Genomic DNA, 56,201 nt, shown 5'->3' with positions numbered 1-56,201 from the left:
TCGAAGGGTTTGATCAGATAGTCCTCCGCGCCGGCATCGAGGCCTTCTACCCGGTCCTCGAGGGTGCCGCGCGCGGTCAGCACAAGGGTGGGCGTGGCGACGGCGTGTCGGCGCAGCCCGCGCAGCACCTCCACGCCGTCGAGTACGGGCAGTCCGCGGTCGAGAACGATCAGGTCGTACCGCCGCGTCAGCCCCAGGTGCAGGCCGCGCTGCCCGTCGGTCGCGACCTCGACGACGTAACCCTCCTCGGCGAGCAGGTCGCAGAGGAGGTCGGCGAGGCGGACGTCGTCCTCGACGAGCAAGACCGTCGGCGGGTTGGGTTCGGGCATGGTTCGAGGGTGCCACCAACTTGCGAGGTTCGTCGCACGGTGGGTGGGACGACGGCGCCCGGTTCCGATGCCGCCGGCGCGTCCGCGGTCGCCTTGGCCTTGCGGCGCTCGCGGAGTTCAGCGCGGACGAAGTACGCCAGACCCAGCGGGGACATGATGCCGAACGCCAGCACTGTAACCCGTACGACAGATACGGCCCTGCGTCGAGCTGCGGCAGTGGAGTGGTGCCGAGACCGACTCGGGGATGGCGGGCCCCCGAGAATGCGAACCCGGCGGCGCTCTCCGATGCCGACGTCGAGGAGGCCGCGGCGCGCCTGGCCGCGATCCTCGTCGAGGTGCCGCACGTCTACGAGGCGGCGGTCAGCCGTGAATTCAGACGGGCCCGCGGGTGCTCACTCCTGAGCGGCCGCGACCTGCTCGCGGACCTTGTCCATGTCCAGGGCCTGGACCTGGGTCACCAGATCCTCGAGCGCCGCGGGCGGGAGTGCGCCGGGCTGCGAGAAGACCAGGATGCCCTCACGGAAGGCCATGATCGTCGGGATCGACCGGATGTTGGCCGCGGCCGCGAGTCCCTGCTCGGCCTCGGTGTCCACCTTCGCGTGCACCACGTCGGGATGCTGCTCGGCGGAGGCCTCGAAGGTCGGGGCGAAGTTGCGGCACGGTCCGCACCACGACGCCCAGAAGTCGACGAGGACGACATCGTTCCCGCCGATGACTTCGTCGAAATTCTGCTGGGTCAGGGTCTGCGTGGGCATCTGGATCCTCTCGTCAATGCGTATCGACCGGGTTCAACGCGGCCGCGTGTCCGATTCTTCCCGCCCGGGGCGCGTCGGTGTGGGAGAACTCGCCTGCGGCGAGGGTGGGGAGAAACTCGCCTCAGGCGATCAGCCATTCCCGCTTGGCCTCGCCGTCCCACCGCCTGATCGAGACCGCGTGTCCGGTCAGGTGGGTGGCCGAGACGGCGCAGATCGCGGACCCGATCTGCTCGGGGAGCACCCGTCTGGCCAGCGTGACGTGCGGCGTCCAGTCCCCGGGATGGGTGTGCGCGGGGATCCCCTCGCTGTGGTGCATCAGGCGGAAGACGGTCCGCTGCAGCGACAGCAGACCGGCGGTCGGGACGACCAGGTGTGCCAGCGTCTTTCGATGACCGCCGAACACGACCAGGCCGCCGAGGGTGATCTGGAGGGCGGGGGCGAGCAGTCCCCGCTGCAGCTCGAGGTCGGTCTCGGGGTCGATGTGCTGGGCCACCGCGAGCGTGATGTGCGGGCGGTTCGAGACCTGCCGGACCGCGTCCTGACCGCGGATCCCGGTTCCGGAGACCTGGCGCCACTCCCGGCGCACCGCGGCGTCGAGGCGGTCGTCGAGCAACAACTCCACGGACTGCACCATGGTGAGCAATGATTGTCGGGTGAACCCGACGAGCGCAACGACATCGGAGCCGACCCGGCAAGCGACATCGGAGCCGGCCCGGCAGGCGACATCGGAGCCGACCCGCTTGGGCCTGCTGGTGGGAGACGGGATCGGCCACGAGATCGTGCCCGCGGCTCGGCGGATCGCGGACGCCGCCGTCGCGGCCGTGGGCGGCACGCCGGTGACCTGGGTACCCCTGGATGTCGGCCTCGAGGCAATCGGCGAGCACGGGACGCCGATGCCGGAGTCGACCCTGGTTGCGCTCGCCGACCTCGACGGCTGGGTGCTCGGCCCGCACGACAGCGCCTCCTATCCGGATCCCTTCCGAGGTCAGTTGACCCCCGGTGGAACCATCCGCAAGCGATTCGACCTGTTTGCCAACGTCAGGCCCGCACGTGCCTTTGCCGGGGTGCGCGCGGTGTCGCCCGAGATGGACCTGGTGATCGTCCGCGAGAACACCGAGGGCTTCTACGCGGACCGCAACATGTTCACCGGCAGTGGCGAGTTCATGCCAACACCCGATGTGGCGATGGCGGTCGGGGTGGTCACCAGGCGGGCCACCGAACGGATCGCCCGCGCCGCCTTCGAGCTCGCCTCCAGGCGCCGCGGCCGGGTCACGGTGGTGCACAAGGCGAATGTGCTCGCGCTGACCACCGGACTCTTTCGCGATGTGTGTCACGAGATCGGGACGCACTACCCGGGCGTCGAGGTGCGAAACGAACACGTCGACGCGATGGCGGCACACCTGGTGCGGCGGGGCGAGGACTTCGATGTGGTGGTAACCGAGAACATGTTCGGTGACATCCTCTCGGATCTGGCAGGGGAGCTGTCCGGTTCGCTCGGCACCGCGCCGTCGCTCAACGCGTCCGAGACCAAGGCGATGGCGCAGGCGGCACACGGGGCCGCCCCCGACATCGCGGGCCGCAATCGCGCCAATCCGACCGCGATGATCCTCTCGACCGCGATGCTCTTCGACTGGTTGAGCACCCGCGGCGGTGACCCCGCGCTCGGTCGGGCGGCGGAGCGGATCCAGACGGCGGTGGCGAACACCCTCCAGGCCGGGGTCGCGACCGCCGACCTCGGCGGGCTGGCGTCGACGGCGGAATTCGCCGAGACCGTGACCGCCAGGGTGGTCCGGCGCTGATCGAGGCGGCCGGTGTCGCTGTCGGGTGACGGCGGCGGCCAGACCTTTCGTCCGGTTGGCCCCCGACCCAGTACTCTTTCCTGGTGATTCCTCGATCCAACTCGTGTTCCGCGGCGCCCGTTCGGGCAGGCCGCCGAGCATGGAGACGCACCAGGGGCGTCGGTGCGGTCGTCGGGGCAACGCTCCTCGCGCTGGTGCTGTCCTCGTGCGTGACCAACAACGAGGGACTGATCCCGGTCGCGGACAACGTGCCCGTAGATCGGGTCGACGAGATCGCCGCGGACCTGCCGCGCGAGGTCGCCGCGTCCGGTCGGTTGATCGCCGGAACGAACGTCCCTTACGCGCCCAACGAGTTCAAGGACGAGGCGGGCAATATCGTCGGCTTCGACGTGGACCTGCTGAACGCCGTCGGCAAGGTCCTCGGACTCACGGTCGACTACAAGCAGGCGGACTTCGACAAGATCATCCCCGCCGTGCAGGCAGGCACCTACACGATGGGCATGTCCTCGTTCACCGATTCGAAGGAGCGCGAGGAGTCGGTCGATTTCGTCACCTACTACCGCGCGGGCATCCAGTGGGCGCAGCGGACCGGTGAGCCGGTGGACCCGAACAACGCGTGCGGGCTCCGGGTCGGCGTGCAGACCACGACCACCGAGGACATCGACGAGGTGCCCGCGAAGAGCGAGGCCTGCGTGGCGGCGGGTAGACCGCCGATCAAGAAGGTGAAGTTCGACAGCCAGGACGACGTCGCGAACGCGTTGATCCTCGGCCGGGTTGATGCCCTCTCCGCCGACTCGCCGGTGACCGCATACGCGATCAAGCGCAGCGGTGGCCGGATGGAGGCAGCCGGTGAGGTGTTCGACTCGGCACCGTACGGTTGGCCGCTCGTCAAGGGATCGCCCCTGGCACCCGTGTTGCAGCGGGCCATGCAGTACCTCATCGACGGCGGTCAGTATCAGCAGATCGCAGACAACTGGGGCGTTGGATCGGGCACGATCACGCAGTCGCAGATCAACGGGGCGGCCGGTTGAGCCGGGAAAGGTGGACACCGATGCCAGCACTGAGTGAGAGCGACGCTCCCGAGACAGGGGGTTCGCCGGAGCCGGAGGCGATCAAGGCGATACCGCTGCGCAGGCCCGGCCGCTGGATCGCCGCGATCGTCGTCGTGACCTTGCTGGGGCTGTTCGTGTACGGCGCCGCCACCAACCCCGCGTTCGCCTGGGATGTCTACGGCCAGTACCTGTTCGACCGACGGATCTCGTCCGCGGCCTGGGTGACCATCCAGCTGACGGTGCTGTCGATGGCGCTCGCGGTGGTGCTTGGCGTCGTGCTCGCGGTGATGCGGCTGTCCCCGAACCCGGTGCTGCGGACGTCGGCGTGGGTCTACCTGTGGATCTTCCGCGGCACCCCGGTGTACGTGCAGCTGGTGTTCTGGGGACTGTTCTCGTCCATCTACAAGACGCTGGACCTGGGCATCCCGTTTGTGCACCAGTTCGCGCACATCGAGCTGCAGGGCCTCGAGGCCGCGTTCCTGTTCGCGATCATCGGGCTCGGGTTGAACGAGGCCGCGTACATGGCGGAGATCGTCCGCGCCGGCGTCAGTTCGGTCAGCGAGGGCCAGACCGAGGCGTCCACCGCGCTTGGCATGTCGTGGTCGCAGACGATGCGCAGGACCGTGCTGCCGCAGGCGATGCGGGTGATCATCCCGCCGACGGGCAACGAACTGATCAGCATGCTCAAGACCACCTCGTTGGTCACCGCGATCCCGTTCAGCCTCGAGCTCTACGGCCGTGCGCGGGACATCTCTGGCGCGAACTTCCAGCCGATCCCGCTGCTGCTGGTGGCCGCGACCTGGTATCTGGCGATCACCAGCGTGCTCATGGTCGGCCAGTTCTACCTCGAGCGGTACTACTCGCGTGGCGTCTCGCGCACTCTGACCACGCGTCAGCTCGAAGCGCTCGCCGACGCCCAGGGCAAACCGGTCACGATCATGCCCGCGCCCGACACCCTGCCCGACACGCCTGGAGGCGAACGCCGATGATCGAGACTGGAGGCGAGCGACGATGACGCTGATGGTGAAGGCCGACCGGGTCTGCAAGAACTACGGCGCCCTCAAGGTGCTGCGAGGGGTGTCCCTCGAGATCGAACGAGGCCAGGTGCTCTGCTTGGTCGGGCCGTCCGGGTCCGGGAAGTCGACGTTCCTGCGCTGCATCAACCACCTCGAGCAGGTCAATGCCGGCCGGCTCTACGTCGACGGCGACCTGGTCGGATACTCCGAGCGCGGCGGCAAGCTCTACGAGCTGCACCCGCGGGCCGCGGCGCGCCAGCGCCGGGACATCGGCATGGTGTTCCAGCACTTCAACCTGTTCCCGCACCGTACCGCGCTCGAGAACATCATCGAGGCGCCGATGCAGGTGAAGAAGGTCCCCAAGAAGAAGGCCGTCGAACGCGCCCGCGACCTCCTCGATCAGGTCGGCCTGAGCGAGAAGGCGGACGCCTATCCCGCGCAGCTCTCCGGCGGCCAGCAGCAGCGGGTCGCGATCGCGCGGGCGCTGGCGATGGACCCGAAGCTGATGCTGTTCGACGAGCCGACCTCCGCTCTCGATCCGGAGCTGGTGGGGGAGGTGCTCGGGGTGATGAAGAACCTCGCCAAGGAGGGCATGACCATGGTCGTGGTGACCCACGAGATGGGTTTCGCCCGCGAGGTCGCCGACGAGCTGGTGTTCATGGACGGTGGCGTGGTCGTCGAGTCCGGCAACCCGAGGGAGCTGCTCGCCAACCCGCAGCACGATCGGACCAAGCTGTTCCTGTCCAAGCTGCTCTGACCCCTTTGCTATCGTGGTGATATCACTTCGATAGCAAAGGTGGGACATGGAGCGTCGGGCGTTTCGGTTGAACGGGTTCGCGGTGTTGCTGGGGCTGGTGGTGCTCGCGGCGGTGGCCGCGGCGGCGGCTTTCGCGGGCCCCGCAGGGGCGGTGGCGGCGATCGTGCTCGCGGTGGTGGTCGTGCTCCTGGCAACCGGCTTCACGGTGATCAACCCGAACGAGGCCAAGGTCGTCCAGTTCTTCGGCCGCTACGTCGGCTCGGTCGCCGATGCGGGCTTCCAGTGGGTGCTCCCGCTCACCACCAAGCGCCGGGTCACCCTGCGGGTGCGCAACTTCGAGACCTCGAAACTGAAGGTCAACGACGCGGCGGGCAATCCGGTCGAGATCGCCGCCGTGGTCGTCTACAAGGTCGTCGACAGCGGCAAGGCGACCTTCGCGGTCGACGACTACGAGGAGTACGTCGCGATCCAGTCCGAGGCGGCGGTCCGGCACCTGGCCACCACGCATCCCTACGACTCGGACCAGACGCAGGGCACGAGCCTGCGCGACGGCACCGAGGTGGCCGCCGAGCTCACCGCCGAGCTGAGGGACAGAACCGACCTGGCAGGCGTCGAGGTGATCGAGGCCCGCATCACCCACCTCGCGTACGCACCGGAGATCGCGCAGGCGATGCTGGTGCGTCAGCAGGCGGCCCAGGTGGTTGCGGCCCGCACCATGATCGTCGAGGGCGCCGTCGGGATGGTCGGCCTCGCGCTCGATCGCCTCCGCGAGCAGGGCGTCGTCGAGCTCGACGAGGAACGCAAGGCGAACATGGTGTCCAACCTGCTGGTGGTCCTGTGCGGCGACAAGGCCACCCAGCCCGTCGTCAACGCGGGCTCGCTGTACTCCTGATCCCATGGCCGAACGCAAGAAGGTGCTGCTGCGGCTGGACCCCGCCGTCTACGACGCCATCGCCAAGTGGGCGGCCGACGACCTGCGCAGCGTCAACGCGCAACTGGAGTACGCGCTGCGGCGGGCGCTCGACGAGGCCGGCCGCAGGCTCCGCGACCCCGACTGACCCGCGCGAGGTCAGTCGGGCTTGCGGCTGACGAAGATCGCGGTGCCGGGAAAGATCTGGCCGCGCAGCGGGCTCCACTGACCCCATTCGCGGTCCAGCCACTCCGGCCAGTCGGGTTCGACGATGTCGCGCACCTCGAGGCCCGCCGCGACGAGCTCGCGCACCCGGTCGCCGATCGTGCGGTGGTGTTCCACGTAGGTCGGCGTGCCGTCGTCGTCGACCTCCACGTAGGGCGTCCGGTCGAAGTACGGCATCGTGGCGGTCAGGCCCTTCGGCCCGGGGTCGTCGGGAAAGATCCAGCGGATCGGGTGGTTCACCGCGAACACCCACAGCCCGCCGGGCCGCAGCACCCGGGCCACCTCGCGCATCACCAGCGCGGAATCTGCGACGAACGGGACTGCGCCGAAGGCGGAGCAGACGATGTCGAAGCTCTCGTCCGCGAACGGCAGCGACTCCGCGCCCGCCTGGACGAGCGGTACCCGCGGACCGCCCTTGGCCATCGCCTCGAGGCCGCGCGTGAGCATTCCCATCGAGAGGTCCAGCCCGACCGCCCGCGCGCCCTGGCCCGCGAGCCAGCGTGCGCAGGGCGCCGAGCCGCAGCCGACCTCGAGGACGTCCCGGCCGGTCACGTCGCCGAGCAGGCGGACATCGCCCTCGTGCAGGCCCTCCGGGCACCAGACGAACTCGCCCGACGCGGAGTCAACGCCGAGGAAGTCGCCGTGCGTGCGGTGATAGTCGGCGGCGTCGGCATCCCACCAGGCTCGACTCGCGCGCTCGCTGTCGGCGGAATCGAGGCGGTCGCGGCTCACGCCACTGGTCCCGAGGATCGAATTGGCCTCGCCGTGACGGTCGGCCGGATCGGTCGGCGGTGTGATGTCTGTTGCGTCATTCGTCGACCCCGGCATGGGCTCAACAGTAGGGTTTCCCGCCGACGTCGGTGCATCCGGGTTTGCCCAGCTCGCTACAGGTCGCGTACCCTAATCCACGCGAGTGTCTGCCGTACGGTGCCGGATTCGGTATGGCGGTGGGGATTCGTGAGTCCGACAGAACACCATCAACCGACTACCCAACCGTCCGGAGCAACTCAACACATGCCCTCCACAACCGTTACCTCGCCGCAGGTAGCCATCAACGACATTGGCTCCGCCGAGGATTTCCTCGCCGCCATCGATGCCACGATCAAGTACTTCAACGATGGCGACATCGTCGAAGGAACCATCGTCAAGGTCGACCGCGACGAGGTCCTGCTCGACATCGGTTACAAGACCGAAGGCGTCATCCCTTCCCGCGAGCTCTCGATCAAGCACGACGTCGACCCCAATGAGGTCGTTTCCGTCGGCGACGCCGTCGAGGCTCTTGTTCTCACCAAGGAGGACAAGGAAGGTCGACTGATCCTGTCGAAGAAGCGCGCACAGTACGAGCGCGCCTGGGGCACCATCGAGGAGCTCAAGGAGAAGGACGAGGCCGTCAAGGGCACCGTCATCGAGGTCGTCAAGGGCGGCCTGATCCTCGACATCGGCCTCCGTGGCTTCCTGCCCGCGTCGCTGGTCGAGATGCGTCGTGTCCGCGATCTGCAGCCGTACGTCGGCAAGGAGATCGAGGCCAAGATCATCGAGCTCGACAAGAACCGCAACAACGTGGTCCTGTCGCGTCGCGCATGGCTCGAGCAGACCCAGTCCGAGGTCCGCAGCGAGTTCCTGCACCAGCTCCAGAAGGGCCAGGTCCGCAAGGGCGTCGTGTCCTCCATCGTCAACTTCGGTGCCTTCGTGGACCTGGGTGGCGTCGACGGCCTTGTGCACGTCTCCGAGCTGTCCTGGAAGCACATCGATCACCCGTCTGAGGTCGTCGAGGTCGGCAACGAGGTCACCGTCGAGGTCCTCGACGTCGACCTGGACCGCGAGCGTGTCTCCCTCTCGCTCAAGGCGACGCAGGAAGACCCGTGGCGTCAGTTCGCCCGCACCCACGCGATCGGCCAGATCGTGCCCGGCAAGGTCACGAAGCTGGTTCCGTTCGGTGCCTTCGTGCGCGTCGAAGAGGGAATCGAAGGCCTCGTCCACATCTCCGAGCTGGCCGAGCGCCACGTGGAGGTTCCGGACCAGGTCGTCGGCGTCGGCGACGATGCCCTCGTCAAGGTCATCGACATCGACCTCGAGCGTCGTCGTATCTCGCTGTCGCTGAAGCAGGCCAACGAGGATTACAACGCCGAGTTCGATCCGTCCAAGTACGGCATGGCCGACTCGTACGACGAGCAGGGCAACTACATCTTCCCCGAGGGCTTCGATCCCGAGACCAACGAATGGCTCGAGGGCTTCGACAAGCAGCGTGAAGAGTGGGAAGGCCGCTACGCCGAGGCCGAGCGTCGCCACAAGATGCACACCGCTCAGATGGAGAAGACCGCTGCGGACGAGGCCGCCGAGGCTGCCAACGCCGCCGCAGGCTACTCCTCCGAGACCGGTTCGGCCGACGCCGGCGAGTCCGCCGGTGCCGCTCCGGAATCCGCTGGTGGCTCGCTCGCCAGCGATGCGCAGCTCGCCGCTCTCCGCGAGAAGCTGTCCGGCAACGCGTGACACGATGACCCGCTAGCCGGGTCTCACAGAACAACCCCGGTCCGTACAGGACCGGGGTTGTTTTGTCTCTCCGGTCAGGCCCCCGGGCTGGAGACGAGTTCGTCGAGCATGGCGGCCTTCTCCACCAGATCGTGTTCGGTGGGGTTGTCGCCGTCGGGTAGTTCTCGGCGGAGGTCCTCGAGGGTGACGACCACCCACGAGGACCGCTTGGCCACCTCGTCTCCCGAGAGAACCTTGAGCGAACCCTCCTCCAGCACCAGCGTGGGCTGCGAGAGGGAGCTGGCCAACAGCAGTCGCAGATCATCGGCTTTGACAGTCATGTCACCAACGGTAGGACGCCGCCGCGGCAACCGCATTCGAATCTGCGTGCGCATCACAGACGAGTGCCCCCGCCCGAATTCGGGCGGGGGCACTCGTGGAGACGGGGGAGACGGGGGAGTCGGGGGGAGCCCGATCAGCTCACTGCGGCAGGGGCCCAGGCGCTCTGCATCACGGCGGTGCGCTTGCGCATCGTCGCGAAGCTGTGGCGCGCGGGGCTGATCATCTGCGTGAACCAGTTGCGACGGTGCTCGGCCAGAGCGGTGGCGACCTCGGGAATCAGGATGCAATGCACACCGTTGACGATGCCCAGACGGTGCCGACCCTGAAGGATGTAGTGGCTTTGCATGGAATTCCCTTTGTCTCGAGATGGGTGGCCTGGCGCGTCTGTCCGTAGGATACCGAGTCTCGGGTAAACCTGGTGCATTTGGGGCTGGTGTGCTTCGGCGTGTTCAGATGACAGACTGGTATGCGTGCTGAGAATCGGCCTCACCGGAGGTATTGGAGCGGGTAAGTCCACGGTGTCGAGGATCCTGGCGGATCTCGGTGCCGTGGTCGTCGACAGCGACCTGGTGGCCCGCGAGGTGGTGGAACCGGGCACCGAGGGACTGGCCGCGCTGGTCGCGGAGTTCGGTGACTCGATCCTCCGACCCGACGGTCAGTTGGATCGACCGGCCCTTGCGGCCGTGGCGTTCGGGGACGACGAGGCGCGGGCGCGGCTTAACGCGGTGGTCCATCCGCTCGTCGGCAGGCGCACCACCGAACTCGTCGAGTCCGCCGGGGCGGATGCCGTGGTGGTGCAGGACATTCCGCTCCTGGTCGAGGGCCGGATGGGCGCGCTGTTCCACCTCGTGCTGGTGGTCTACGTGGACGCCGAGGAGCGGGTGCGACGCCTGGTCGAGCTGCGCGGTATGCCCGAGCACGACGCCAGGGCACGCCTCGCGGCGCAGGCCACCGACGACCAGCGGCGGGCCGCGGCGGATGTCTGGCTGGACAACAGCGGTCCGCAGGGCGGCCTCGACGCCGAGGTGAAGGCCTTGTGGGACCAGCGACTGGTGCCGTTCGAGGAGAACCTGCGGACCGGAACGGTGGTGCGGGTTCGGCCCGTTCTCGCGCCCGCCGACGCTACCTGGCCGGACCAGGCCCGCCGACTGATCGAGCGCCTTTGGCTGGCCTGCGGTGCCGGCGCCCTGCGGATCGACCACATCGGCTCGACCTCGGTACCCGGCCTGGACGCCAAGGACGTGATCGACGTGCAGATCACCGTCTCGAGCATCGCTGCCGCGGACGCGCTCGCGGGCCCGCTGGCCGCGGCCGGGTTCCCGCGGATCGAGTCGATCACCCACGACGACCCGAAGCCGGACTACGCCATCGGTGGTGAGGCCGACCCGGCGCTGTGGGACAAGCGCACCCACGGCGGCGCCGATCCCGGCAGGCCCGTGGAGATCAGCCTGCGCGTCGACGGCTGGCCGGGCCAGCGCTTCGCGCTCCTGCTGCGCGACTGGCTGCGCGCCGACGCCGCTGCTCGGGCCGAATTCCTCGAGGTCAAGAGGGTTGCGGTCCGCTGGGCCGCCGCCGACGCGCACACGGGCGAGGCCACCGTGACCTATGCCGCGGCGCTCGCGCCGTGGTTCGATCTCGGCTACCAGCGGGCCTGGGAGTGGGCCGAGCGGAGCGGTTGGTCGCCCTCATGAGGGGCATGGTCGGCGCAGGCTGCTCGGCATCCCATCCGGTCAGCGCCAGCTGATCGGCATCCCGACCGAGGCGAGCCAGGCGTCGAGGTCGTGACCGTGCGCGGCGATCCCGTCGGCCGCGGTCACCGCCCGGTGGATCGCCAGCTCGGTCGTCGCGGCGTCGAGCAGGCCTGCCGCATGCGCGGCGATCAGTTCGTCCACGTCCAGTAGCTCGGTGTCGCGCCCGGTCCGTACCACCAGGTCCAGGTAGTGGTCCTCGGATCGCCAGACCCCTGGCGCCGCGGTGAACTCGCCGATGTCGACATAGTGGTTCTGATCCCGTGCGTGAAACGGGTGGTAGTGGAAGATCGACGCGCGTAGGCCCAGGTCCGGCAGCAGCCAGGACTCCAGGTAGTGGAAGTGGGCGTGGTCCGAGGTCCTGGCCATGTACAGGCCCCACGGTTCGAGCCGGTAGTGGTCCACCGGTCGAACGAAGCCCTTCGGATCGGTGTTCGTCTTGTCCGCGAGCGAGAAGGACTCGATCTTCGGGGCGTGCACTTCGCCGTCCATGGCTGTTGAACCTACCCGGCGGGTCTGGCTCCCGACGACGATGCCGGGAGGATGTCGGTGCCCCGGCTTACTCTGGTTCCATGGCTTTCGCATCCGAGCATCCCGTGGTGGCGCACTCCGAGTTCCGGCCGGTCGGCGACATCGAACGGTCCGAGGCCCGGTTCGAGGTGGTGAGCCCGCATCAGCCCGCAGGCGACCAGCCCGCGGCGATCGCGGAACTCGAGCGACGGATCCGGGCGGACGAGAAGAACGTGGTGCTGCTCGGTGCCACCGGCACGGGAAAGTCGGCGACGACGGCCTGGCTGATCGAGAAGCTGCAGCGGCCGACGCTGGTGATGGCGCCGAACAAGACCCTCGCCGCGCAGCTCGCGAACGAGCTACGAGAGATGTTGCCGAACAACGCAGTCGAGTACTTCGTCTCGTACTACGACTACTACCAGCCCGAGGCGTACATCGCGCAGACGGACACCTACATCGAGAAGGACTCGTCGATCAACGACGACGTGGAGCGGCTGCGGCACTCCGCGACTTCGAGCCTGCTCTCGCGTCGTGACGTGGTGGTGGTCGCGTCCGTCTCGTGCATCTACGGTCTCGGCACCCCGCAGTCCTACCTGGACCGGTCGATCCAGCTCGACGTCGGCGTCGAGGTGCCCCGCGATGCGCTGCTGCGCCTGCTGGTCGACGTGCAGTACAACCGCAACGACCTGTCCTTCACCCGCGGTTCGTTCCGGGTGCGCGGGGACACGGTGGAGATCATCCCGTCGTACGAGGAGCTCGCGATCCGCATCGAATTCTTCGGCGACGAGATCGAGGCGCTCTACTACCTTCACCCGCTCACCGGCGACGTGGTCCGCCAGGTCGATTCGCTGAGGATCTTCCCGGCCACCCACTACGTCGCGGGTCCGGAGCGGATGGAGCGCGCGGTCAAGGACATCGAGGCCGAGCTCGAGGAGCGGCTCGCCGACCTGGAGGGGCGGGGCAAGCTGCTCGAGGCGCAGCGGCTGCGGATGCGGACCAACTACGACATCGAGATGATCAAGCAGGTCGGGTTCTGCTCCGGGATCGAGAACTACTCGCGGCACATCGACGGCCGCGGTGCCGGCACCGCGCCCGCCACCCTCATCGACTACTTCCCCGAGGACTTCCTGCTGGTCATCGACGAGTCGCACGTCACCGTTCCGCAGATCGGCGCGATGTACGAGGGCGACATGTCCCGCAAGCGCAACCTCGTCGAGTTCGGGTTCCGGTTGCCCTCGGCGACCGACAACCGTCCTCTCACCTGGGAGGAGTTCACCCAGCGGATCGGGCAGACGGTCTACCTGTCGGCCACCCCGGGCAAGTACGAGCTCGGCCAGGCGGGCGGCGAGTTCGTCGAGCAGGTCATTCGGCCGACCGGGCTGGTGGACCCGCCCTTGGTGGTCAAGCCCACCAAGGGCCAGATCGACGACCTCGTGCACGAGATCAGGGAGCGCACCGACAAGGACGAGCGAGTCCTGGTCACCACCCTCACCAAGAAGATGGCCGAGGACCTGACCGACTACCTGCTGGAACTGGGGATCCGGGTGCGGTACCTGCACTCGGACATCGACACCCTCCGCCGGGTCGAGCTGCTCCGACAGCTGCGGCTGGGGGAGTACGACGTGCTCGTCGGCATCAACCTGCTCCGCGAGGGCCTCGACCTGCCGGAGGTCTCGCTCGTCGCGATCCTGGACGCCGACAAGGAAGGCTTCCTGCGCAGTTCCACCAGCCTGATCCAGACCATCGGCCGCGCGGCCCGCAACGTCTCCGGCCAGGTGCACATGTACGCGGACAAGATCACCGACTCGATGGCCCATGCGATCGAGGAGACCGATCGCCGCCGCGAGAAGCAGATCGCCTACAACCGGGAGATGGGCGTCGACCCGCAGCCCCTGCGCAAGAAGATCGCCGACATCCTCGACCAGGTCTACGAGGAGGCCGATGACACGGCCGCGGGCGTGGACGTCGGCGGGTCGGGGCGAAACGCCAGTCGCGGGCGTCGCGCCCAGGGCGAGGCGGGCCGAGCCGTCAGCGCGGGCGTGTACGAGGGCCGCGACGTGAAGTCGATGCCGCGGGCGGAGCTGGCGGACCTGGTCAAGGAACTGACGGACCAGATGATGAACGCCGCGCGCGAGCTGCAGTTCGAGCTGGCCGGGCGGTTGCGCGACGAGATCCAGGACCTGAAGAAGGAGCTTCGGGGTATGGACGCCGCCGGCGTCTCGTAGAGCGAGCCGGGCGTGGGTCGTTCACCGACCGGACGGCGACGTTCCGCTCGCGCCCGCTACGGTCGAGCACATGGACTCACGGACGGCGGGGCAGGCAGCCCGGACCCTTGATCTGATCCACGGCATGTCGTATTTCGCGCCGGAGGTGAACGAGAGCCTCGTCGCCGCGGGCCTGAGCCCGGGCCGGATGTGCTACTTCGCCGGACGGTCCGCCGCGATGGGCGCGGTCGGGGCCGGGGTGGTTGCGGCGACCTTCTACAACTTCAATCCCGAGGCGATCACGTCGGTGATCCCGGTCGCCTGGACGCAGGCAGGGCCTGCGGCCGTCGTGGAGGCCAGATACCGCGGGGTGGACGCGGCGATGCGGCGCATCTATGGCGTCGAGGCGATCGGCTCGTCGGCGTTCGACGAGGCCGCGGCCTTGGCGGCCACCGCGGCGCGCGCCATCCCGGAGGCGTCCGGTCGGCCGCTCTATGCCGGGCACGCCGAGATCGAGTGGCCGACCGAGCCGCACCTGGTGCTCTGGCACGCCCTGACGCTGCTCCGTGAGTACCGAGGTGACGGACACATCGCCGCCTTGCAGACCGCGGGGCTCTCCGGGATCGAGGCGCTGGTGTCGCACACGGCCACCGGCAACGGGTTCCAGGAGCAGTTCGCCAGGTCGCGCCGCGGCTGGTCCGACGAGCAGTGGCGCGTCGCGGTGGACTCGCTCAGCGACCGGGGTCTGCTCGGGGACGACGGGGAGCTCACCGGCGCCGGCTGGGAGTTGCGCGAATGCGTCGAGGAACTGACCGACGAGATGGCGGTGGCCCCGTGGGCGGCGCTCGGCGAGGACGGCGCGGCGCGCCTGCTCGAACTCGGCACCGATCTGCGCGCGGTCCTGGTGGACCAGGGGGTGTTCCCGGACGGGGTGTACGGGTCCGCGGTCCAGCGCTGACCGCGGCCCGGCGCGGTCAGCTGGTGATGTCCTTGACCGCGAACCGCTGCCAGGCAAACAGTCCGAACACCGCCGCGTACGCCAGCGCCGAGAACGACCCGACCACGATGTCGTGCCAGTCCACCGTCGGTGCAAGGAGTCGGGTCCAGGCGAACGAGAAATGCCCCGGCAGATAGTCGCGCCAGTGCCCGAGCGCGGTGATCTGGTCGAGGATCTGCACGAGGATGGACACCATCACCGTGCCGCCGACCGCGCCGAGCGGGGCGTCGGTGAGCACGGAGAGCAGCAGGGCAAGACCCGCCACCCAGGTCAGGTTCACCGCGATGAACGCCAGCGCGACCAGCAGTCGTCCCACCGCCTCGCCATACCCGAGGGAATCGCCGAACGGGGTCACCAGCGGTCCCGTCCCGTACAAGGCGGTGCCGAGCGTGAGCGCCACCCCGAACAGGATCAGGATCGCCAGCGCGGACAGCGCCGCTGACACGATGGCCTTCTGCTGCAGGAGCCGGCTGCGGGGGACCGGGATGGCGAGCAGGTAGCGCAGCGAGGACCAGGACGCCTCGCTCGCGACGGAATCGCCGAAGAACAACGCCACCACCACGATCAGCAGGAAACCGACCGACATGAACAGGCAGAACACGGTGAAGTTCACCCCGCCCGTGGTGCCGAGTTCGATCAGGTCGACCCCGCCGGATCCAGAGGAGTCCGACCCGCCGATGGCGAACGCGATCGCGAGGATCACGGGCAGCAACGCCAGGAAGCCGAGCGCCAGGTGGGTGCGCCTGCGTTTGAACTGTCGCTTGAGCTCGGTGCGCAGCGGCAGGGTGTGCGTCGCCCGGTATCCGGCCGCCCGGCCGTCGGGATGAGACGGCACGGCTCCGCCGTCGGCCCTGGATGTGACGGCTCCGCCGTCGGTATGGGATGTGACGGCTCCGCCGTCGGCCTGGCTGGTCATGCGTCCTCCCTGTCGTGTTCGCGATGGTCGGAGATGTCCACCAGTCGGAGGAACACGTCCTCGAGGCGGGTCGTCTTCGACAGACCCCTGACCCCGATGCCCGCGCCGACGAGGGTGCGCACCAGCGCCGCCGGGTCGGTTTCGCCGAGATCGACCCGCAGCCGGGGATTCTCACCCTCGATCAGGCGCACGGGCCCGAGCCCGTCGACCGACTCGAGAACCACGGCCGCCCGGGAGGGGTCGTCGACCCGCAGTTCGGTGGCGCCCTCGGCGGAGGTGAGCTCCTCGACGGTGCCGGAACTGATCACCCGGCCGTGGTTCATCACCACCACGTCGGTGCAGGTCTGCTCGACCTCGGCCAGCAGGTGGCTGGAGACGAGGACGGTGCGCCCGGTGCGTGCGTAGTTGATCAGCACCTCCCGCATGGTGCGGATCTGCGGCGGGTCGAGCCCGTTGGTGGGTTCGTCCAGGACCATCAGGTCCGGCAGGCCGAGCATCGCCTGCGCGATCGCGAGCCGCTGACGCATTCCCTGGCTGTAGGAACGGACCTTCCGTTCGATCGCATCGCCGAGATCCGCGATCTCGAGGGCCTCGTCCATGCGCGCCTCACCGGCGGGCCGCCCGGTGGCCTCCCAGTACAGCCGCAGGTTGTCGATGCCGCTCAGATGCGGCAGCAGGCCGGACCCCTCGACGAAGGACCCGAGCCGGGAGAGCACCGGCGCACCAGGGGTGACCCTGTGGCCGAAGACGCGGATCTCGCCCTCGGTCGGCGTGATCAGCCCCATCAACATCCGCAGGGTGGTGGTCTTGCCCGCGCCGTTGGGACCGAGCAGCCCGAGGACCTGGCCGCGGCGGACGGTGAAACTGACCCCGTCGACCGCGCGGAAGCCATTGTCATAGGTCTTGCGCAGGTCGGTGATGACCAGCGGGGTGTCGACGAAGGCGGGGTCGACCTCGGCAGCCACGCGGCGCCGGCGCCGGATCACGCCGATGGTGACCAGGAGGGCAGCCCCGCCGAGGATGCACGCGATCCCGATCAGCGGACCGATCGGCAGCGAACGGCTGGAGCTGGTGGCGGGCACGCTCGGGACCAGGAGGCCGGCGTCGTCGGCGAGGGCCACCGAGAACTGGGCCGGGCTGAGGGGGTTCGCGTAGGCCTGGTCGGTGGTGGTGACGACCACTTCGAGGTGGTGTCCCTGCGGCACCTGGAACGCGATACCGGGCAGGGCCACCGCGATCGGGTGCGGTTCGGGGCCCTCGGGCAGCCGGATCGCGGAGACCGCACCGCCGGGCAGGGTGCGCCTGCCGTCGGGGCTCACGTCGTACAGCTTCGCGAACAGCACGGCGTCCCCCGGCGCGGAGGCGGCGGTGACGATGAGCCGGACCGTGGAGACACCCGTGATCGTGAGCGGGTGGTCGAGCGGTGCGGTGGCGAACGCGGCGGACTGGCCGGGCGGGTCGGCCACCAGAGCCGCCGCGGGCCCGCCGACGGCACTCAGGTTCGACAGCGCCGAGCCGAGGCCGGGCACCGCGGACAGGGCGGCAGGCGCGGCGCCGGGCGGCCGGAGGATGCTCTGCGATGCCGGTCCGGCGAGCGCGAGATCGATGGTCGGGGTCGGCGGCGCGTCCGCGACCAGGCCCGGGTAGTCGGCGGCGGTCATCCGCCGATAGGAGGGACGACCCTGATCGGTCGGAGTGCCAGGGAGCGAGAACACGAACTCCTCGTCCACCTCGCCGGACCCGCGGAGTTGCTCGGACAGGAACCGCGACGTCGCGGACTCGCTGAAGCGGGTGCCCTCGCCCCCGGCGTCGTGCCCACCGGGAAACCAGCGCACCTGGACGGGTGTGCCGGTCGCGGCGATCTGGCGCGCGGTCGCGTCGGACTGGTCGAGTCCGAACAGCGTGTCCTGTTCACCCTGGATCAGCAGCGTGGGCGCGGTGATCGCGCCCGCGACCGCCGCGGGCGAGTGCGCACGGAGCAGGTCCAGCAGTTCCTGGCTCGGTTTCCCGGATTCCGCGGCCGCGGCGTACTCCCGGCAGAACTCCAGCGCGAACCGTCCACAGGGTCCCGGTTCCGGCCGCGGTTCGGCCGCGTCCGCGCCTGCCCCGGATGGGGCCGTGCCCGCGCCCGCGCCGAAGAAGATGCCGGCCCAGCCGCGTTTGAGCACGCCAGGGCCGCCGTACCCGGCCGCGGCGGGCGTCGACGGTGGCGGCGACTCGATCGTGCCGAAGTTCGGAAACAGGGCGTGGCCCAGGTCATTCCACGTGATCGCCGCGGCGATCGCATCGATACGCGAGTCGAGTCCGCCGAGCATCAAGGCCAGTGCGCCGCCATAGGATCCGCCCGCCACGCCGATCTTCGGGTCGCCGGGGCCGTCCTGCTCGACCTCGTTGCGCGCGGCCAGCCAGTCGACGAGGCCGCGAGCGTCCGCCACCTCGCGATCCGGGTCGTTCAACGAGATCTGACCGGTGCTCTGCCCGAAACCCCTGGCGCTGTATGCCAGCACCACGAACCCGTCCTCCGCGAGCGCTCCCGCCTGCGCGGCGACGGAGTCCTTGCTGCCGCCGAACCCGTGCGCGAGGAGTACGGCGGGTGCCGGGGTGTGCTGCGGAAGATACAGGCGGGCATCGATTTTGACCTGATCCGGCTCCGCGGGGCCCGCGGGCATCGTCACCGCGACATCCTCGGTCACCGGCGCGGGCGGCTCGGTGATCGACCTGGTCACGGCGATGGCACCGGCGCCGACGGCAACGAGGGCGACGGCCACGACGATCCGGGTCCTGATTCCCTGCGGCCGGGGGATTCGCATGAGATCTAATGTAGCGATGCGGCGCCGATGTGCGTTGTGCCGCAATTCCCCCTAACCCGATCGCGATCCGGCTAGGGTCTTTCCCAGCGGCCGGGCTGTCCGTGATTCTGCGGCGCTCCGGTCAGACCTGAGCACCTTGGAGGAATGAATGAGCGCCTACCGCACCATCGTCGTCGGAACCGATGGCTCGGATTCGTCCCTGAAGGCAGTGGACAAGGCCGCGTCGCTGGCGTCCGATGCCGGCGCGAAACTGGTCATCGCCTGCGCCTACTACCCGGCGGACCCGAAGGACATCGAGGCAGCGCAGGACAGCCTGCGTGAGGATGCGTACCAGATCACCGGTTCCGCGCCCACCTTCGAGATCCTGCGGACCGCTCGCGAGCGGGCGCACGCGGCCGGCGCGGCCGATATCGTCGAGCGTGCCGTCGTCGGCGCTCCCGTGGACTCGCTGCTCGCGCTCATCGACGAGGTCGAGGCCGACCTGCTGGTGATCGGCAACCGTGGACTGAACACGCTGACCGGGCGTCTGCTCGGATCGGTCCCCTCGGACGCGGCGCGTAAGTCCACCTCCGACGTCCTGATCGTGCACACGGTCCGCTAGTCGCGTCCGAACATCTCCCGCCCCCGCCGGCATCGCCGACGGGGGCGGTTTGTCATTGCGCTCGTGAAAACTATTCGAGTGCAGACAGTTTCGACAGTCCGTCCGGGAGCGGGTGTGCGTGCACGACGCCGAGCCGTTGCGTGGCACGGGTGAGCGCGACGTAGAGATCGTTCATCCCGCGCGGTGACTCGTCCACGATCTGACGGGGCTCCACGATGAGGACCGAGTCGAACTCGAGCCCCTTCGCCTGCCGGACCGAGAGCACGCTCACCGAATCCGAGATCAGGTCGAGGAACTCGTCGACGCCCGACTCGCTGGTCAGGACCGCGACGAGACCGGGCCCGGTCTCCGCGGCGACCATCCGACGGACCTGTTCGGCGACCTCGCCCTCGGGCACCCGCCGTGCCCACGGCCGCGTCCCCGAGTCGCGCACCGAACGCGGCACCGTCTGGTCGGGGTCGATCCGGGCGAGCACGTCCTGCGCGACGTCCATGATCTCGGAGGGCGTGCGGTAGTTCACCGTCAGCTCGGTCAGCTTCCAGCGCCGGGCGACGTACGGCTCGAGCACCGTCTGCCAGGACGAGCTGCCCGCCGGATCGCCCGTCTGGGCGGTGTCGCCGACCAGGGTCATCCATCGATTCGGGATGCGCCGCATCAGCATTCGCCAGGCCATCTCCGAGAGTTCCTGCGCCTCGTCCACGATGACGTGCCCGTAGGTCCAGGTGCGGTCGGCCGCCGCGCGCTCGGCCGCGGTCTGGGACTGCCGCAGGTCCTGACGCTGCGCGAGCTGGCCCGCGTCGATCAGGTCGTACGCCATCAGGATCTCGGGATCCAGCTCGTCCTCGAGGTCCTGCGGGGCCGAGCCGGTGAGGATGTCCAGTGCGCCCTGGGCATCGGCGATCTGGGCCCGCCATTCGCGGTCCGCCCGTTCGCGTTCCGCGGCATCGTCCACGCCGAGCAGTTCGGCGAGCTCGTCGAGCAGGGGAGCGTCGGCCGCGCTGAACCCTGCGACGCCGGTGCGGTGCAGCAATTCGCGCTGCTCGGCGGTGAGTTGGCGTGCCGCCGAGTCCAGCCGCTTCCGGGAACCGAGCAGGTCCGCGAGTACCCGCTGGGGTGTCAGCTGCGGCCACAGCCCGTCGATCGCGGCCATCACCTCGGGGTCGCCGCGCATCTCGTCCCGGATGTCGGCGATGTCGTCGCGGCTGAGCAGGTTCGCCCCGCCAAGCACGTTCGACCCGATCCGGGCCGCATGCTGATCGGCGAGGGCTTCGATCACCGCCGAGACGAAGATCGGCCGGGCGAGGTTGTGTGGGCGCCGTGACGAGCGGGCCCGCCCGCGCGCGCGGGTGACGACCTTGCGATCGAGGGAGATGGGGTAGGAGTCGAACCTCAGCCGGATCGGCTCCTGCGGGGTCTCCTGCCGGTCCCGGACCGCCTGCTTGAGCACCTCGACCATCGCGAGCGAACCCTTGACCTCGCCACACTCGAGCGAATCCTGATGCGTGGCACGCACTCCCGGATAGAGGTCGCCGATGGTGGAGAGCAGCACACCGGTCTCACCGAGCGAGGGGAGCACCTGGCCGATGTAGTCGAGAAAGGTGTCGTTGGGCCCGATGATCAGCACGCCGCTCTTCGCCAGCTGCTGCCGGTAGGTGTAGAGCAAGTACGCCGCGCGGTGCAGTGCCACCGCGGTCTTGCCGGTTCCCGGCCCGCCCTGCACGACCATCACCGACTTGTGCTCGGACCGGATGATCGCGTCCTGCTCCGACTGGATGGTCTCGACGATGTCGTTCATGTGGCCGGTCCTGGCCGCGTTGAGCGCGGTGAGCAGGGCGCTCTCACCCGCCACGCCGTCGGCGCCGTCGAGGGCCCCCGCGCGCTCCGCGGTCGCGAGGTCCAGGTACTCGTCGCCGAGCCCGGTGACCTTCCGGCTGCGGGTCCTGATGTGCCTGCGCCGGGTGACGCCCTCGGGTGCGGCCGGGGTCGCCAGGTAGAACGGCCGGGCCAGCGGCGCCCGCCAGTCCAGCAGCAGGGTCTCGTAGTCGTTGGCCTCGTCGAGGATGCCCACACGGCCGATATAGCGCCGCGCGTCGCCGTCGGGAGCTTCCTCGTCCGGATCCTGCCCGTCGAGGTCGATCCGTCCGAAGCAGAGGCCGTTCTCCGCCGCGTCGTATTTGGCGATGTCCTCGGTGTACATCAGGCTGAACGACTCGCGCTCGCTGCGAGCCTGCGGGGTGCCGCCGGTCTCGAGGAGCACCTTGCGCAGGCGGGTTGCGGCGTAGTCACGCAGCGAATCAAGACGGTCGTACAGCATCGACACGTACTGTTGCTCGCGCTCACGTTCGTCGTGCTGCAGCGCCTCGTCCGGCAAGTGGTCTCCTCGGGCGGTAGGGGAGGGAAAAGTGCCAAGCGAGTCTAGTGGGCGGGTGGCGCAGACGCAGAAGGGTCAGGTCAGAGCGTTGTCCGGCGCGTCACCCGCGGCGCGTGGTTCAGTCGGTGCGAAGGGTCTCGTGCACCGAGCGCCAACGGAGTCCGTTGCGGGCGGCCTGCGCGGGGATCAGGACGGCGGTGACCACGCGGACGCCGGACCCGGCCCCGGTCCCGGTGTGATGTGTCTCGGTGAACCGGGCGATCGCCACCTCGGCGGTGGCGAGCTGTACCTCGATCGCCGTGATGACGACCCGGAGGCCGGGGACAGCGCCCCGCGCCCCGCGGAGCGAATCGGCGAGCTGGTCGCCGGACACGACGTGCCCGTCGGTCGTGACGAGTGAGAAGTCCGCGGTGTGGGCGCCGATGAACTCGGTCAGCAGTGCCGGGTCCGCGACGGTCCCGAGCCATCGTTCGAGCACCGCGTGGTGATCCTCGATCTCTCGGATGATCCGGGGTTCCGGGGCAGCGATCACGAGTTCAGGTCCGCGACGGCCCGTCGGGCCCGCCGCACGGCGCGTTCGGTACCAACGCCGACCGTGTGACCGAGGCGGGCGCCGCGCTCGGCCGCCGTTTCGGTCCACTCGGTGCCGTGTTCGCGCGCGAGCGCGAGGAGCTCGGGGGCGCGTTCCTGGGCCGTCTCGGCAAGGGCTGCCCCGCGTTCGCGGGCGAGCGCGAGGAGTTCCGGGGCGTGTTCCTGGGCCGTCTCCGCAAGGACCGCCCCGCGTTCGGCCGCCTCGGCCGCGAGCTCACGGACCCGTTCCGATGCGGACTGGAGTCGCTCACCGACTGCTCCGTGCGCTTCACTCTCCTTGGCCGTTGGCAGCGCCGGCAGCGCCGCCAGTACCGCATCGGAAGCCTGACGGGCCGCTCGGCGGCCCCGCCAGCCGAGCGACGGCTTGCCCTCGGTGTCGACGCCTGCGATCAGCAAACCGCCGAGCAGGCTCATGTTCTTGAAGAACTGGGTCCGGTGCGCGGCCCGCTGTAACGGGTCGGACTCGTTCCAGAAGGCGTGGCCGGCGAGCGTGGTCGGTAGCAGGCTGCTGGCCAAGGTCAGAGATGCGATGCGCGGAGCCTTGCCGATGGCCAGCAACGCGCCCGCACCGACCTGGATCGCCCCGTTCAGGCGCACCAGGTTCGTGGGGTCGGAGGGCACCAGCGCCGCGACACGGTCTGGGAGAGCGCCATGTGCTTGCTGGATGACCGGCTCCGCGATGTCTGCCTTCCCGGCGGGATGTCGGAGTGCATCGATGCCGCCGGTGATGAACACCGTTGCGAGCAGGGGACGGGCGATTCGACGGACCAACATGGTGTGGCCTCCCTCGTGATCGGGTGCACTCCACCCTAGTCAGGGGCGGGCGTCACCAACCGCGTTCCTGCCACTCCGCTAGGAACGGCCGCTCGGCGCCGATCGTGGTGTCCTTGCCGTGTCCCGGGTATACGACGGTGTCGTCGGGGAACCGCTCGAAGAGCTTGGTCGTCACGTCCCGGTAGAGCGAGGCGAACTTCTCCGCATCGGCGGTCTTGCCGACACCCCCGGGGAACAGCGAGTCCCCGCTGAAGAGGTGGACCTGGCCGGTCGCCGGATCCGTCAGTGCCAGCGCGATCGAGCCCGGGGTGTGACCCGCGAGGTGGATGACCTCGAGTGAGAGTCGGCCCACCTCCACCAGGTCGCCGTCGGTGACGGTGCGGTCGGGCGCGACCGGGAGCGGGCCCGCGTCGAGGGCGTGCGCGATGGTGGCGACGCCGGTCTCGGCGACCACCTCGGCGAGCGCCAGCCAGTGGTCCGGATGCTGGTGGGTGGTGACGATCGAGGTGAGCGTCGGCGCCGCGGCCCCGACCAGGCTCACGAGCCGGTCCGCGTCGTTCGCGGCGTCGATGAGCAGGGATTCGCCGGTCTCGGAACAGACCACGAGATAGGCGTTGTTGTCCATGGGGCCGACGGAGATCTTGGTGATGCTGGCGCCCGCGAAGGATCGCCGCTGCGGATCGGAATCCGCCGTGAGCTCTCCGGTGTAGTTGTCGTCGATTGTCATCTGCTGCCCGTCCATGGTGGGGACGCTACCGTCGAATGTGTGCGGACGACGGTTCGGGCACGCGATCGGCCGCGGGTGGGCCCGGGGTCGTTCGATCGCGGCTCCACCGAAGATGTCGGTACCCCGGCCTACCATGTGCAGCGCGTGAGGACTATCGCCTCTGCGTCGACGAGAAGGGACATCGAGTGGCGGACCGCTTGATCGTGCGAGGAGCGCGTGAGCACAACCTGCGAGGCATCGACATCGACCTGCCCCGGGACAGTCTCATCGTCTTCACCGGGTTGTCCGGCTCGGGCAAATCGTCGCTCGCGTTCGACACCATCTTCGCGGAGGGTCAGCGCCGCTACGTCGAATCGCTGTCGGCCTACGCCCGCCAGTTCCTCGGGCAGATGGACAAGCCCGACGTCGATTTCATCGAGGGCCTCTCGCCCGCGGTGTCGATCGACCAGAAGTCGACCAACCGCAATCCGCGATCCACCGTCGGGACCATCACCGAGGTGTACGACTACCTCCGTCTGCTCTACGCCCGTGCCGGCACCCCGCACTGCCCGGTGTGCGGCGAGCAGATCGCGAAGCAGAGCCCCCAGCAGATCGTCGACCAGGTGCTCGCCATGGAGGAGGGCACCCGCTTCCAGGTGCTGGCGCCGGTGGTCCGCACCCGTAAGGGTGAGTTCGTCGACCTCTTCGACCAGCTCAACACCCAGGGGTACGCCCGGGTCCGGGTCGACGGCGTTGTGCATCAGCTGACCGACCCGCCGAAGCTCAAGAAGCAGGAGAAGCACGACATCGAGGTGGTCATCGACCGCCTCACGGTCAAGGCGAGCTCGAAGCAGCGGCTCACGGACTCGGTGGAGACCGCGCTGCGCCTCGCGGACGGCATCGTCGTCCTCGACTTCGTCGATCGGGACGAGAACGCGGCGGACCGGGAACGCCGCTTCTCCGAGTCCCTGGCCTGCCCGAACGGGCATGCCCTCTCGATCGACGATCTCGAACCGCGGTCGTTCTCGTTCAACTCGCCGTACGGCGCCTGCCCCGAGTGCACCGGACTCGGCATCCGCAAGGAGGTCGACCCGGACCTGGTGGTGCCGGATCCCGAGCTGAGCCTCGAGGACGGGGCGATCGCGCCGTGGTCGATGGGGCAGACCTCCGAGTACTTCGGCCGCCTGCTGTCCGGACTCGCCGACATCATGGGTTTCGAGATGTCGACTCCCTGGAACGAACTGCCGGCCAAGGCGCGCAAGGCGGTGCTCGAGGGCAGCGCGGACCAGGTGCACGTCAAGTACAAGAACCGGTACGGGCGGACGCGCTCGTACTACGCCGAGTTCGAGGGCGTGATGCCCTTCCTGCACCGTCGGCTCGAACAGACCGAGTCCGAGCAGATGAAGGAACGCTACGACGGGTACATGCGCGACGTGCCGTGTCCGGCGTGTGACGGTGCCCGGCTCCGGCCGGAGATCCTCTCGGTCACCATCGCGGCGGGCGAGCACGGCAAGAAGTCCATCGCGGACGTCGCCGAGCTGTCGATCTCGGACTGCGCGGATTTCCTGAACAGCCTCACGCTCGGAGCTCGGGAGGAGGCCATCGCCGGTCAGGTCCTCAAGGAGGTGCAGGCTCGGCTCGGCTTCCTGCTCGACGTGGGTCTCGAGTATCTGTCGCTCTCACGTGCGGCAGGCACCCTCTCCGGCGGCGAGGCCCAGCGGATCAGGCTCGCCACCCAGATCGGTTCCGGCCTGGTGGGCGTCCTCTACGTGCTCGACGAGCCCTCCATCGGGCTGCATCAGCGTGACAACCGGCGGCTGATCGAGACGCTCACCCGGTTGCGGGATCTCGGCAACACGCTCATCGTCGTCGAACACGACGAGGACACCATCCGGACCTCGGACTGGGTCGTCGACATCGGCCCGCTTGCGGGTGAGCACGGCGGTCGGGTGGTGCACAGCGGCCCGTACGAGGAGCTGCTGACCTGCGAGGAATCCCTCACGGGCGCATACCTATCCGGCCGGTCGACGATCGACGTTCCTGCCATTCGCAGGGCCGTCGACAAGAAGCGTCAGGTCACGGTGATCGGGGCCAAGGAGCACAACCTCAAGAACATCGACGTCAGCTTCCCGCTCGGCGTTCTCACCTCGGTGACCGGTGTGTCCGGATCGGGCAAGTCGACGCTGGTCAACGACATCCTCGCGACCGTGATGGCGAACAAGCTCAACGGCGCGCGTCAGGTCCCCGGCAGGCACACCCGGATCAACGGGCTGGACCAGCTCGACAAGCTGGTCCAGGTGGACCAGTCGCCGATCGGCCGGACGCCGCGCTCGAACGCGGCCACCTACACCGGCGTGTTCGACAAGATCCGCACCCTGTTCGCCGCGACGACCGAGGCGAAGGTGCGCGGCTACCAGCCGGGACGCTTCTCCTTCAATGTCAAGGGCGGCCGGTGTGAGGCCTGCTCGGGTGACGGCACGCTCAAGATCGAGATGAACTTCCTCCCGGACGTGTACGTCCCGTGCGAGGTGTGTCACGGGGCCCGCTACAACCGGGAGACCCTGGAGGTGCACTACAAGGGCAAGACCATCGCCGAGGTCCTCGACATGTCCATCGAGGAGGCCGCCGACTTCTTCGAGGCGATCACCTCGATCCACCGGTATCTCAAGACGCTCGTGGAGGTCGGGCTCGGCTACGTGCGTCTCGGCCAGCCGGCGCCGACGCTGTCCGGCGGCGAGGCGCAGCGGGTGAAGCTGGCGGCCGAGCTGCAGAAGCGCTCCACCGGTCGCACCGTGTACGTGCTCGACGAGCCGACCACCGGCCTGCATTTCGAGGACATCCGCAAGCTGCTCGGCGTCGTCAACGGACTGGTGGACAAGGGCAACACGGTGATCGTGATCGAGCACAACCTCGACGTGATCAAGACGTCGGACTGGGTGGTCGACATGGGGCCAGAGGGTGGATCGGGCGGCGGAACCGTCGTGGGGGAGGGCACCCCGGAGCAGATCGCGGCGGTGCCCGCCAGCTACACCGGCAGGTTCTTGCGGGACGTGCTCGACCAGCAGGCCACCGCCGTCAACGGCAAGGCGGCCAAGGCCAAGGCGCAGGCGACGGGGGAGCCGAAGCGCAAGAGGGCGCCGCGTAAGGCGGCGGCCGCGGTCTGACGCGGCGGGCACAGAACGCGGAACGGGCCGGGTCGTGAAGACGACCCGGCCCGTTCGGTTGTCAGTGCTTAGCGCAGGTCCCTTACAGGCCCGTGCCCGTCTCGCCCGTGCCCGGGATCGCGCCGGGCATCGACGAGCCACCCGCGAGCATGGAGTTGATGATGTTGGCAATCGATCCGAACAGGCCGTCGATGTCACTGGGGTTGGGCATGTGAGCTCCTTCATTGCGATGTGCGGTGTTCAGTTCCGAGTCGCTGGCTGGCCGGCAACGTCGTTGGCTGGAGACGAATCGAGCTGTTGCCCCATCCCCGGGTGTAGGACGACTGGGGCGGGCAGAGCGAATGTGATCCCCCGATCCGGAATCTTTGTACACGAGCGGGACTGGACGTGCGTACGGAATCTGGGGGCCGATTCAGGCAAAGAATTGTGATGTCCATCACAAAGGGCCGCGGGCTTCGGCGGTCAGCGGCGCTGTGCTGCTCGGCGCGCTGATCGGGTCAGCTCAGGAGTCGGCGGACAGTGCGCGGGCGGCGCGCACCGAGGCCTCGATCAACGCGCGGAGTTCGGACTCGTCGACGTCGGCGAGTCGCTTGATGTAGAGGCAGCCCTTGCCGGTCCGGTGCTTACCGAGGCGCTGCAGGGCGTCACGGTGCTCGTCCAGGTTCAGGCTCAGATAGAGGGTGAGGGCCGTCGATCGGGGGGCGAAGCCGATCAGTGCCGTATTGCCGGTGTGCCCGCTGGCGTAGCGGTAGGTGCGGTCGCCGAATCCGATGATGCTCGGACCCCACATCGCGGCCGGCTCGCCGGTGGAGGCGCGCATCAGGTCGATCAGGCGTTCGGAGTCGGTCCGCTTCACATCGTCGGTCAGCGTGTCGAGGAACGCGTCGACGTCGGCGCCTGTCGGCTGGGTCTTGTTCGCCACGGGACCAGTATCGCCGCTCGCCCCGGCCGCCATCGCGCGAACGGGTCACGCGACGGCGGCTGGGGGCGGGGATCAGTAGACGGGGCCTGTGTACTTCTCGCCCGGGCCGTTGCCGGGCTCGTCGGGATGGGCGGAGGCCTCGCGGAAGGCGCGCTGGAGCGCCTGCAGTCCCTCGCGGATCGGACCCGCGTGCGGCCCGAGGTACTCCACCGAGGCGGTGACCAGGCCCGCGAGTGCGGTGATCACCCGGCGGGCCTCGTCCAGGTCGAGGTGGTCGCTCTCGTCGGGGTCGGGTGAGGAGAGGCCGAGCTTCTCGGCGGCCGAGCTCATCAGCATCACTGCGGCGCGGCTGATGACCTCCACTGCGGGCACATCGGCCAGCTCGCGGACGTCGCCCGTGTGAGTTTGCTCTGTCATGCCTGCTAGACTTCCATACACGACCGCCCCCGACGACGTTGGGGGCAGCAAGTGGAGTCCGACTCCCACCGCTATCTGGCGCCTCAAACACGCTGGTCAGCGGTCCGGTCGCCCGCCCTAAGGGCGTGGCCTCGACACGGTGTTCCGTGTGGAGATCATGTCAGGGGACGGGTTCCCTCATTGTGAGGGGATGAAGGCTGCGAGCGATTGCGGCGGACATCGAACCGGTCGACATCGGGCCTCGCATGGTGAAATCCAGCGGGGCTCTTTTGTTGGGAGAGAGCGGGCAACGGGCTGCCGGCGGTCAGGACGACCACGCCGCTCAACCTAGGAGGCCCCATCAGCACTGAGACCCGCATCAACGATCGCATCCGCGTACCCGAGGTTCGACTCGTCGGACCTGGCGGTGAGCAGGTCGGGATCGTGCGTGTTGAAGATGCACTCCGCTTGGCCCTCGAGGCCGATCTCGACCTGGTCGAGGTGGCGCCCGACGCCCGTCCGCCGGTGTGCAAGATCATGGACTACGGCAAGTTCAAGTACGAGGCCGCGCAGAAGGCGCGCGAATCGCGCAAGAACCAGACCCTGACTGTGATCAAGGAGCAGAAGCTCCGTCCGAAGATCGACGACCACGACTACGAGACCAAGAAGCGCAACGTCGTTCGCTTCCTCGAGGCCGGGTCCAAGGTCAAGGTCACCATCATGTTCCGCGGTCGCGAGCAGTCCCGCCCCGAGCTGGGCTTCCGTTTGCTGCAGCGCCTCGGTGCCGATGTCGCCGACCTCGGCTTCGTCGAGACCTCGGCGAAGCAGGACGGCCGCAACATGACGATGGTGCTCGCCCCGCACAAGGGTGCGAAGACCCGCGTCAAGGCCCAGGAGAGCGCTCAGGCTCCGGTGCCCCAGGTTCCGAGGCCCGCCTCGGCGCCGCCCGTGCCGGAGGCCCCCGCTGCCGCACCCGAGGCTCCGGCCGAAGGCGCCGCACCCGAGGCACCGACCAGCTAGCAAGACCGTCTCGACCGAACGCAGTACCGAAGAAACACAGAACTGAGGACTCCATGCCCAAGATGAAGAGCCACAGCGGCACCTCGAAGCGATTCAAGGTGTCCGGCAGCGGCAAGATCCTGCGCCAGAAGGCCGGCCGTCGCCACCTGCTCGAGCACAAGCCCACCAAGGTGACCCGTCGCCTCGATGGCAAGGCCGTCGTCAGCAAGGCTGACACCCCGCGCATCAAGCGCCTGCTCGGCATCTGATCGAGACCAGCACTTTTTGACCAACCAGGAGCGCCCGTCGCGCTCCGAGATTGACAGGATTTCCCAGTGGCACGCGTAAAGAGGGCGGTCAACGCCCAGAAGAAGCGTCGTTCAATTCTTGAGGCCTCCAAGGGCTACCGTGGACAGCGCTCGCGCCTGTACACCAAGGCCAAGGAGCAGCAGCTCCACTCGCTCACCTACGCGTACCGCGACCGCCGCGCGCGCAAGGGTGACTTCCGCAAGCTGTGGATCACGCGTATCAACGCCGCCGCGCGCGCGAACGACATGACCTACAACCGCTTCATCCAGGGCCTGAACGCCGCGGGTGTCGAGGTCGACCGCAAGATCCTCGCCGAGCTGGCCGTCTCCGACGCCGAGGCGTTTGCCGGCCTGGTGGCCATCGCCAAGGCCGCACTGCCTGCCGACGTGAACGCCCCCGCCGGGGAAGCAGCCTGAGCAAGCTGAACCAGGAGCGACCCGTGGACCCGTTCACCGAGCGGACTCCACGGGTCGTTTCTGCTGTCAAGCTGCTGCGCGGGGCCGAGCGCAAGAAGGCGGGGCGCTTCCTCGCCGAGGGCGCGAACTCGGTGACCGCGGCGCTCGCCACCGGTCGCGTGGAGGAACTCTTCTTCACCGACGAGGCCGCCGCCAGGTACGGCGACCTGATCGCCGGGGCAACCGCCGCAGGCGTGCGGGTCTCGCCGATCACCGAGCGGGCCGCCAGGTCACTGAGCGACACGGTGACCCCGCCGGGGTTGGTCGCGGTCTGTGGGCTCCTGGACGTTCCGCTCGGCGAGGCGTTGGACGGATCGCCCAGGTTGCTGGCCGTCCCCGTCTCGGTGTCCGAGCCGGGTAACGCGGGAACGGTGATCCGGGTCGCGGACGCGGTCGGAGCCGATGCGGCGATCCTGGCAGGCGACAGCGTCGACCCGCACAACGGCAAGTGCGTTCGCTCCTCGGCGGGCAGCGTCTTCCACTTGCCGATCGCGCGGGAGCGGGACGTGGCACTGGTGCTCGAGCAGATCACCGCCGCGGGTGTGCAGATCCTGGCGACCGCGGCCGACGGCGAGGTCGACCTCGACGATGCGGACGAGTTGCTGGCCAGGCCGACCGCCTGGCTGTTCGGCAACGAGGCGCACGGGCTGGACCCGGCCATCGCCGCGAGGGCCGACCATCGGGTGCGGATTCCCATCCACGGCCGCGCGGAGAGCCTCAACCTGGCGACCGCCGCCGCCATCTGCCTGTACGCGAGCGCGCGGGTGCAGCATCGGCAGGACCGACCGACAACCTAGGATTGTTCTGCCGTGCGCCGGGTGCGCACGGCGCGACGACCATCGACGAGGAGTTTGACCAGCCGTGGCAAAGAACGAGGCCGAGAGTTCAGGACCGATCGACACCGAGGCTCTGACCGAGGACGCGCTCGGTGCCGCGGCCGAGCAGGCCGAGTCGGCGTTCGCGGCCGCAGGCGATCTCGATGCGTTGGCCAAGGCGAAGATCGACCACCTGGGTGACAAGGCGCCGCTGTCGCTCGTCCGGCGTGCGCTCGGCGCGTTGCCCGGCAAGGAGAAGGCGGACGCGGGCAAGCGGGTCAACGCGGCGCGTACCAGGGCCACCACTGCATTCGACGCCCGTCGCGAGGTGCTGCTGGCCGAGCGTGACGCCGCCGTGCTCGTCGCGGAGGCGATCGACGTGACGCTGTCCGCCCAGCGCCGTCCGGTGGGCGCCCGCCACCCGATCACGATCATCTCCGAGCAGGTCTCCGACGTGTTCGTCGCGATGGGCTGGGAGGTTGCCGAGGGCCCCGAGGTCGAGACCGAGCACTTCAACTTCGACGCGCTCAACTTCCTGCCGGACCATCCCGCCCGCACCATGCAGGACACCTTCCACATCGCGCCCGAGGGCTCGCGACAGGTGCTGCGCACGCACACCTCGCCGGTGCAGGTCCGCACCATGCTCTCGCGGGAGGTGCCGATCTACGTGGTGTGCCCGGGGCGCACCTTCCGGACCGACGAGCTGGACGCCACGCATACGCCGGTTTTCTCCCAGTTGGAGGGCCTCGCGATCGACAAGGGCCTGACCATGGCGCACCTGCGCGGCACCCTCGACGCGTTCGCCAGGGCGCTGTTCGGCCCGGACACCAGGACCCGGATGCGGCCCAACTACTTCCCGTTCACCGAGCCGTCCGCCGAGGTGGACGTGTGGTTCCCCGGCAAGAAGGGCGGCGCCGGCTGGGTCGAGTGGGGCGGCTGCGGCATGGTCAACCCGAAGGTGTTGCGGGCCAGTGGAATTGACCCTGACGAGTATTCCGGATTTGCGTTCGGCATGGGCCTGGAGCGGACCCTGCAGTTCCGCAACGGCATCCCGGACATGCGAGACATCGTCGAGGGCGACGTGCGATTCACGCTGCCCTTCGGTGTCCAGGCCTGACGAACTTCATCACGAGCGAAAGAGCTGAGAAGACGTGCGAGTAGCGCAATCGTGGCTGACCGAGATCCTGCAGCGGGCGACCCCCGACTGGGAGGTGACGGCCGAGGAGTTGGACGCCGGTTTCGTGCGCGTCGGCCTCGAGGTCGAGGAGGTCGACGTCCTGCACCGGGTGCCGGGGCCGCTGGTGGTCGGCCGGGTCGTTTCGATCACCGAGCTCACCGAGTTCAAGAAGCCGATCCGGATGTGTCAGGTCGACGTGGGAGAGTCCGAGCCCCGCGGAATCGTCTGTGGTGCCAGGAACTTCGCCGAGGGCGACCTGATCGTCGCGGCTCTGCCCGGCGCGGTACTGCCCGGTGACTTCAAGATCGCCGCGCGCAAGACCTACGGTCAGGTGTCCGACGGCATGATCTGCTCGGTGGCCGAACTCGGGATCGGCAAGGATCATTCGGGCATCCTGGTGCTCGAGCCCGGTACGGCCGAGCCCGGTGCCGACGCCAATGACCTGCTCGGTCTCGGCGACACGATCATCGAGCTGAACATCACCCCCGACCGCGGGTACTGCTTCTCGGTTCGCGGGCTGACCAGGGAGCTGGCCTGCGGGTTCGATCTCGAGTTCGCCGATCCCGCGGTGCTGCCCACGCACGGGGCGGACGGAGAGGCGTGGCCGCTGACCGTGCTGCCCGAGTCCGGATCGCCGCGCTTCGCGCTGCGTCGCGTCACCGGGATCGATCCCGCCGCGGTCTCCCCGTGGTGGTTGCAGCGCAGGCTGCTGCTCTCCGGTGTGCGTCCGATCTCCCCGGCGGTCGACGTCACCAACTACGTGCTGCTCGAGCTGGGACAGCCGCTGCACGCCTTCGATGCGAACAAGCTGACCGGTGGCCTCGTCGTGCGGCGGGCCGCCGCTGACGAGAAGCTGACCACCCTCGACGGGGTGGAGCGGACCCTCGACGCCGAGGACGTGGTGATCGCCGACGACACGGGCGCGGTCTCCCTCGCCGGTGTCATGGGTGGTGCCAGCACCGAGGTCGGCGCAGGGACCACCGAGGTGCTGCTCGAGGCCGCGATCTGGAATCCGCTCGCGGTGTTCCGGACCTCCCGCAGGCACAAGCTGATCAGCGAGGCCAGCAAGCGGTACGAGCGCGTGGTTGACCAGGCCCTGCCCGTCGCCGCGCTCGACCGTGCGGCCGCGCTCCTGGTGGAGATCGCGGGCGGCCGGATCGAACCGGTGCTGACCGATGTCGGCGGCGTCAACGAGCCCGCTCCGATCCGCATGGACATCGACCTGCCCGATCGGGTGGCGGGTGTGGCATACCCGAACGGCACCGCGGCGAGGCGGCTGACCCAGGTCGGCTGCGCCGTGGACGTGGGAGTCAGCGAATCCGGCCACGGTCAGCTCGTGGTCACCCCGCCCACCTGGCGGCCGGACCTGGAGCAGCCCGCGGACCTGGTGGAGGAGGTGCTGCGCCTCGAGGGCCTCGAGCAGATCCCGTCCGTGCTGCCCGCCGCGCCCGCAGGCCGCGGCCTGACCCCGCAGCAGCGTCGCCGCCGCGCCGTCGGTCGGGCGCTCGCGTTCGACGGGTACGTCGAGGTGCTGCCCACGGTGTTCCTGCCCACCGGGGTGTTCGACACCTGGGGCCTCGACGCCGATGATCCGCGCCGCACCACCTCGAAGGTGCTCAACCCGCTCGAGACCGATCGCCCCGAGCTGGCCAGCACCCTGCTGCCCGGTCTGCTGGAGATCCTGTCCCGCAACACTTCTCGCGGTCAGCGCGACCTCGCGTTGTTCGGCATCGCGCAGGTGGTCCTGCCGGGACCCGACACCAAGCCGGTGCAGGCACTGCCGGTGGACCGTCGCCCGACCGACGACCAGATCGCCGATCTGCTGAAGTCGCTGCCCGCGCAGCCGACCCACGTCGCCGCGGTGCTGACCGGGCTCAGGGTGCCGAGCGGGCCGTGGGGCTCGGGCCGCGCCGTCGAGGCCTCCGATGCCTTCGCGGCCGCGGAGACGATCGCCGATGCGGCGGGCGTGACCCTCGAGCGCAGGGCGGCTCAGTACCTGCCCTGGCATCCGGGCCGCGGCGCCGAGCTGCTGGTCGACGGAATTGTCGTCGGGCACGCGGGTGAGCTGCACCCGGCGGTGCTCGAGCGCAGCGGGTTGCCGCCGCGTACCTGTGCGGTGGAGATCGACCTGACCGCGCTGCCGATCACCGAATCGCTTCCTGCGCCTCGGGTCTCGCCGTTCCCGGCGGTCCTCCAGGATGTCGCGGTCGTGGTCGAGGCCACCGTGCCCGCCGCCACTGTCGAGGCGGCGCTGCGCTCCGGCGCGGGCGAGCTGCTCGAGGAGATCCGCCTGTTCGATGTGTTCGAGGGTGCGCAGGTCGGCGAGGGTCGCAAGTCCCTGGCCTTCGCGCTGCGGTTCCGCGCCGCGGATCGGACGCTCACCGAGGACGAGGCCTCCGCGGCACGGGACGCGGCGGTCGCCGCGGCGTCCGCCGCGGTGGGTGCGCAGCTTCGGGCCTGACCCAACCGTCGAGAGTGCACCTGCCGGGGCATCGGCCGAGTAGGCCGTACGGCAGGTGCACTCTCGACGCGGGCTCACGTAGCCTTGCGGCAAGTCGACGGAATGAGGTGTCATGACCGATTCCCAGAGCGTTGCCGATGGGCTGAGCCGGCTCACCGACCAGGAACTGGTGCGGATGATCGCCGCCGCGACCGCGGGCCGACCGGGGCTCGCATCGATCGCGGCCGCCGCGAACGCGATCGGCGGCGACATCCCGGCGTCGCCGGATGCGCCGATCCCGGCGGAGGTGCCCTTCCCGGCCGACGTGCCGATCCCGCCTGACCCGACGGTGGGGGTGGACGTCCCGGTGCCGACAGCGGGACCCGGGTTGCCGACCGTGATGCCGGCACCCGACTACACCGACTCCGGTGTGCCGACTTTCGACTCGGTGCGCGAGAAGATCGAGACCCGCGCCGGGACCGCGGCGGGTGCCACCGAACTCGACGCCGAGTCCCCGGCGGGCCGCACCGTCGCGGAGCAGTGGGAAGAGCGGCAGAAGGCGGCGAAGAGCAAGCTGGACGAGATCCGAAAGACCATGGACTCCTAGGGCTGTCGTCCACTGGCAAGAATCGACCTGATGCGGAGGCCGGCCGTGGGAAGCGCCGCGCCCGCTGGTAGGGCCCGCACCCTCGCTCAGGCGTACCGACGCTTCGGTGAGGTCGACGCCGCCGGCACATCGCCGCTGTACGAGCGCATCGCCGTCGCGCTGAGTGGGTCCGACGAGGCGCTGCGCGCCATCGAGACGGCGCCGGCGCGCAAGCGGCACCCCACGCTGATGCTCGCCGCGCTGCACGACCTCGCCCTCGCCGGCCGCGCCCCGGCACTTGCCGCGGCCTATGCCGCCGCGGACGGCGACGCGGCCGCGAGCGCGGCGATCGACACGCTGCTGCGATCGACCGACTCGGTCGTGGCCATCGCCGCGCGCCGAAAGCCGCGGACCGACGAGACCGGACACGGCGGCGTGCTGTATCCGGCCATCGCCGAGGCGGCGCACCGGGTGGGCGCGAACGCGCTCGGGCTGATCGACGTGGGCTGTTCGGCCGGGCTGAATCTCACCGTCGATCGCGTCGGCATCACGTACAGCAACGGACAATCGCTGGGCGACCCGTCCTCTCCTGTGCAGCTGTCGACGTCGATCGTGGGAGATCGGCCCGTCCAGCCGCGGGCGATGCCCGAGGTCGTCGCCAGGATCGGCATCGACCGCGATCCGGTCGACGTGACCGACCCGGACGAGGCCCGATGGTTGCGCGCCTGCCTGTGGCCGGACCAGCCGGAGCGGAGCGCGAGGCTCGAAGCGGAGATGACGTTGGCGGCGACCGCCCCTCCACAGCTGTTGCACGGGGACGCCGTCGAGGTGTTGCCCGACGCCTTCGCGCGTGTGCCCGCGGACGCCCTGCCCGTCGTCACCACGACGTGGGCGTTGTCGCGCTTCCCGCTCGAGAGTCGACTGCGCTTCCTGCACCGTCTCGACGAAGCGGCGGCCGGGCGGGCGGTGGCGTGGGTGTCGGCAGAGGGGGTCGGAGTCGCGCCCGCGATCCCGACACTCGGCGATCGCCACGCCTCCGGCCACAGCATCATCGGCCTGGCGGTGTTCGACGGATCGGTGCGCAGGGCTGAGGCAATCGGCCGCTGCTGGTTGCGGGGCCGCATGCTCGCGTGGCTGACGGACTCCTAGTGTCGTGCGGATTCGAGGCGCTCCCCGGGGTCCCTCGGCGTACGGTGTAGCCATCCAAAGTGCAACTTCATAACAAAGACGTGGAGGTAGCGCCATGGTCTGGTCGGACATCGGGGTCGTGTTCGGATTCGCGGTCGTCATCACCACAATCGTGGTCGTCCTGATCGGGGTCACGATGCTCTTCATCGTGTCGATCTGGGAGAACTTCGGGCAGCGCAAGCCCCGCGGATTCCCCGACGAACCGGACGGCCGGAGCCGATCGGCGGCACTGCGCCTGGAGTGAGACGAACTGCCGGCCCGGTCGGACCTGGGTCCCGCCGAGCCGGCCGTCCTCGAACTACTGGCGGTCCAGGATCGCCCCGAAGTCGGTGCCGACGGGGAGCGTGCCGTATTCGAGGTCGCGCTCGGGTCCGAGCCGCGCCGCCAGGAAGGCCTCGGCGACCGCGGTCGGCGCGGTGCGAAGGAGCAGCGCGCCCTGCAGGCCGAGGGCCATCGCCGCGGCTACGGGACGCGCGCGCAGCTGGGCCTGCGCGGTGTCCAGGGTTGCGAGCTCGGCCAGCGCGCCGCGAATCCGGCTGAGGTGGTCGTCGAACAACCGCGACGCCCCGGACGCCAGCGCGAGCTCCGCGTCGAAGGCTGCCACGGATTCGGGTTCTCGGGTCATGGCGCGCAGCACGTCGAGGGCGATCACGTTGCCGGAACCCTCCCACACCGCCATCACCGGCTGCTCGCGGTACCGGCGCGCCAGCGGGAACGCCTCGGTGTAGCCGTTGCCGCCGAGGCATTCGAGCGCCTCGTAGGCGTGATGCGGTCCGCGCTTGCAGATCCAGTACTTGCTGACCGCGGTGGCGAGGCGGCGGAACGCCTTCTCGGCGTCGTCGGCGTCCTCGTCGTGGGCGCGGGCCAGGCGCAGCGCGGTGGCGGTGGCGGCCTCCGATTCGAGCGCCAGGTCGGCGGCGACCGCGGTCATCGCGGGCTGGTCGATCAGTGTCGCGCCGAACGCGGCCCGGTGGCGCACGTGCCACAGCGCCTCCGCGACCGACTGGCGCATGCCCGCCGCCGAGCCGTACACACAGTCCAGGCGGGTGCGCGAGACCATCTCGATGATGGTGCGGACGCCGCGGCCCGGTTCGCCGACCAGATGTCCGATGGTGCCGTCGAGCTCGATCTCCGACGAGGCGTTGGACTTGTTGCCGAGCTTGTCCTTGAGACGCTGGATCCGGAAGACGTTCCTGGTGCCGTCCTCGAGCACCCGGGGGACCAGGAAGCAGGACATGCCTTCGTCGGAGTAGGCCAGGATCAGGAAGCCGTCCGACATCGGCGCCGAGCAGAACCACTTGTGCCCGGTCAGCGACCAGGTGCCGTCGGAGTTCGGGACCGCGCGGGTGGTGTTGGCGCGGACGTCGGATCCGCCCTGCTTCTCGGTCATCGCCATGCCGAACAGCACGCCCGGCTTGCTGCCGGGCGCGGCGAGGCCGCCGTCATAGCCGCGGGCGTAGAGACGCGGCAGCCACAGCTCGGCCAGTTCGGGGGAGAAGTCCAGGGCGGGCACCACCGAATGGGTCATGGAGACCGGGCAGGAGTGGCCGGGCTCGACCTGGGCGAACATCATGAAGGTGGCGGCGCGGGCGACGTTGGCGCCGGGCTTCGGGGCGGCCCACGCGGAGGTGTGGGCACCGTGCTGGACGGCCGCGCCGATGATCCGGTGGTAGCTCGGGTGGTACTCGACCTCGTCGATCCGATGGCCGTACTTGTCGTGCGAGTGCAGGGTCGGGAGCACGGTGTTGGCCAGCTCCGCGTCGTGCTGGAACTCCTCCGTGCCGACCAGGGCGCCGACCTCGCTGAGATCGTTGTGCGCCCAGTCGGCGTCGTACCGGCGCACGCCCTCCACGAGCGGGACGTTCGAGGTGTACTCGTTGACCTCCACCCGCGGGGGTGCCTGGTTGAAGACCTCGTGGGTGTTGTGCGGCGAGGCGACTGTGTTCGTCATGGTGATTCCTTCTTGGGTATCGGCTGCGGTCAGGCGGTGAAACCGACCGCGCGCAGGCACAGTTGGAGGATGGCGTCGACGATGGCGTCGTCGGAGAAGGTGTCGGGCAGCTCCACCGGAATGGGGGAGAGCCGGCCGGTGAGGGACTCGCTGATGGCGCCGATCAGCGCCGCCGCGGTGATCCCGACGTGCTGGTCGGGCAGTTCGCCCTCCTCGATGCCGTCGCGCAGGATCGCGGTGGTCAGCTCGGCATAGGAGCCGCGGTAGATGAGCCGCTCCTCGTCGACCAGGGGATCGACCGGTTCGAACAGCAGCGACCAGGCCATCTGGCGGCCCCGGATGGCGCGGCGGGCGAACGTCTCGACGAGCGCGCGCAGTCGGTCCGCCGCGCCCGAGTGTTCGGCGACGGCCATCCGCACTTCATTCAGTTCCTGGTCGGCGCCGCGGCGGAACACGGCGGCCAGCAGGTCGGACCTGCCGTCGAAGTACGAGTACACCGAGCCGACACTGACGCCGCAGTTCTCCGCGATGGCCTTGACCGAGGCCGCGGAGAATCCGCCGGCCGCGACCAGTTTCCCGGCCTCGGCGAGCAGCACCTCCCGACGTTCTGCCTGGGCCGCGCGGGTCTTCTCCGTCGCTCGGTAGGCCATCTCGGCGGCGCCTTTCGCAAAACTATGAATCGTGATTCAATCCTTGACGATCCCGACTGTAGAACGAATCGCCGTAGACGGCAATCCGGCCGCAACGCAGGCCGGGCGCCACCCGAGGAGGACCCATGGACCTGACGACGATGCTGGAGAGCACCTGCAGGAAGTTCCCGGACAAGGAGGCGGTGGTCTACGGGGCCGAGCGCCTCAGCTATCGCGAACTCGTCGCCGCGTCGAAGCGGGCGGCCGAGGTGCTGCGCGGCAGGGGCGTCCGGCGCGGCGACCGGGTCGCGGTGATGACGTACAACACCCCCGGCTTCGTGATCGCGGCCTTCGGGGCGTGGCGGGCGGGCGCGGTCCTGGTGCCGGTCAACCACAAGCTGGCGCCCCCGGAGGTCGAGTACACGCTCACCCACTGCGGCGCGAAGGTGGGTGTGGTGTCCGCTGGGCTCCGAGCGAATGCGGAGGCCGGTGCGCCGCAGGTGGATTGGCTGCTGACCGAGCTGGGTGGCGACGCCGAGGGCCAGGCCGATCGGGACTTCGACGCGCTCGTGGACGTCGCCGACGAGTGGGACGGCGTCGCCGTCGACGAGACCGAGATCGCCCAGGTGCTCTACACGTCGGGGACCACCAGTGCCCCCAAGGGCTGTCTGCACACCCATCGCTCGATCACGACCGTCGCGCCGTACATCGCGACCACCCTCGGCCTGGACCGCGACGAACGGGTGCTGATCGCGATGCCGATCTGGCACGCGGCCCCGCTCAACGTCTGGTTCGTCCCGACGATGTTCCTCGGCGGCACGGTGGTGTTGATGCGCGAGTATGCGCCGCTGCCCTTCCTCGAGATCATCGGCGCCGAGAAGATCACCGCGTTCTTCGGCGCACCGATCGCGTACCTGGCTCCGCTGCAGGTCGCCCGCGCCGCAGGCATCGACATGTCCACCTACGACTTCTCGACCATGCGGCGATGGACCTACGGCGGTGCGCCGATCGGAGCCGAGGTGGCGCGGCAGCTGCAGCAGGCGTACCGGTCCGAGGACTTCTATCAGGTGTACGGGATGAGTGAGATGGGCCCGACCGGCACCGCGCTCTACCCGCACGAGCAGATCGCGAAGGCCGGGTCGATCGGGCGCGGCGGCATGCCCGGCGTCGACCTGCGGGTGGTCCGGCCGGACGGTCTCGACGCCGGGCCGGGGGAGACGGGCGAGATCTGGCTCAGTGGGGACACCCGGATGCTCGGCTACCTCGACAACGACGAGGCCACAGCCGAGGTGTTCGAGGGCCGCTGGTACCGCTCCGGCGACGTCGCGCGGATCGACGAGGACGGCTACCTGTACATCGTCGACCGCACCAAGGACGTCATCATCACCGGCGGCGAGAACGTCTACTCGCAGGAGGTGGAGGAGGCGATCCGCCCGCGCGCGGACATCGTCGACGTGGCGGTGATCGGGCGGCCGCACCCGCAGTGGGGCGAGACGGTGGTCGCGGTGGTGGCGACCGTCGGCGGCGCGAACCTGGACCTGGACGAGCTGCGGGACTACCTGGCGGACAAGCTGGCCCGCTACAAGATCCCGCGGGAGCTGGTGGTCGTCGACGAACTGCCGCGCAATCCTTCCGGGAAGCTCACCAAGCACGTGATCCGGGAGGCGGTGCTGTCCTGACCGGCGCGGGGCCCGCTGCGGTGGCCTGATAGCTTGCGAACCACGCATCTTCCCGACACGGTGTCGGGAAGATTGGGACAAGGGTGTGGTTTCGGCGATGAACGATTTCAGTGGGATCGACGGCTTCCTCGGCACGAGGGCCTCCTCGGCCATGGACATGATGGTGCTGTTGATGGCACTTGTGGTCGTGGTCCTCGGTTGGAGCGTCTATCAGGTCAGGGTCGGCAGGCGCTTCCGGTTGCACAGGTCGGTGCAGCTGGCACTCGGCGTCGCGCTGCTCGTGGCGGTCGTCCTTTTCGAGTTGGACGTGCGCTTCAATGGGTGGGAGGAGCGGTCCGCGGGTGTTGTCGGCGGCTCGGCGTCGAGCCTGGTGTGGTCGGTGCTGTGGGTCCACCTGGTCTTCGCCGTCTTCTCGGTCCTGCTGTGGCCGGTGGTAATCGTTCGGGCGATGCGGAACTTCGGCAGCTCGCCGCAGCCAGGGGTCCACAGTGCGTGGCATCGGCGATGGGCTCGGATCGCCGCGATCGGCATGACCTTGACCGCGGTGTCCTGCTGGGCCTTCTACTGGGTTGCATTCGTCGTCTGACCTCAGCCCGCGGCCCTGGATATGAATGGGCTTGCATGATGATGCATAATCAATCGTATGGTCACTTCAGCAGCTTCCTCAGGCCCGGCGTCCACGCCGATCCGGGTCGCCATCGCCGGTGCGAGCGGATACGCGGGCGGTGAGGTCCTTCGACTGCTGTTGGGGCACCCCGCCTATCGCGACGGCTCGCTGACCATCGGCGCCCTCACTGCGGGAAGCAACGCGGGCAGCACGCTCGGCGAACATCATCCGCACCTGCTGCCGCTGGCCGATCGCGTCCTCGAGCCGACGACCGTCGAGCAGCTCGCCGGCCACGACGTGGTGTTCCTCGGTCTGCCGCACGGCAATTCGGCCGAGATCGCCAAGCAGTTGCCGGAGAGCACCGTCATCATCGACTGCGGCGCCGACTTCCGGCTGGCGAGTGCGGCGGACTGGGAGAAGTACTACAAGAGCGAGCACGCCGGGACCTGGCCGTACGGCCTGCCGGAACTGCCGGGCCACCGGGAGAAGCTCGTCGGCGCGACCCGGATCGCGGTCCCCGGCTGCTACCCGACCGCGGCCAGCCTCGCCCTCGCCCCCGCGGTCGCGGCCGGGATCGTCGAGCCTCGGGTGACCGTGGTCGCGGTCAGCGGCACCTCCGGTGCGGGCCGCGCGCCCAAGGCCGACCTGCTCGGCTCCGAGGTGATGGGGTCGGCCCGGGCGTACGGGGTCGGCGGCGTGCACCGGCACACTCCCGAGATCATCCAGAACCTCTCGCCCCTCGCGGGCACCGAGGTCACCGTGTCCTTCACCCCGGTGCTGGCGCCGATGCCCCGTGGCATCCTGGCCACCTGCACCGCGCCGACCACCGTCACCGAGGCGGAGGCTCGCGCGGTGTACGAAAAGGCCTACGCCGATGAGCCTTTCGTGCACGTGCTGCCCGAGCACGTCTTCCCGCAGACCGGCGCCGTGATCGGATCCAATGCCGCCCAGATCGGCGTCACGGTCGACGCCGACGCGGGCCTGCTCGTCGTCATCGCCGCCATCGACAACCTCACCAAGGGAACCGCGGGCGGCGCCGTGCAATCGATGAACCTTGCCCTTGGCCTGCCCGAGACCGATGGTCTCTCGACAGTGGGAGTAGCCCCGTGAACACCACCCCCGTCATCCCCGACTCGGTCGCCGTCGCAGGCGGCAAGCTCGTGCGCACCCAGGGCGTCACCGCGCCTGCCGGGTTCCGTGGCGCAGGCATCGCGGCGGGCATCAAGGTCAGCGGACGCCAGGACCTGGCCCTGGTCTTCAACGAGGGCCCGGACACCGCCGCCGCCGGGGTGTTCACCAGCAACAAGGTCAAGGCCGCGCCGGTGCTGTGGTCGCAGCAGGTGCTGACCGGCGGCAGGGTCCGCGCGGTCGTGCTGAACTCCGGCGGCGCCAACGCCTGCACCGGCGCGCCCGGATTCCAGGACACCCATCAGACCGCCGAGCACGTCGCCGCGACGCTGAGCGACTGGGGCACCGAGACCAGCGCCGGGGAGGTCGCGGTGTGCTCGACCGGACTCATCGGAGACCGGCTGCCGATGGACAAGCTCCTCGCGGGCGTCACCGAGATCGTGCACGAACTGGCGGGCGGGATCTCTGGCGGCACCGACGCCGCCTACGCGATCATGACCACCGACACCGTGCCGAAGCAGGCTGCGCTGCATCACACGAACAAGTGGAACGTCGGTGGCATGGCCAAGGGTGCGGGCATGCTCGCCCCCGCGCTGGCCACCATGCTCTGTGTCGTCACCACCGACGCGATCGCCACCGCCGAGCAGCTCGACGAGGCGCTCCGCAACGCGACCCGGCTGTCCTTCGACAGGCTGGACGTGGACGGCGCGACCTCCACCAACGACACCGTGCTCCTCCTCGCCTCGGGTGCGAGTTCCGTTGCGCCCAGCCAGGAAGAGCTCAACGCCGCCGTGCTCGCGGTCTGCGACGACCTGGCCGACCAGCTGATGGCCGACGCGGAGGGCGTGACCAAGCGGGTCACCGTCACGGTGTCCGGTGCGGCCTCCGAGCAGGACGCGCTCGTCGCCGCTCGGACCGTTGCCCGCGACAGTCTCGTCAAGACGGCGCTCTTCGGTTCCGACCCGAACTGGGGCCGCGTCCTCGCTGCCGTCGGTATCGCCCCGATCGAGCTCGACCCGAACCGGATCTCGGTGTCCTTCAACGGAAACCCGGTCTGCATCGACGGGGTCGGCGCGCCCGGCGCCAGGGAGGTCGACCTCTCCGGCATCGACATCGCGCTGCGGATCGAGCTCGGCGTCGGTGATGCCGAGGTCTCCATCCGCACGACCGACCTCTCGCACGCGTACGTGGAAGAGAACTCGGCGTACTCGTCATGACCCGGCACATCGACAGCATCGAGCACATCACCGCCACCGAGAAGGCACACGTCCTCGCGGAGGCACTGCCCTGGCTGGAGCGGTTCCACGGAAAGATCGTGGTGGTCAAGTACGGCGGCAACGCGATGGTCGACGACGACCTCAAGCGGGCCTTCGCCGCGGACATGGCGTTCCTGCGCACCGTCGGCATCCACCCTGTCGTGGTGCACGGCGGCGGCCCGCAGATCAATGCCATGCTCAAGCGTCTCGGCATGGAGGGTGAGTTCCGCGGGGGCTTCCGTGTCACCACCCCCGAGGTGATGGACGTGGTCCGGATGGTGCTGTTCGGTCAGGTGGGGCGCGAGCTCGTCGGCCTGATCAACAGCCACGGCCCGTACGCGGTCGGGATCTCGGGCGAGGACGCTCACCTGTTCACCGCGACCAGGCGCACGGTCCAGGTCGACGGGGTGGCTACCGACATCGGGCTCGTCGGCGACGTCACCACGGTCAACCCGGACGCGGTGCTCGACCTGATCGAGGCAGGCCGGATCCCGGTGGTCTCCACGATCGCGCCCGACGCGGACGGGGTCGTGCACAACATCAACGCCGACACCGCGGCCGCGGCGCTTGCCGAGGCGATCGGCGCGGAGAAGCTGGTGATGCTCACCGACGTCGAGGGCCTCTACACCGACTGGCCGGACCGCTCCTCCCTCGCCAGTGAGATCGACTCGGCCGCACTGGAACTGCTGTTGCCGACGCTCGACGCGGGGATGGTCCCCAAGATGGAGGCCTGCCTGCGGGCGGTGCACGGTGGGGTTTCGTCGGCGCACGTGATCGACGGCCGGGTGGCGCATTCGGTGCTCCTGGAGCTGCTCACGGGCGAGGGCATCGGCACCATGGTCACCCAGACGAATCAGGAAGGGCAGTGATGACCGTGCACCCCGTCGCGGCCCTTCCGTCCGCTCCTCGTTGCGTTCCTCGCTTCGCTGTATCCGATTACCGCCACGGTGCCGCACCGACGGCACTTACTACGATGCTCCGGAAGGACCTCGCCTCATGACCGAACCTCTGCAGCAGCGCTGGTCGAACGCGTTGATGGACACCTACGGGGTCCCGCGCCTGGCCCTGGTCCGCGGCGAGGGCGCGGTGGTCACGGACGCCGACGGCAAGCAGTATCTCGACCTGCTGGCCGGGATCGCCGTCAACATCCTCGGACACGCGCACCCCGCAATCGTCGAGGCAGTCACCGCGCAGCTCTCCACGCTCGGCCACACCTCGAACCTGTACGCCACCGAGCCGGGCATCGCGCTCGCCGAGCAGCTGCTCGCGCATCTCGGCGCACACGGGGCGAGCGGCGCGACGGGGGATGTGCACGGCCGGGTGTTCCTGTGCAACTCGGGCACCGAGGCCAACGAGGCCGCGTTCAAGCTCGCGCGGGCCACCGGCAGGCCCAACATCATCGCCGCCGAGAATGCGTTCCACGGCCGCACCATGGGGGCGCTCGCGCTCACCGGGCAGCCCGCCAAGCGGGCGCCCTTCGAGCCGATGCCGCCCGGTGTCTCGCACGTGCCCTACGGCGACATCGAGGCGCTCGACCGGGCGGTCGACGCCGACACCGCCGCGGTGTTCCTGGAACCGATCATGGGCGAGAGCGGCGTCGTCGTGCCGCCCGACGGCTACCTGGCCGCGGCCAGGCAGATCACTGCGGACCGCGGTGCGCTGTTGATCCTCGACGAGGTGCAGACCGGGATCGGCCGCACCGGCTGGTTCTACGCGCACCAGGCCGTCGGGATCGTGCCGGACGTGATGACCCTGGCCAAGGGTCTCGGCGGCGGCATGCCGATCGGGGCCTGCATCGCCACCGGTGCGGCGGCCGAACTGTTCGGGCCCGGTAAGCACGGCACCACCTTCGGCGGCAATCCGGTGTGCGCGGCGGCCGCGCTCGCGGTGCTGCGGACGGTCGCCGATCAGGACCTGATCAGTCATGCGGACACCCTCGGCAAGTCGATCACGCACGGGATCGAGAACCTCGGTCACCCGCTGATCGACCACGTCCGCGGTGCCGGGCTGCTGCTCGGCGTCGTGCTGACCCGGGACGTGGCCCCCGCGGTGGAGGCCGCGGCCCGTGACGCCGGGTTCCTGGTCAACGCACCGGCGCCCGGCGTGATCCGGCTGGCGCCGCCGCTGATCCTCACCGAGGAGCAGGCGAACGGATTCGTCGCGGCACTGCCCGCGATCCTCGATGTGGTGGAGGGACAGAAATGAGCACGACCGTCAAGCACTTCTTGAGGGACGACGACCTCACGCCCGCCCAGCAGGCCGAGGTCCTCGCGCTCGCCGCGGAGCTGAAGCGGTCCCCGTTCGCGAAGCGGACGCTGGAGGGCCCCCGTGGCGTCGGAGTGATCTTCGAGAAGAACTCCACCCGGACGCGCTTCTCCTTCGAGATGGGCATCGCCCAGCTCGGCGGGCACGCGGTCGTCGTCGACGGTCGCAGCACCCAGCTCGGCCGCGAGGAGACGCTGCAGGACACCGGTCGGGTGCTCTCGCGGTACGTCGACGCGGTGGTCTGGCGCACCTTCGGGCAGAAGCGGCTCGAACAGATGGCGGCGGGGGCGACCGTGCCGATCGTCAACGCGCTGTCCGACGAGTTCCACCCGTGCCAGGTGCTGGCGGACCTGCAGACGCTCGCCGAGCGCAAGGGCGAGCTCAAGGGCCTCAAGCTGACCTACCTCGGCGACGGTGCCAACAACATGGCGCACTCGCTGCTGCTCGGCGGCGTCACCGCGGGCATCGACGTCACGATCGCGGCGCCTGCCGGCTTCGCGCCGCTCGACTACATCGTCGAGGCGGCCAGGGCCCGCGCCGAGCAGACCGGCGCGACGATCACGCTGACCGACGACCCGGTCGCGGGCGCCAAGGGTGCCGACGCCCTGGTCACCGACACGTGGACGTCGATGGGCCAGGAGAACGACGGCCTCGACCGGGTCGGACCGTTCCGGCCGTTCCAGATCAACGCCGCGCTGCTGGCGCACGCGGCCCCGGACGTGACGGTGCTGCACTGCCTGCCCGCGCACCGCGGCGAGGAGATCACCGATGAGGTGATCGACGGGCCGCAGAGCGCGGTCTGGGACGAGGCGGAGAACCGGCTGCACGCGCAGAAGGCGCTGCTGGTGTGGCTGCTCGAGCAGCGGGGCGGACCGGGGAGCCGGCCGTGACCACCGCCAAGCCGATGGCGGTGGCGTCGGCGAAGGTCACCGTCGCGCCGACCCGAGCGGGCAGGCAGGCCCGGATCACCGCCCTGCTGTCGGTGCACGAGGTGCGCAGCCAGCCGGAGCTCTCGGCGCTGCTCGCGGCCGAGGGCATCGAGGTCTCCAACGCCACGCTGTCGCGCGACCTCGAGGAGCTCGGGGCCGTGAAGCTGCGGGCCGCGGACGGGGGCGCGGGTGTCTACGTGGTGCCCGAGGACGGCAGCCCGGTCCGCGGGGTGTCCGGGGGTACCGACCGGCTCTCGCGGCTGCTCGGCGAGCTGCTGGTGTCCACCGATGCCAGTGGAAACCTGGCGGTCCTGCGGACGCCGCCGGGTGCCGCGCACTACCTCGCGAGCGCCCTCGACCGGGCTTCGCTGCCCGAGGTTGTCGGAACCATTGCCGGGGATGACACCATTCTTGTTATCGCCCGCGAACCACTCACCGGCGCACAGCTGGCGGAGATGGTCGAGAAACTCGCCTGACGGGTTCGAATCCGCCGGCTGACAACTGAAGATCTTGTGAAGAGTTACAACCTGAAGGAGCACAAAGACCATGGCTGAACGCGTCGTACTCGCCTACTCGGGCGGGCTGGACACCTCAGTGGCCATCAGCTGGATCGGCAAGGAGACGGGCAAAGAGGTCGTCGCCGTCGCCATCGATCTCGGCCAGGGCGGCGAGGACATGGAGGTCGTGCGTCAGCGTGCCCTCGACTGCGGCGCGGTGGAGTCCGTCGTGGTCGACGCCCGCGACGAGTTCGCGAACGAGTACTGCCTGCCGACGATCCAGGCCAACGCGCTGTACATGGACCGGTACCCGCTGGTCTCTGCGATCAGCCGGCCGCTGATCGTCAAGCACATCGTCGAGGCCGCGCGCGCCCACGGTGGCACCGTCGTCTCGCACGGCTGCACCGGCAAGGGCAACGACCAGGTCCGCTTCGAGGTCGGCTTCGGCGCCCTCGCGCCCGACCTCGAGGTCATCGCGCCGGTCCGCGACTACGCGTGGACCCGCGAGAAGGCGATCAAGTTCGCCGAAGAGAACAACATCCCGATCAACGTCTCCAAGAAGTCGCCGTTCTCGATCGACCAGAACGTCTGGGGCCGCGCCGTGGAGACCGGGTTCCTCGAGGACCTGTGGAACGCGCCGACGAAGGACGTCTACGACTACACCCAGGACCCCACGGTCAACTGGAACGCGCCCGACGAACTGATCATCAGCTTCGAGGCGGGCAAGCCCGTCGCGATCGACGGCAAGCCGGTCACCGTGCTCGAGGCCATCCAGGAGCTCAACAAGCGCGCCGGTGCCCAGGGCGTCGGCCGCCTCGACGTGGTCGAGGACCGTCTCGTCGGCATCAAGAGCCGCGAGATCTACGAGGCCCCCGGCGCGATGGTGCTCATCACCGCCCACCAGGAGCTCGAGCACGTCACCCTCGAGCGCGAGCTCGGTCGCTACAAGCGTCAGATGGAGCAGCGCTGGTCCGAGCTGGTCTACGACGGCCTCTGGTTCTCCCCGCTCAAGGACGCGCTGGACTCGTTCGTCGCCAAGACCCAGGAGCGGGTCACCGGTGACATCCGGCTGTTCCTGCACGGTGGCGCGATCACCGTCAACGGACGTCGCAGCCCGGAGTCGCTCTACGACTTCAACCTCGCCACCTACGACGAGGGCGACTCGTTCGACCAGTCCTACGCCAAGGGCTTCGTCAACATCCACGGCCTGTCCTCGAAGGTCGCGGCCAAGCGGGACCTGGGTCTGTAGGCATGTCGGAGAGTTCGCACGGTACGAATGAAGGCGCCCTGTGGGGCGGCCGGTTCGCCTCCGGTCCGGCCGAGGCCATGGCGGCGCTGAGCAAGTCGACGCACTTCGACTGGGTGCTCGCGCCCTACGATGTGCGCGCCTCGCAGGCGCACGCACGGGTGCTGCACAAGGCCGGCCTGCTCAGTGACGCCGACCTCGCGACGATGCTCGACGGGCTGACCCGCCTGGCGGACGACGTGGCCAGCGGGGCGTTCGTGCCTGCGGACTCCGACGAGGACGTGCACGGCGCCCTCGAGCGTGGCCTGATCGAACGGGTGGGCACCGAGGTCGGGGGACGCCTGCGCGCGGGCCGTTCCCGCAACGACCAGGTGGCCACCCTGTTCAGGATGTGGCTGCGCGACGCGGCCCGCCGGGTGGCGGCCGGGGTGCTCGACGTCGTCGACGCCCTCGCCACCCAGGCGGCCGCCCATCCCGACGCGGTGATGCCCGGCAAGACGCACCTGCAGGCCGCGCAGCCGGTGCTGCTCGCGCACCACCTGCTGGCGCACGCGCACCCGCTGCTGCGTGATGTGCAGCGCCTGGAGGACTTCGACAAGCGGGCGGCGGTGTCCCCGTACGGTTCGGGGGCACTGGCCGGTTCGTCGCTCGGTCTCGATCCGGAGGCCATCGCGGCGGAGCTGAACTTCGACTCCTCCGCGGACAACTCGATCGATGCCACCTCGTCGCGGGACTTCGCGGCGGAGGCGGCGTTCGTGTTCGCGATGATCGCGGTCGATCTCTCCAGGATGGCCGAGGAGGTCATCATCTGGAGCACTCCGGAGTTCGGCTACATCACCCTCGCTGACGCCTGGTCGACCGGTTCGTCGATCATGCCGCAGAAGAAGAACCCGGACGTCTCGGAGCTGACCCGCGGCAAGGCGGGCCGGCTGATCGGAAACGTCACCGGCCTGCTCGCGACGCTGAAGGCTCAGCCGCTGGCGTACAACCGGGATCTCCAGGAGGACAAGGAGCCGGTGTTCGACTCGGTGGCGCAGCTCGAGCTGCTGCTGCCCGCGATCACCGGACTGGTCTCGACCCTCGAGTTCCACACCGACCGGATGGCGGAGCTGGCGCCGGCCGGGTTCACGCTCGCCACCGACATCGCGGAATGGATGGTGCGGCAGGGGGTTCCGTTCCGGGTCGCGCACGAGGCGGCAGGTGCCTGCGTCCGGGTCGCCGAGGGCAGGGGAGTCGGGCTCGAGGAGCTGACCGACGAGGAGCTGGCGTCCGTGGATCCGGCGCTGACCCCCGCGGTGCGGGAGGTCCTCACGGTCGCCGGTTCGATCGCCTCGCGTAACGCGCGGGGTGGCACCGCCGGTGTACAGGTCGCCCGTCAGCTCGGCGGCGTCCGCGAGACCTCGCACGTGCGGCGTGCCTGGATCGACCGGTAGGTCACCCCGAGGAGAGCGTGCGGCGGGGTGCGTTCACCGGCTGCGCGCGGGGAATATAGTGTGATCTGAGTCACCATCGATCATCCCTTGGGGGGACGCAGAAGTGAGTTGGTATCCAGAGGTTCTGAACGGCTCGGTGCGTCGTGTCGTGGCCACCGCTCAGAACGGTCTCGAGGTGATTCGGCTGGGCGGCCTGGAGACGGAGGCCCGTCCGTCGCAGTTCCGGGTGGTCGAGCGGGAGCCGATGTTCCGGCTGCGCCGGTACTTCGCGGACGAGGCCACCGACGGCTCGCGGCCGCCGATCGTGCTCGTGCCGCCGATGATGATGTCGGCGGATGTGTACGACGTCGCGCAGGACCAGGGCGCGGTCGGTGTCCTGCACGCGATGGGTCTCGACCCGTGGGTGGTCGACTTCGGGTCGCCGGACAGTGAGGACGGCGGCTGGAACCGCACCCTGGCCGACCACGTCGTCGCCATCAGCGACATCATCGACCGGGTGCACGAGCACACCGGCCGGGACGTGCACCTCGCCGGATACTCCCAGGGCGGAATGTTCTGCTACCAGGCCGCGGCCTACCGGCGGTGCAAGAACCTGGCCAGCGTGATCACCTTCGGGGCGCCCGTCGACACGCTCGCGGCGCTCCCGCTCGGCATCCCGGAGGGCGTCGCGACCAGGGCCGCCGACTTTCTCGCCGATCACGTGTTCACCCGGCTCTCGATCGCGGGATGGATGGCGCGCACGGGCTTTCAGCTGCTCGACCCCGTCAAGACCGCGAAGTCCCGGCTCGACTTCCTGCGTCAGCTGCACGACCGGGAGGCCCTGCTGCCGCGCGAGCAGCAGCGGCGCTTCCTGGCCACCGAGGGATGGGTCGCCTGGTCGGGTCCGGCCGTCGCGGAACTGCTCAAGCAGTTCATCGTGCACAACCGGATGATGTCCGGTGGCTTCGTCATCCAGGAGCGGCTGGTCACCCTCGCGGAACTGAGCTGCCCGATCCTGGCCTTCGTCGGCGAGGTCGACGACATCGGCCAGCCCGTGGCGGTGCGCGGCATCAGGAAGGCGGCACCGCGCGCCGAGGTCTTCGAATCCACCTTGCGTGCAGGCCACTTCGGGCTCGTCGTCGGGTCCGCCGCGGCAACTCAGACCTGGCCGACGGCAGGCGAATGGGTGCGCTGGCGGGAGGGGCTCGGCCCTCGCCCCGAGACCGTCGACGAGATGACCTACGAGGATCAGCCGGCGACGGAGACCGGGGTCTCGGTGAGTGACCGGATCCTGCACACAGGGGCATCCATCGCCGAGGTGGGTGTCGGGATCACCAGGGGTGTACTGGACATCACCTCGCATACGATGCGCGGGACAAGGGAATTGTCCGCCGAGGCGATCCGGGTGCTACCCCGGTTGGCCAGGCTGGGGCAGATCCAGCCGCACACGACGATCTCGCTCGGCAAGCTGCTGGCCGAGGCGGGCGCCAAGTCGCCGAAGGGCGAGTGCTTCCTGTTCGACGATCGCGTGTACACCAACGAGGCCGTCAACACCCGCATCGACAACGTGGTGCGGGGGCTGATCTCGACGGGTGTCCGTCCCGCGGAGCGCATCGGCGTGCTCATGGAGACCAGGCCGAGCGCTCTCATCGCGATCGCGGCGCTGTCGCGGATCGGCGCCGTCGTCGTCATGCTGCCGCCGACCGCCGACCTGTCCGCTTCGGTGCGCCTCGGTGGGGTCCAGACGATCATCACGGACCCGGACAACCTGCGCTCCGCCACCTCGCTCGGGGTCGACGTGCTGGTCCTCGGCGGCGGTGAGTCGCGGGTCCTGGACACCGAACCGAACTCGGCCACCATCGATCTCGAGAAGATCGACCCGTCGAAGGTGAAGTTGCCCGCATGGTACCGACCGAATCCCGGACGCGCACAGGAGCTCGCCTTCGTGTTGTTGAGCCGGTCCGGCGGCCATCTCGAGGCGAAGCACATCACCAATCACCGCTGGGCGCTGTCCGCCTTCGGTACCGCGACCGCGGCGAATCTGGGCCGCGGCGACACGGTGTATTCGATTGCTCCGCTTTACCATTCGTCGGTCCTCCTGGCCACGCTCGGCGGCGCGATCGCCGGTGGATCGAGGATCGCGCTCACCAGGGGTCTCGATCCCGCGCAGTTCGCCGCCGAGGTGCACCGCTACGGCGTGACCGTGGTCGCATACACGTGGACGATGATGCGTGAGCTGGTGAACTGCGAGGACCTGCCCATCGGCCCCGGTAACCCGATCCGGCTGTTCATCGGGTCCGGCATGCCGCGCGGCCTGTGGCTGCGGACGATGGAGCGATTCGAGCCGGCACAGGTGCTCGAGTTCTATGCCTCCACCGAGGGTGCGGTGGTTCTGGCGAACGTCTCGGGTGCCAAGCCGGGCTCGAAGGGACGTCCGCTGCCCGGTAGCACCCCGGTCCGGATCGCCGCGTACGACCCGATCCGGGGCGAGTACCTGGTCGACGAGCAGGGTCTGGTTCGTGAGTGCGGGGTCGGGGAGGTCGGGCTGCTGCTCGGTCACGCGACCCACAACGAGGCGATCAGCGGCGCCATGCGCGGGGTGTTCGGCGCCGGCGACGCCTGGGTGCCGACCGAGCACCTGTTCACCATGGACGCCGACGGCGACTTCTGGATGATGGACGAGAAGGACGCCGTGGTCCGGGCCAAGCGCGGACCGGTGTTCGGGCAACCGATCGTCGACGCCCTCGGCGGGATCGAGCGCGTGGACAACGCGGTGGCCTACGGGGTCGCCGTCGGGGACGAGGAGCTGGCGGTGGCCGCGCTGACGCTGCTCCCCGACAGTTCCCTCAGTGCAGTCGATCTGGCGGATGCCCTCGCCGACCTCGACCCCGCGCAGCGCCCGGACCTGATCCACGTCGTCCCGGAGATCGCGATCAGCAACTCGTACCGGCCCAGGCGCAGCGCCCTCAAGGCGGCCGGACTGCCCAAGCCCGGTGTGCGCTCGTGGTACTACGACCCGGAGAAGGACGGCTATCGCCGCCTGACCCGGGCGGTGATCGCGGAGCTGAAGGAGCAGGGGAGTCGGGCACTGACCGGATAGCCGGGTAGCGTTACCGACGACATCGGCTGTTGCCGACCCCGCCCTTCGCACGCTCGAGAGGACCTTCCGTGGCGCTTGATCCCACCCTGCTGAGCATCCTGGCCTGCCCGCAGGACAAGGGTCCCCTGCTGCTCGTCGACGACGAGTTGCTCTACAACCCTCGGCTGCACCGCGCCTACCCCATCGAGGACGGCATCCCGGTCCTGCTGGTGGACGAGGCGCGGACGGTGGGCGACGACGAGCACAAGGCGTTGCTCGCGCGCGCCACCGGACCTGCCACCGACTAGGTCAGCCAACCGCTCCGGTCAGGTAGCGCTGCACCGTCGGTCCGATCAGGACGACGACCTCGTCGACGGACAGCGAGGCGATCGGTTCGAGCCGGAGCAGGTACCGGGTGATCAGCAGCCCGGACAGTTGCGATGCGACCAGGGTGGCCCGCAGCTGGCCGCTTCCCGGTGGCTCGTCGACCCGCCCGACGAGCTCGCGCAGGATCACCTCGGTGAGGAAGTTACTCACCAGCCCGGTCGACTCGCCGGAGATCGCGGCGCGAAAGGCGGCCAGCACGGCGGTGCCCTGTGGCGACTCCCAGACCCCGAGGACGCCGCGCAGCAGCAGCTCGCCGATCTCCTCGATCGGGGCGTCGAGGACCGCGCTCAGGATCACCTGGGGGTCCACCGGCATGTCGACCGCGGCGAGGAACAGCGCGCGCTTGGTGCCGAAGTAGTGATGCACCAGCGCCGAGTCGACACCTGCCTCCGCGGCGATCGAGCGCACCGAGGTCCTCTCGAAACCGCTGTCCGCGAACTGATTCCGGGCAGCGGTGAGGATGAGCTCCTTGGTGTCCGGGTTTCCGGGCCTGCGTCCGGACCGCGCCGCGGCCTCGGTGGGACCGCGAGAGGTCATGGCGTTCGCCTGCGCAGCGTCGCCGCGGCGAGGCACAGCGCCACGACCGCGAAGCCGGCGACAACGCCGAGGTCCCGCCACATCACCGCGGTGCTGCCGGGGTATCGCGCGACCTGCTGCAGGGCCTCGACGGCGTAGCTCAGCGGCATCACGTTCGAGATCCATTCCAGCCATTGCGGCAACTGGTCGCGGGGCACCAGCAGGCCGCACAGGAACAGCTGCGGGATCACGATCACCGGCATGAACTGGACCGCCTGGAACTCGGTCCTGGCGAAGGCGCTGCAGAGCAGGCCGAGCGCGACGCCGAGTGTCGCGTCGAGCACCGCGATCAGCACCACCAACCCGACGCTGCCCGAGGTGGTCAGGCCGAGCAGCCCGAACGTCACCAGACAGGCGACGATCGCCTGCGCCGCGGCGGCGAGCGAGAACGCGGTGCCGTAGCCACCGAGCAGGTCCAGCTTGGACATCGGCGTGGTGAGGAGTCGTTCGAGGGTGCCCGAGCTCCGTTCGCGCTGCATCGCGATCGAGGTGACCAGGAACATCACCACGAACGGAAGGATCCCGAGCATGGTGACCGCGATCCGGTCGAACAGCGGCTGCTGGCCGGGTGGCGTCGGCACGTTCACGTACAGGAAGTAGAGCAGCGTCATCAGCAGCGCGGGGACCAGCAGGATCATCGCGACCGTCCGGTGGTCGGCACGGAGCTGGCGGAGGATCCGGCCGGTGCTGGCGGTGTAGATCCGCGCGTTCATGACTGCTGCGCTCCTACGGTGCGGGTGCGGATCAGGGTGAGGAAGGCGTGCTCGAGGCTCGATTGCCCGGTCTCTGTGCGCAGTTCGTCGGGGCTGAGCTGGGCGATCAGGCTGCCCTCGCGCATGAGCAGCAGCTCCGGGCAGTGCTCGGCCTCGTCCATCACGTGGCTGGAGACGAGCAGCGTTGTGCCCGCGGCCGCCAGGTCGGCGAACTGATCCCACAGGTCGGCGCGCAGCACCGGATCGAGCCCGACGGTCGGCTCGTCCAGGATCAGCAGTTCGGGGTTCCCGACCAGGGCGCAGGCGAGGGACACCCGGGCACGCTGGCCGCCGGAGAGCTGTCCGGCCTGTTGGTCCGAGTAGCCGCCGAGCGCTACCGCGTCGATGGCCTCGGCCGCGGCGGCCGCCGGGCGGCCGTACAGCGCGGCGAAGTACCGGACGTTGTCGCGGACCGAGAGGTCGAGGTAGACGGTGGGGGACTGGGTGACGTACCCGACCCGGCGGCGCAGCGATGCCGATCCGGCGGGTTCGCCGAGTACGGTGACCGAGCCCGATTCGACGATCTGGGTCCCCACGATCGCCCGCATCAGGGTCGTCTTACCGCAGCCTGACGGTCCGAGCAGCCCGGTGATGGATCCGCTTGTGACGCTCAGGTTCAGCGCGTGCAGCACTTCGTTTCTGCCTCGCCGGACGACGAGATCGGAGATCTCGATCGCCGGGCGGGTGGTCGATCCGGGCATCGAAGCCTCAATTCATCGAGTGATGAAATCATCCTTGGATGAATTCTCTGCCGGTGATGGGTGGGTGTCAACACCCCGGTGGGCACGACTTCGAGGCACAATCGGCGAGATGTCGGAGCGAGAACTGGCCGCCGCGGATCCCCTCACGGCGGCACGTCTGGTGCTCGGGGCCCGACTCAGCGCGGGCGGGGTCACGGTGCGAGTCGTCGAGGTCGAGGCATACGGCAGTGATCCGGCGGGGCCGTGGCCGGATCCGGCCGCGCATTCCTATCCGGGGCCGACCCCACGCAATGCCGTGATGTTCGGACCTGCGGGCCGGCTGTACGTCTACCTCAGTCACGGCCTTCATCTGTGCATGAACGTCTCCTGCGCGGGCGTCGGCACCGCGGGCGCGGTCCTGCTCAGGGCGGCCGAGGTGATCGACGGCGAGGACATCGTGCGGCGGCGCCGTGGTCCGGACAAGCGTCATCGCGACCTGGCGCGAGGGCCGGGCAACCTCGGGCAGGCGCTCGGAATCACCCTGGCGGACAACGGAACCGACCTTTTCGCCGGCGGGTCCACGCTCCGGTTGCGGCTCGACCCGCTGCTCGATCACGAGGAGGGGCCGCGCGTCGGGGTGAGTCGGGCGGCCGAGTGGCCCTGGCGGCTGTGGGATCCCACCTCGTCAGCGGTTTCCGCGTACCGCCGCAGCCCGCGTGCGTCCGTCGTCCCTGGTGCGGGAGAATCGAGGACGTGACTGTGAACATCATCGACGAACTCCACTGGCGTGGCCTC

Annotated in this window: 56 protein-coding genes and 1 pseudogene (2 of these 57 only partly in view); 35 read left to right on the top strand and 22 right to left on the bottom strand. The window is 69.3% G+C overall.

Going from position 1 to position 56,201, the window contains the following annotated elements; genetic code table 11:
- From JOE46_RS06135 to JOE46_RS06125, 4 genes and pseudogenes are all read right to left on the bottom strand, one after another.
- Positions 1-302, bottom strand: the beginning of a protein-coding gene (locus JOE46_RS06135) for a response regulator transcription factor (protein WP_269590211.1). The gene continues 340 nt to the left of window position 1, outside the view; only the first 302 of its 642 coding nucleotides appear in the window; the start codon lies at positions 300-302; its stop codon lies beyond the left edge, outside the window.
- Positions 188-564 (bottom strand): annotated as a pseudogene (locus JOE46_RS27080) (hypothetical protein); the annotation flags it as partial. The pseudogene JOE46_RS27080 and the gene JOE46_RS06135, both read right to left, overlap by 115 nt.
- A gap of 157 nt (positions 565-721) precedes the next feature.
- Entirely contained in the window at positions 722-1,084 is a 363-nt protein-coding gene (gene trxA, locus JOE46_RS06130; protein ID WP_077041823.1) for a thioredoxin, read from the bottom strand.
- Between the two features lie 121 nt (positions 1,085-1,205).
- Positions 1,206-1,718: a 2'-5' RNA ligase family protein gene (locus tag JOE46_RS06125; protein WP_209926550.1), complete on the bottom strand. Its 513-nt coding sequence runs from the start codon at positions 1,716-1,718 to the stop codon at positions 1,206-1,208.
- Positions 1,719-1,737: 19 nt separating this feature from the next.
- On the opposite strand from JOE46_RS06125, the gene JOE46_RS06120 reads away from it, so the two are divergent.
- The 6 genes from JOE46_RS06120 (at position 1,738) to JOE46_RS06095 (ending at position 6,766) form a co-directional block, all read left to right on the top strand.
- Positions 1,738-2,883 carry an isocitrate/isopropylmalate dehydrogenase family protein gene (locus JOE46_RS06120; RefSeq protein WP_257017653.1) on the top strand — a complete coding sequence of 382 codons (1,146 nt, stop codon included), beginning with the start codon at positions 1,738-1,740 and terminating at the stop codon, positions 2,881-2,883.
- Positions 2,884-2,969: 86 nt separating this feature from the next.
- Positions 2,970-3,914: an ABC transporter substrate-binding protein gene (locus JOE46_RS06115; protein WP_179800656.1), complete on the top strand. Its 945-nt coding sequence runs from the start codon at positions 2,970-2,972 to the stop codon at positions 3,912-3,914.
- Positions 3,915-3,934: 20 nt separating this feature from the next.
- Positions 3,935-4,924, top strand: a complete 990-nt coding sequence (locus tag JOE46_RS06110) for an amino acid ABC transporter permease (RefSeq protein ID WP_097213231.1) — start codon at positions 3,935-3,937, stop codon at positions 4,922-4,924.
- A gap of 22 nt (positions 4,925-4,946) precedes the next feature.
- The gene (locus tag JOE46_RS06105; RefSeq protein WP_077041821.1) at positions 4,947-5,708 is read left to right on the top strand and encodes an amino acid ABC transporter ATP-binding protein; all 762 of its coding nucleotides are present in this window, start codon (positions 4,947-4,949) and stop codon (positions 5,706-5,708) included.
- A 46-nt stretch (positions 5,709-5,754) separates the two neighbouring features.
- Entirely contained in the window at positions 5,755-6,600 is an 846-nt protein-coding gene (locus JOE46_RS06100) for an SPFH domain-containing protein (protein WP_097213232.1), read from the top strand.
- A 4-nt stretch (positions 6,601-6,604) separates the two neighbouring features.
- Complete coding sequence (locus JOE46_RS06095; RefSeq protein ID WP_179800654.1) at positions 6,605-6,766, top strand: hypothetical protein; 162 nt, start codon at positions 6,605-6,607, stop codon at positions 6,764-6,766.
- Positions 6,767-6,777: 11 nt separating this feature from the next.
- Here JOE46_RS06095 and JOE46_RS06090 read toward each other — a convergent pair whose 3' ends face one another.
- Positions 6,778-7,671, bottom strand: coding sequence for a class I SAM-dependent methyltransferase (locus JOE46_RS06090; protein ID WP_097213233.1), 894 nt, complete (start codon positions 7,669-7,671; stop codon positions 6,778-6,780).
- A gap of 186 nt (positions 7,672-7,857) precedes the next feature.
- Here JOE46_RS06090 and rpsA point away from each other — a divergent pair, with 186 nt between their 5' ends.
- Positions 7,858-9,333 carry a 30S ribosomal protein S1 gene (rpsA, locus tag JOE46_RS06085; protein ID WP_097213234.1) on the top strand — a complete coding sequence of 492 codons (1,476 nt, stop codon included), beginning with the start codon at positions 7,858-7,860 and terminating at the stop codon, positions 9,331-9,333.
- 74 nt (positions 9,334-9,407) lie between these two features.
- On the opposite strand, the gene JOE46_RS06080 is transcribed toward rpsA, so the two are convergent.
- Positions 9,408-9,653, bottom strand: coding sequence for a hypothetical protein (locus JOE46_RS06080; RefSeq protein ID WP_077041818.1), 246 nt, complete (start codon positions 9,651-9,653; stop codon positions 9,408-9,410).
- A 134-nt stretch (positions 9,654-9,787) separates the two neighbouring features.
- A complete protein-coding gene (locus tag JOE46_RS06075; protein ID WP_027502000.1) occupies positions 9,788-10,000 on the bottom strand; it encodes a hypothetical protein in 213 nt (70 codons plus the stop codon).
- Positions 10,001-10,124: 124 nt separating this feature from the next.
- Between JOE46_RS06075 and coaE the strand changes: the two genes are divergently transcribed.
- On the top strand, positions 10,125-11,345 hold the full coding sequence (coaE, locus tag JOE46_RS06070) for a dephospho-CoA kinase (protein ID WP_097213235.1): 1,221 nt from the start codon (positions 10,125-10,127) through the stop codon (positions 11,343-11,345).
- A 39-nt stretch (positions 11,346-11,384) separates the two neighbouring features.
- Here the strand turns inward: coaE and JOE46_RS06065 are convergent, their stop codons facing one another.
- Positions 11,385-11,894 carry a DUF402 domain-containing protein gene (locus JOE46_RS06065; RefSeq protein WP_097213236.1) on the bottom strand — a complete coding sequence of 170 codons (510 nt, stop codon included), beginning with the start codon at positions 11,892-11,894 and terminating at the stop codon, positions 11,385-11,387.
- A gap of 80 nt (positions 11,895-11,974) precedes the next feature.
- Here JOE46_RS06065 and uvrB point away from each other — a divergent pair, with 80 nt between their 5' ends.
- The gene (uvrB, locus tag JOE46_RS06060; RefSeq protein ID WP_209926548.1) at positions 11,975-14,137 is read left to right on the top strand and encodes an excinuclease ABC subunit UvrB; all 2,163 of its coding nucleotides are present in this window, start codon (positions 11,975-11,977) and stop codon (positions 14,135-14,137) included.
- 70 nt (positions 14,138-14,207) lie between these two features.
- Positions 14,208-15,074 carry a hypothetical protein gene (locus JOE46_RS06055; RefSeq protein ID WP_097213238.1) on the top strand — a complete coding sequence of 289 codons (867 nt, stop codon included), beginning with the start codon at positions 14,208-14,210 and terminating at the stop codon, positions 15,072-15,074.
- A gap of 16 nt (positions 15,075-15,090) precedes the next feature.
- Here JOE46_RS06055 and JOE46_RS06050 read toward each other — a convergent pair whose 3' ends face one another.
- Together JOE46_RS06050 and JOE46_RS06045 are read right to left on the bottom strand one after the other, a co-directional pair.
- Positions 15,091-16,029, bottom strand: a complete 939-nt coding sequence (locus JOE46_RS06050; protein ID WP_245220946.1) for an ABC transporter permease — start codon at positions 16,027-16,029, stop codon at positions 15,091-15,093.
- A complete protein-coding gene (locus JOE46_RS06045) occupies positions 16,026-18,839 on the bottom strand; it encodes an alpha/beta fold hydrolase (RefSeq protein ID WP_209926545.1) in 2,814 nt (937 codons plus the stop codon). The genes JOE46_RS06050 and JOE46_RS06045 overlap by 4 nt, the downstream gene beginning before the upstream one ends.
- Before the next feature lie 148 nt (positions 18,840-18,987).
- Here JOE46_RS06045 and JOE46_RS06040 point away from each other — a divergent pair, with 148 nt between their 5' ends.
- Positions 18,988-19,440, top strand: coding sequence for a universal stress protein (locus JOE46_RS06040; protein ID WP_097213240.1), 453 nt, complete (start codon positions 18,988-18,990; stop codon positions 19,438-19,440).
- A 70-nt stretch (positions 19,441-19,510) separates the two neighbouring features.
- Here the strand turns inward: JOE46_RS06040 and JOE46_RS06035 are convergent, their stop codons facing one another.
- From JOE46_RS06035 to JOE46_RS06020, 4 genes are all read right to left on the bottom strand, one after another.
- Positions 19,511-21,811 (bottom strand): ATP-binding domain-containing protein, encoded by a 2,301-nt coding sequence (locus JOE46_RS06035; RefSeq protein ID WP_097213241.1) that lies wholly within the window; start codon positions 21,809-21,811, stop codon positions 19,511-19,513.
- Positions 21,812-21,929: 118 nt separating this feature from the next.
- On the bottom strand, positions 21,930-22,343 hold the full coding sequence (locus JOE46_RS06030) for a hypothetical protein (protein WP_097213242.1): 414 nt from the start codon (positions 22,341-22,343) through the stop codon (positions 21,930-21,932).
- On the bottom strand, positions 22,340-23,176 hold the full coding sequence (locus tag JOE46_RS06025; protein ID WP_209926543.1) for a DoxX family protein: 837 nt from the start codon (positions 23,174-23,176) through the stop codon (positions 22,340-22,342). The genes JOE46_RS06030 and JOE46_RS06025 overlap by 4 nt, the downstream gene beginning before the upstream one ends.
- A 52-nt stretch (positions 23,177-23,228) precedes the next feature.
- Positions 23,229-23,918: an MBL fold metallo-hydrolase gene (locus tag JOE46_RS06020; protein WP_097213244.1), complete on the bottom strand. Its 690-nt coding sequence runs from the start codon at positions 23,916-23,918 to the stop codon at positions 23,229-23,231.
- A 170-nt stretch (positions 23,919-24,088) separates the two neighbouring features.
- Between JOE46_RS06020 and uvrA the strand changes: the two genes are divergently transcribed.
- The gene (gene uvrA / locus JOE46_RS06015) at positions 24,089-27,046 is read left to right on the top strand and encodes an excinuclease ABC subunit UvrA (protein WP_097213245.1); all 2,958 of its coding nucleotides are present in this window, start codon (positions 24,089-24,091) and stop codon (positions 27,044-27,046) included.
- Between the two features lie 82 nt (positions 27,047-27,128).
- On the opposite strand, the gene JOE46_RS26720 is transcribed toward uvrA, so the two are convergent.
- The 3 genes from JOE46_RS26720 to JOE46_RS06005 form a co-directional block, all read right to left on the bottom strand.
- Entirely contained in the window at positions 27,129-27,257 is a 129-nt protein-coding gene (locus JOE46_RS26720) for a hypothetical protein (protein WP_257017658.1), read from the bottom strand.
- 291 nt (positions 27,258-27,548) lie between these two features.
- Positions 27,549-27,968: a DUF1801 domain-containing protein gene (locus JOE46_RS06010; protein ID WP_257017659.1), complete on the bottom strand. Its 420-nt coding sequence runs from the start codon at positions 27,966-27,968 to the stop codon at positions 27,549-27,551.
- 72 nt (positions 27,969-28,040) lie between these two features.
- Positions 28,041-28,385: a DUF1844 domain-containing protein gene (locus tag JOE46_RS06005; protein ID WP_077041805.1), complete on the bottom strand. Its 345-nt coding sequence runs from the start codon at positions 28,383-28,385 to the stop codon at positions 28,041-28,043.
- A gap of 294 nt (positions 28,386-28,679) precedes the next feature.
- Here JOE46_RS06005 and infC point away from each other — a divergent pair, with 294 nt between their 5' ends.
- The 9 genes from infC to JOE46_RS05960 all read left to right on the top strand — a co-directional run bounded on the left by infC (position 28,680) and on the right by JOE46_RS05960 (position 36,577).
- On the top strand, positions 28,680-29,384 hold the full coding sequence (gene infC, locus JOE46_RS06000; RefSeq protein WP_097213247.1) for a translation initiation factor IF-3: 705 nt from the start codon (positions 28,680-28,682) through the stop codon (positions 29,382-29,384).
- A 53-nt stretch (positions 29,385-29,437) separates the two neighbouring features.
- Complete coding sequence (gene rpmI, locus JOE46_RS05995) at positions 29,438-29,632, top strand: 50S ribosomal protein L35 (protein WP_027503190.1); 195 nt, start codon at positions 29,438-29,440, stop codon at positions 29,630-29,632.
- 66 nt (positions 29,633-29,698) lie between these two features.
- Complete coding sequence (rplT, locus tag JOE46_RS05990; protein ID WP_027503191.1) at positions 29,699-30,088, top strand: 50S ribosomal protein L20; 390 nt, start codon at positions 29,699-29,701, stop codon at positions 30,086-30,088.
- Positions 30,089-30,111: 23 nt separating this feature from the next.
- A complete protein-coding gene (locus tag JOE46_RS05985; protein WP_097213248.1) occupies positions 30,112-30,924 on the top strand; it encodes an RNA methyltransferase in 813 nt (270 codons plus the stop codon).
- 64 nt (positions 30,925-30,988) lie between these two features.
- Entirely contained in the window at positions 30,989-32,059 is a 1,071-nt protein-coding gene (gene pheS, locus JOE46_RS05980) for a phenylalanine--tRNA ligase subunit alpha (RefSeq protein WP_097213249.1), read from the top strand.
- 34 nt (positions 32,060-32,093) lie between these two features.
- Entirely contained in the window at positions 32,094-34,580 is a 2,487-nt protein-coding gene (pheT, locus tag JOE46_RS05975) for a phenylalanine--tRNA ligase subunit beta (RefSeq protein ID WP_097213250.1), read from the top strand.
- A 112-nt stretch (positions 34,581-34,692) separates the two neighbouring features.
- The gene (locus tag JOE46_RS05970; RefSeq protein ID WP_209926542.1) at positions 34,693-35,166 is read left to right on the top strand and encodes a hypothetical protein; all 474 of its coding nucleotides are present in this window, start codon (positions 34,693-34,695) and stop codon (positions 35,164-35,166) included.
- Between the two features lie 30 nt (positions 35,167-35,196).
- Entirely contained in the window at positions 35,197-36,294 is a 1,098-nt protein-coding gene (locus tag JOE46_RS05965) for a DUF2332 domain-containing protein (protein ID WP_209926541.1), read from the top strand.
- Between the two features lie 94 nt (positions 36,295-36,388).
- Positions 36,389-36,577, top strand: a complete 189-nt coding sequence (locus JOE46_RS05960; RefSeq protein ID WP_097213253.1) for an adenylate cyclase — start codon at positions 36,389-36,391, stop codon at positions 36,575-36,577.
- 54 nt (positions 36,578-36,631) lie between these two features.
- Here the strand turns inward: JOE46_RS05960 and JOE46_RS05955 are convergent, their stop codons facing one another.
- Together JOE46_RS05955 and JOE46_RS05950 are read right to left on the bottom strand one after the other, a co-directional pair.
- Positions 36,632-38,284 carry an acyl-CoA dehydrogenase family protein gene (locus tag JOE46_RS05955; protein ID WP_209926540.1) on the bottom strand — a complete coding sequence of 551 codons (1,653 nt, stop codon included), beginning with the start codon at positions 38,282-38,284 and terminating at the stop codon, positions 36,632-36,634.
- A gap of 29 nt (positions 38,285-38,313) precedes the next feature.
- A complete protein-coding gene (locus JOE46_RS05950) occupies positions 38,314-38,934 on the bottom strand; it encodes a TetR/AcrR family transcriptional regulator (RefSeq protein WP_209926539.1) in 621 nt (206 codons plus the stop codon).
- 125 nt (positions 38,935-39,059) lie between these two features.
- On the opposite strand from JOE46_RS05950, the gene JOE46_RS05945 reads away from it, so the two are divergent.
- From JOE46_RS05945 to JOE46_RS05890, 12 genes are all read left to right on the top strand, one after another.
- The gene (locus JOE46_RS05945) at positions 39,060-40,592 is read left to right on the top strand and encodes a class I adenylate-forming enzyme family protein (RefSeq protein WP_097213256.1); all 1,533 of its coding nucleotides are present in this window, start codon (positions 39,060-39,062) and stop codon (positions 40,590-40,592) included.
- Between the two features lie 97 nt (positions 40,593-40,689).
- Positions 40,690-41,178, top strand: a complete 489-nt coding sequence (locus JOE46_RS05940; RefSeq protein ID WP_143548500.1) for a DUF420 domain-containing protein — start codon at positions 40,690-40,692, stop codon at positions 41,176-41,178.
- A 57-nt stretch (positions 41,179-41,235) separates the two neighbouring features.
- Positions 41,236-42,309, top strand: a complete 1,074-nt coding sequence (gene argC, locus JOE46_RS05935; protein WP_097213258.1) for an N-acetyl-gamma-glutamyl-phosphate reductase — start codon at positions 41,236-41,238, stop codon at positions 42,307-42,309.
- The gene (gene argJ / locus JOE46_RS05930) at positions 42,306-43,544 is read left to right on the top strand and encodes a bifunctional glutamate N-acetyltransferase/amino-acid acetyltransferase ArgJ (RefSeq protein WP_209926537.1); all 1,239 of its coding nucleotides are present in this window, start codon (positions 42,306-42,308) and stop codon (positions 43,542-43,544) included. The genes argC and argJ overlap by 4 nt, the downstream gene beginning before the upstream one ends.
- Positions 43,541-44,452, top strand: coding sequence for an acetylglutamate kinase (argB, locus tag JOE46_RS05925; protein WP_097213260.1), 912 nt, complete (start codon positions 43,541-43,543; stop codon positions 44,450-44,452). The genes argJ and argB overlap by 4 nt, the downstream gene beginning before the upstream one ends.
- A 127-nt stretch (positions 44,453-44,579) precedes the next feature.
- Positions 44,580-45,788, top strand: coding sequence for an acetylornithine transaminase (locus JOE46_RS05920; protein WP_209926534.1), 1,209 nt, complete (start codon positions 44,580-44,582; stop codon positions 45,786-45,788).
- A complete protein-coding gene (gene argF, locus JOE46_RS05915; RefSeq protein WP_209926532.1) occupies positions 45,785-46,738 on the top strand; it encodes an ornithine carbamoyltransferase in 954 nt (317 codons plus the stop codon). Before JOE46_RS05920 ends, argF begins: the two co-directional genes overlap by 4 nt.
- Positions 46,739-46,752: 14 nt before the next feature.
- Positions 46,753-47,253, top strand: coding sequence for an arginine repressor (locus JOE46_RS05910; protein WP_209928967.1), 501 nt, complete (start codon positions 46,753-46,755; stop codon positions 47,251-47,253).
- A gap of 70 nt (positions 47,254-47,323) precedes the next feature.
- Complete coding sequence (locus JOE46_RS05905) at positions 47,324-48,523, top strand: argininosuccinate synthase (protein WP_027503207.1); 1,200 nt, start codon at positions 47,324-47,326, stop codon at positions 48,521-48,523.
- A 2-nt stretch (positions 48,524-48,525) separates the two neighbouring features.
- The gene (gene argH, locus JOE46_RS05900) at positions 48,526-49,953 is read left to right on the top strand and encodes an argininosuccinate lyase (RefSeq protein ID WP_097213263.1); all 1,428 of its coding nucleotides are present in this window, start codon (positions 48,526-48,528) and stop codon (positions 49,951-49,953) included.
- 103 nt (positions 49,954-50,056) lie between these two features.
- On the top strand, positions 50,057-53,032 hold the full coding sequence (locus JOE46_RS05895; protein ID WP_209926530.1) for an acyl-CoA synthetase: 2,976 nt from the start codon (positions 50,057-50,059) through the stop codon (positions 53,030-53,032).
- Positions 53,033-53,100: 68 nt separating this feature from the next.
- Positions 53,101-53,319 carry a Trm112 family protein gene (locus tag JOE46_RS05890; RefSeq protein WP_209926527.1) on the top strand — a complete coding sequence of 73 codons (219 nt, stop codon included), beginning with the start codon at positions 53,101-53,103 and terminating at the stop codon, positions 53,317-53,319.
- 1 nt (position 53,320) lies between these two features.
- Here JOE46_RS05890 and JOE46_RS05885 read toward each other — a convergent pair whose 3' ends face one another.
- Genes JOE46_RS05885 through JOE46_RS05875 form a run of 3 tightly spaced genes read right to left on the bottom strand, consistent with a single transcriptional unit; the run spans position 53,321 to position 55,427 of the window.
- Positions 53,321-53,935: a TetR family transcriptional regulator gene (locus tag JOE46_RS05885; protein WP_209926525.1), complete on the bottom strand. Its 615-nt coding sequence runs from the start codon at positions 53,933-53,935 to the stop codon at positions 53,321-53,323.
- Complete coding sequence (locus JOE46_RS05880; protein WP_077041790.1) at positions 53,932-54,687, bottom strand: ABC transporter permease; 756 nt, start codon at positions 54,685-54,687, stop codon at positions 53,932-53,934. Before JOE46_RS05880 ends, JOE46_RS05885 begins: the two co-directional genes overlap by 4 nt.
- Positions 54,684-55,427 (bottom strand): ABC transporter ATP-binding protein, encoded by a 744-nt coding sequence (locus JOE46_RS05875; protein WP_097213266.1) that lies wholly within the window; start codon positions 55,425-55,427, stop codon positions 54,684-54,686. Before JOE46_RS05875 ends, JOE46_RS05880 begins: the two co-directional genes overlap by 4 nt.
- 109 nt (positions 55,428-55,536) lie before the next feature.
- Here JOE46_RS05875 and JOE46_RS05870 point away from each other — a divergent pair, with 109 nt between their 5' ends.
- Positions 55,537-56,163 carry a DNA-3-methyladenine glycosylase gene (locus JOE46_RS05870; protein WP_097213267.1) on the top strand — a complete coding sequence of 209 codons (627 nt, stop codon included), beginning with the start codon at positions 55,537-55,539 and terminating at the stop codon, positions 56,161-56,163.
- Positions 56,160-56,201, top strand: the beginning of a protein-coding gene (gene tyrS, locus JOE46_RS05865) for a tyrosine--tRNA ligase (RefSeq protein ID WP_097213268.1). Its footprint extends 1,233 nt past the window's final position; 42 of the gene's 1,275 nt are visible here — the first part of the coding sequence; its start codon is at positions 56,160-56,162; its stop codon lies off the right edge, out of view. Before JOE46_RS05870 ends, tyrS begins: the two co-directional genes overlap by 4 nt.

Source organism: Rhodococcus sp. PvR099 (assembly GCF_017833315.1).
Taxonomy (GTDB): Bacteria; Actinomycetota; Actinomycetes; order Mycobacteriales; family Mycobacteriaceae; genus Rhodococcus_G; species Rhodococcus_G oryzae.
Note: the sequence above shows the minus strand (reverse complement) of the source record. Positions and strands in the feature narration are given on the sequence as shown.

What these genes read in the sequence shown, in the direction of transcription:
- trxA (WP_077041823.1), bottom strand. Translation starts at nt 1,084, where the DNA reads ATGCCCACGCAGACCCTGACCCAGCAGAATTTCGACGAAGTCATCGGC.
- JOE46_RS06125 (WP_209926550.1), bottom strand. Translation starts at nt 1,718, where the DNA reads ATGGTGCAGTCCGTGGAGTTGTTGCTCGACGACCGCCTCGACGCCGCG.
- JOE46_RS06110 (WP_097213231.1), top strand. Translation starts at nt 3,935, where the DNA reads ATGCCAGCACTGAGTGAGAGCGACGCTCCCGAGACAGGGGGTTCGCCG.
- JOE46_RS06105 (WP_077041821.1), top strand. Translation starts at nt 4,947, where the DNA reads ATGACGCTGATGGTGAAGGCCGACCGGGTCTGCAAGAACTACGGCGCC.
- JOE46_RS06100 (WP_097213232.1), top strand. Translation starts at nt 5,755, where the DNA reads ATGGAGCGTCGGGCGTTTCGGTTGAACGGGTTCGCGGTGTTGCTGGGG.
- JOE46_RS06095 (WP_179800654.1), top strand. Translation starts at nt 6,605, where the DNA reads ATGGCCGAACGCAAGAAGGTGCTGCTGCGGCTGGACCCCGCCGTCTAC.
- JOE46_RS06090 (WP_097213233.1), bottom strand. Translation starts at nt 7,671, where the DNA reads ATGCCGGGGTCGACGAATGACGCAACAGACATCACACCGCCGACCGAT.
- rpsA (WP_097213234.1), top strand. Translation starts at nt 7,858, where the DNA reads ATGCCCTCCACAACCGTTACCTCGCCGCAGGTAGCCATCAACGACATT.
- JOE46_RS06080 (WP_077041818.1), bottom strand. Translation starts at nt 9,653, where the DNA reads ATGACTGTCAAAGCCGATGATCTGCGACTGCTGTTGGCCAGCTCCCTC.
- JOE46_RS06075 (WP_027502000.1), bottom strand. Translation starts at nt 10,000, where the DNA reads ATGCAAAGCCACTACATCCTTCAGGGTCGGCACCGTCTGGGCATCGTC.
- JOE46_RS06065 (WP_097213236.1), bottom strand. Translation starts at nt 11,894, where the DNA reads ATGGACGGCGAAGTGCACGCCCCGAAGATCGAGTCCTTCTCGCTCGCG.
- uvrB (WP_209926548.1), top strand. Translation starts at nt 11,975, where the DNA reads ATGGCTTTCGCATCCGAGCATCCCGTGGTGGCGCACTCCGAGTTCCGG.
- JOE46_RS06055 (WP_097213238.1), top strand. Translation starts at nt 14,208, where the DNA reads ATGGACTCACGGACGGCGGGGCAGGCAGCCCGGACCCTTGATCTGATC.
- JOE46_RS06050 (WP_245220946.1), bottom strand. Translation starts at nt 16,029, where the DNA reads ATGACCAGCCAGGCCGACGGCGGAGCCGTCACATCCCATACCGACGGC.
- JOE46_RS06045 (WP_209926545.1), bottom strand. Translation starts at nt 18,839, where the DNA reads ATGCGAATCCCCCGGCCGCAGGGAATCAGGACCCGGATCGTCGTGGCC.
- JOE46_RS06040 (WP_097213240.1), top strand. Translation starts at nt 18,988, where the DNA reads ATGAGCGCCTACCGCACCATCGTCGTCGGAACCGATGGCTCGGATTCG.
- JOE46_RS06025 (WP_209926543.1), bottom strand. Translation starts at nt 23,176, where the DNA reads ATGTTGGTCCGTCGAATCGCCCGTCCCCTGCTCGCAACGGTGTTCATC.
- JOE46_RS06020 (WP_097213244.1), bottom strand. Translation starts at nt 23,918, where the DNA reads ATGGACGGGCAGCAGATGACAATCGACGACAACTACACCGGAGAGCTC.
- JOE46_RS26720 (WP_257017658.1), bottom strand. Translation starts at nt 27,257, where the DNA reads ATGCCCAACCCCAGTGACATCGACGGCCTGTTCGGATCGATTGCCAAC.
- JOE46_RS06005 (WP_077041805.1), bottom strand. Translation starts at nt 28,385, where the DNA reads ATGACAGAGCAAACTCACACGGGCGACGTCCGCGAGCTGGCCGATGTG.
- rpmI (WP_027503190.1), top strand. Translation starts at nt 29,438, where the DNA reads ATGCCCAAGATGAAGAGCCACAGCGGCACCTCGAAGCGATTCAAGGTG.
- JOE46_RS05970 (WP_209926542.1), top strand. Translation starts at nt 34,693, where the DNA reads ATGACCGATTCCCAGAGCGTTGCCGATGGGCTGAGCCGGCTCACCGAC.
- JOE46_RS05965 (WP_209926541.1), top strand. Translation starts at nt 35,197, where the DNA reads ATGCGGAGGCCGGCCGTGGGAAGCGCCGCGCCCGCTGGTAGGGCCCGC.
- JOE46_RS05960 (WP_097213253.1), top strand. Translation starts at nt 36,389, where the DNA reads ATGGTCTGGTCGGACATCGGGGTCGTGTTCGGATTCGCGGTCGTCATC.
- JOE46_RS05955 (WP_209926540.1), bottom strand. Translation starts at nt 38,284, where the DNA reads ATGACGAACACAGTCGCCTCGCCGCACAACACCCACGAGGTCTTCAAC.
- JOE46_RS05950 (WP_209926539.1), bottom strand. Translation starts at nt 38,934, where the DNA reads ATGGCCTACCGAGCGACGGAGAAGACCCGCGCGGCCCAGGCAGAACGT.
- JOE46_RS05945 (WP_097213256.1), top strand. Translation starts at nt 39,060, where the DNA reads ATGGACCTGACGACGATGCTGGAGAGCACCTGCAGGAAGTTCCCGGAC.
- JOE46_RS05940 (WP_143548500.1), top strand. Translation starts at nt 40,690, where the DNA reads ATGAACGATTTCAGTGGGATCGACGGCTTCCTCGGCACGAGGGCCTCC.
- argC (WP_097213258.1), top strand. Translation starts at nt 41,236, where the DNA reads ATGGTCACTTCAGCAGCTTCCTCAGGCCCGGCGTCCACGCCGATCCGG.
- argB (WP_097213260.1), top strand. Translation starts at nt 43,541, where the DNA reads ATGACCCGGCACATCGACAGCATCGAGCACATCACCGCCACCGAGAAG.
- JOE46_RS05920 (WP_209926534.1), top strand. Translation starts at nt 44,580, where the DNA reads ATGACCGAACCTCTGCAGCAGCGCTGGTCGAACGCGTTGATGGACACC.
- argF (WP_209926532.1), top strand. Translation starts at nt 45,785, where the DNA reads ATGAGCACGACCGTCAAGCACTTCTTGAGGGACGACGACCTCACGCCC.
- JOE46_RS05910 (WP_209928967.1), top strand. Translation starts at nt 46,753, where the DNA reads ATGGCGGTGGCGTCGGCGAAGGTCACCGTCGCGCCGACCCGAGCGGGC.
- JOE46_RS05905 (WP_027503207.1), top strand. Translation starts at nt 47,324, where the DNA reads ATGGCTGAACGCGTCGTACTCGCCTACTCGGGCGGGCTGGACACCTCA.
- argH (WP_097213263.1), top strand. Translation starts at nt 48,526, where the DNA reads ATGTCGGAGAGTTCGCACGGTACGAATGAAGGCGCCCTGTGGGGCGGC.
- JOE46_RS05885 (WP_209926525.1), bottom strand. Translation starts at nt 53,935, where the DNA reads ATGACCTCTCGCGGTCCCACCGAGGCCGCGGCGCGGTCCGGACGCAGG.
- JOE46_RS05880 (WP_077041790.1), bottom strand. Translation starts at nt 54,687, where the DNA reads ATGAACGCGCGGATCTACACCGCCAGCACCGGCCGGATCCTCCGCCAG.
- JOE46_RS05875 (WP_097213266.1), bottom strand. Translation starts at nt 55,427, where the DNA reads ATGCCCGGATCGACCACCCGCCCGGCGATCGAGATCTCCGATCTCGTC.
- JOE46_RS05870 (WP_097213267.1), top strand. Translation starts at nt 55,537, where the DNA reads ATGTCGGAGCGAGAACTGGCCGCCGCGGATCCCCTCACGGCGGCACGT.